General features: G+C 33.6%; 61 protein-coding genes (2 of these 61 cut by a window edge). 9 read left to right on the top strand and 52 right to left on the bottom strand.

The features are described 5' to 3' along the window. Positions 1–52 carry the 5' end (the start) of a bifunctional metallophosphatase/5'-nucleotidase gene (locus ACTHPI_RS08735; RefSeq protein ID WP_445353751.1) on the bottom strand. Its footprint begins 1,319 nt before the window's first position, so only the first 52 of its 1,371 coding nucleotides appear in the window; its start codon is at positions 50–52; its stop codon lies off the left edge, out of view. Between the two features lie 9 nt (positions 53–61). Continuing rightward, a complete protein-coding gene (locus tag ACTHPI_RS08730; RefSeq protein WP_445353750.1) occupies positions 62–391 on the bottom strand; it encodes a hypothetical protein in 330 nt (109 codons plus the stop codon). 78 nt (positions 392–469) lie between these two features. Here ACTHPI_RS08730 and ACTHPI_RS08725 point away from each other — a divergent pair, with 78 nt between their 5' ends. Further along, entirely contained in the window at positions 470–1,846 is a 1,377-nt protein-coding gene (locus tag ACTHPI_RS08725) for a glycerophosphodiester phosphodiesterase (RefSeq protein WP_445353749.1), read from the top strand. Between the two features lie 55 nt (positions 1,847–1,901). Further along, the gene (gene pepV, locus ACTHPI_RS08720) at positions 1,902–3,305 is read left to right on the top strand and encodes a dipeptidase PepV (RefSeq protein ID WP_445353748.1); all 1,404 of its coding nucleotides are present in this window, start codon (positions 1,902–1,904) and stop codon (positions 3,303–3,305) included. A gap of 29 nt (positions 3,306–3,334) precedes the next feature. Here pepV and ACTHPI_RS08715 read toward each other — a convergent pair whose 3' ends face one another. Further along, positions 3,335–4,186 carry a transporter substrate-binding domain-containing protein gene (locus ACTHPI_RS08715; RefSeq protein WP_445353747.1) on the bottom strand — a complete coding sequence of 284 codons (852 nt, stop codon included), beginning with the start codon at positions 4,184–4,186 and terminating at the stop codon, positions 3,335–3,337. 109 nt (positions 4,187–4,295) lie between these two features. Continuing rightward, positions 4,296–5,297, bottom strand: a complete 1,002-nt coding sequence (locus ACTHPI_RS08710; RefSeq protein WP_445353746.1) for a substrate-binding domain-containing protein — start codon at positions 5,295–5,297, stop codon at positions 4,296–4,298. A 166-nt stretch (positions 5,298–5,463) separates the two neighbouring features. On the opposite strand from ACTHPI_RS08710, the gene ACTHPI_RS08705 reads away from it, so the two are divergent. Further along, positions 5,464–6,570 (top strand): M24 family metallopeptidase, encoded by a 1,107-nt coding sequence (locus ACTHPI_RS08705; RefSeq protein ID WP_445353745.1) that lies wholly within the window; start codon positions 5,464–5,466, stop codon positions 6,568–6,570. A gap of 68 nt (positions 6,571–6,638) precedes the next feature. On the opposite strand, the gene ACTHPI_RS08700 is transcribed toward ACTHPI_RS08705, so the two are convergent. Together ACTHPI_RS08700 and ACTHPI_RS08695 are read right to left on the bottom strand one after the other, a co-directional pair. Further along, positions 6,639–7,013: a DUF1269 domain-containing family protein gene (locus ACTHPI_RS08700; protein WP_445353744.1), complete on the bottom strand. Its 375-nt coding sequence runs from the start codon at positions 7,011–7,013 to the stop codon at positions 6,639–6,641. 21 nt (positions 7,014–7,034) lie between these two features. Then, positions 7,035–7,463: a DUF948 domain-containing protein gene (locus ACTHPI_RS08695; RefSeq protein WP_445353743.1), complete on the bottom strand. Its 429-nt coding sequence runs from the start codon at positions 7,461–7,463 to the stop codon at positions 7,035–7,037. Between the two features lie 117 nt (positions 7,464–7,580). Between ACTHPI_RS08695 and ACTHPI_RS08690 the strand changes: the two genes are divergently transcribed. Then, entirely contained in the window at positions 7,581–8,423 is an 843-nt protein-coding gene (locus ACTHPI_RS08690) for a mechanosensitive ion channel family protein (protein WP_445353742.1), read from the top strand. 41 nt (positions 8,424–8,464) lie between these two features. Here the strand turns inward: ACTHPI_RS08690 and ACTHPI_RS08685 are convergent, their stop codons facing one another. Both ACTHPI_RS08685 and murI read right to left on the bottom strand, forming a co-directional pair. Beyond that, entirely contained in the window at positions 8,465–9,085 is a 621-nt protein-coding gene (locus ACTHPI_RS08685) for an XTP/dITP diphosphatase (protein ID WP_445353741.1), read from the bottom strand. Further along, positions 9,085–9,885, bottom strand: a complete 801-nt coding sequence (murI, locus tag ACTHPI_RS08680; RefSeq protein ID WP_445353740.1) for a glutamate racemase — start codon at positions 9,883–9,885, stop codon at positions 9,085–9,087. Before murI ends, ACTHPI_RS08685 begins: the two co-directional genes overlap by 1 nt. An 88-nt stretch (positions 9,886–9,973) precedes the next feature. Here murI and ACTHPI_RS08675 point away from each other — a divergent pair, with 88 nt between their 5' ends. Next, positions 9,974–10,381 carry a YslB family protein gene (locus ACTHPI_RS08675; protein ID WP_445353739.1) on the top strand — a complete coding sequence of 136 codons (408 nt, stop codon included), beginning with the start codon at positions 9,974–9,976 and terminating at the stop codon, positions 10,379–10,381. Positions 10,382–10,455: 74 nt separating this feature from the next. Continuing rightward, positions 10,456–10,827 (top strand): large-conductance mechanosensitive channel protein MscL, encoded by a 372-nt coding sequence (gene mscL, locus ACTHPI_RS08670; RefSeq protein WP_445353738.1) that lies wholly within the window; start codon positions 10,456–10,458, stop codon positions 10,825–10,827. 50 nt (positions 10,828–10,877) lie between these two features. Here mscL and trxA read toward each other — a convergent pair whose 3' ends face one another. The 19 genes from trxA to ACTHPI_RS08575 all read right to left on the bottom strand — a co-directional run bounded on the left by trxA (position 10,878) and on the right by ACTHPI_RS08575 (position 34,108). Next, a complete protein-coding gene (trxA, locus tag ACTHPI_RS08665; RefSeq protein WP_445353737.1) occupies positions 10,878–11,189 on the bottom strand; it encodes a thioredoxin in 312 nt (103 codons plus the stop codon). Between the two features lie 98 nt (positions 11,190–11,287). Next, a complete protein-coding gene (locus tag ACTHPI_RS08660) occupies positions 11,288–13,645 on the bottom strand; it encodes an endonuclease MutS2 (RefSeq protein ID WP_445353736.1) in 2,358 nt (785 codons plus the stop codon). 54 nt (positions 13,646–13,699) lie between these two features. Further along, a complete protein-coding gene (locus ACTHPI_RS08655; RefSeq protein WP_445353758.1) occupies positions 13,700–14,011 on the bottom strand; it encodes a DUF1292 domain-containing protein in 312 nt (103 codons plus the stop codon). Continuing rightward, positions 14,008–14,442, bottom strand: coding sequence for a Holliday junction resolvase RuvX (gene ruvX, locus ACTHPI_RS08650; protein WP_445353735.1), 435 nt, complete (start codon positions 14,440–14,442; stop codon positions 14,008–14,010). The genes ACTHPI_RS08655 and ruvX overlap by 4 nt, the downstream gene beginning before the upstream one ends. Then, positions 14,443–14,700, bottom strand: a complete 258-nt coding sequence (locus ACTHPI_RS08645) for an IreB family regulatory phosphoprotein (protein WP_004045418.1) — start codon at positions 14,698–14,700, stop codon at positions 14,443–14,445. Positions 14,701–14,752: 52 nt separating this feature from the next. Beyond that, a complete protein-coding gene (gene alaS, locus ACTHPI_RS08640; protein ID WP_445353734.1) occupies positions 14,753–17,392 on the bottom strand; it encodes an alanine--tRNA ligase in 2,640 nt (879 codons plus the stop codon). A 243-nt stretch (positions 17,393–17,635) separates the two neighbouring features. After that, the gene (locus ACTHPI_RS08635) at positions 17,636–18,997 is read right to left on the bottom strand and encodes a DEAD/DEAH box helicase (RefSeq protein WP_445353733.1); all 1,362 of its coding nucleotides are present in this window, start codon (positions 18,995–18,997) and stop codon (positions 17,636–17,638) included. Then, on the bottom strand, positions 18,990–19,946 hold the full coding sequence (locus ACTHPI_RS08630; protein WP_445353732.1) for a DHH family phosphoesterase: 957 nt from the start codon (positions 19,944–19,946) through the stop codon (positions 18,990–18,992). The genes ACTHPI_RS08635 and ACTHPI_RS08630 overlap by 8 nt, the downstream gene beginning before the upstream one ends. Positions 19,947–20,000: 54 nt before the next feature. Next, positions 20,001–21,122, bottom strand: a complete 1,122-nt coding sequence (dinB, locus tag ACTHPI_RS08625; RefSeq protein WP_445353731.1) for a DNA polymerase IV — start codon at positions 21,120–21,122, stop codon at positions 20,001–20,003. Further along, positions 21,115–22,566 (bottom strand): glucose-6-phosphate dehydrogenase, encoded by a 1,452-nt coding sequence (gene zwf / locus ACTHPI_RS08620; protein ID WP_445353730.1) that lies wholly within the window; start codon positions 22,564–22,566, stop codon positions 21,115–21,117. The genes dinB and zwf overlap by 8 nt, the downstream gene beginning before the upstream one ends. A gap of 96 nt (positions 22,567–22,662) precedes the next feature. Next, entirely contained in the window at positions 22,663–23,097 is a 435-nt protein-coding gene (gene yajC, locus ACTHPI_RS08615) for a preprotein translocase subunit YajC (RefSeq protein WP_445353729.1), read from the bottom strand. A 75-nt stretch (positions 23,098–23,172) separates the two neighbouring features. Beyond that, positions 23,173–24,189: a Holliday junction branch migration DNA helicase RuvB gene (gene ruvB / locus ACTHPI_RS08610; protein WP_445353728.1), complete on the bottom strand. Its 1,017-nt coding sequence runs from the start codon at positions 24,187–24,189 to the stop codon at positions 23,173–23,175. Positions 24,190–24,240: 51 nt separating this feature from the next. Next, positions 24,241–24,828: a Holliday junction branch migration protein RuvA gene (gene ruvA / locus ACTHPI_RS08605; RefSeq protein WP_445353727.1), complete on the bottom strand. Its 588-nt coding sequence runs from the start codon at positions 24,826–24,828 to the stop codon at positions 24,241–24,243. A gap of 2 nt (positions 24,829–24,830) precedes the next feature. Beyond that, a complete protein-coding gene (gene mutL, locus ACTHPI_RS08600; protein ID WP_445353726.1) occupies positions 24,831–26,696 on the bottom strand; it encodes a DNA mismatch repair endonuclease MutL in 1,866 nt (621 codons plus the stop codon). Positions 26,697–26,698: 2 nt separating this feature from the next. Then, on the bottom strand, positions 26,699–29,269 hold the full coding sequence (gene mutS, locus ACTHPI_RS08595) for a DNA mismatch repair protein MutS (protein ID WP_445353757.1): 2,571 nt from the start codon (positions 29,267–29,269) through the stop codon (positions 26,699–26,701). Between the two features lie 138 nt (positions 29,270–29,407). Continuing rightward, on the bottom strand, positions 29,408–31,039 hold the full coding sequence (gene groL, locus ACTHPI_RS08590) for a chaperonin GroEL (RefSeq protein ID WP_445353725.1): 1,632 nt from the start codon (positions 31,037–31,039) through the stop codon (positions 29,408–29,410). Between the two features lie 17 nt (positions 31,040–31,056). Beyond that, positions 31,057–31,341, bottom strand: coding sequence for a co-chaperone GroES (groES, locus tag ACTHPI_RS08585; RefSeq protein WP_445353724.1), 285 nt, complete (start codon positions 31,339–31,341; stop codon positions 31,057–31,059). Positions 31,342–31,552: 211 nt separating this feature from the next. Beyond that, on the bottom strand, positions 31,553–32,047 hold the full coding sequence (locus ACTHPI_RS08580; protein WP_445353723.1) for a hypothetical protein: 495 nt from the start codon (positions 32,045–32,047) through the stop codon (positions 31,553–31,555). 111 nt (positions 32,048–32,158) lie between these two features. Continuing rightward, positions 32,159–34,108, bottom strand: coding sequence for a sucrose-specific PTS transporter subunit IIBC (locus tag ACTHPI_RS08575; RefSeq protein WP_445353722.1), 1,950 nt, complete (start codon positions 34,106–34,108; stop codon positions 32,159–32,161). 248 nt (positions 34,109–34,356) lie between these two features. Between ACTHPI_RS08575 and ACTHPI_RS08570 the strand changes: the two genes are divergently transcribed. Both ACTHPI_RS08570 and ACTHPI_RS08565 read left to right on the top strand, forming a co-directional pair. After that, positions 34,357–35,811 (top strand): sucrose-6-phosphate hydrolase, encoded by a 1,455-nt coding sequence (locus ACTHPI_RS08570; RefSeq protein WP_445353721.1) that lies wholly within the window; start codon positions 34,357–34,359, stop codon positions 35,809–35,811. Between the two features lie 15 nt (positions 35,812–35,826). Next, a complete protein-coding gene (locus ACTHPI_RS08565) occupies positions 35,827–36,813 on the top strand; it encodes a LacI family DNA-binding transcriptional regulator (protein ID WP_445353720.1) in 987 nt (328 codons plus the stop codon). Positions 36,814–36,844: 31 nt separating this feature from the next. Here the strand turns inward: ACTHPI_RS08565 and ACTHPI_RS08560 are convergent, their stop codons facing one another. Next, positions 36,845–37,828 carry a class III bacteriocin gene (locus ACTHPI_RS08560; RefSeq protein ID WP_445353719.1) on the bottom strand — a complete coding sequence of 328 codons (984 nt, stop codon included), beginning with the start codon at positions 37,826–37,828 and terminating at the stop codon, positions 36,845–36,847. Between the two features lie 96 nt (positions 37,829–37,924). Further along, positions 37,925–38,575, bottom strand: a complete 651-nt coding sequence (locus ACTHPI_RS08555) for a redox-sensing transcriptional repressor Rex (protein WP_445353718.1) — start codon at positions 38,573–38,575, stop codon at positions 37,925–37,927. Between the two features lie 194 nt (positions 38,576–38,769). Between ACTHPI_RS08555 and ACTHPI_RS08550 the strand changes: the two genes are divergently transcribed. Beyond that, on the top strand, positions 38,770–40,698 hold the full coding sequence (locus ACTHPI_RS08550; RefSeq protein ID WP_445353717.1) for an ABC-F family ATP-binding cassette domain-containing protein: 1,929 nt from the start codon (positions 38,770–38,772) through the stop codon (positions 40,696–40,698). Positions 40,699–40,745: 47 nt separating this feature from the next. Here ACTHPI_RS08550 and ACTHPI_RS08545 read toward each other — a convergent pair whose 3' ends face one another. The 23 genes from ACTHPI_RS08545 to ACTHPI_RS08435 all read right to left on the bottom strand — a co-directional run. Then, complete coding sequence (locus tag ACTHPI_RS08545; protein ID WP_445353716.1) at positions 40,746–41,471, bottom strand: energy-coupling factor ABC transporter ATP-binding protein; 726 nt, start codon at positions 41,469–41,471, stop codon at positions 40,746–40,748. Between the two features lie 12 nt (positions 41,472–41,483). After that, entirely contained in the window at positions 41,484–42,311 is an 828-nt protein-coding gene (locus tag ACTHPI_RS08540) for an energy-coupling factor transporter transmembrane component T family protein (protein ID WP_445353715.1), read from the bottom strand. After that, positions 42,262–43,296: a cobalt transporter CbiM gene (gene cbiM, locus ACTHPI_RS08535; protein ID WP_445353714.1), complete on the bottom strand. Its 1,035-nt coding sequence runs from the start codon at positions 43,294–43,296 to the stop codon at positions 42,262–42,264. Before cbiM ends, ACTHPI_RS08540 begins: the two co-directional genes overlap by 50 nt. Positions 43,297–43,321: 25 nt before the next feature. Further along, a complete protein-coding gene (locus ACTHPI_RS08530) occupies positions 43,322–44,173 on the bottom strand; it encodes an urease accessory protein UreD (RefSeq protein WP_445353713.1) in 852 nt (283 codons plus the stop codon). Beyond that, positions 44,163–44,789, bottom strand: coding sequence for an urease accessory protein UreG (ureG, locus tag ACTHPI_RS08525; RefSeq protein WP_445353712.1), 627 nt, complete (start codon positions 44,787–44,789; stop codon positions 44,163–44,165). Before ureG ends, ACTHPI_RS08530 begins: the two co-directional genes overlap by 11 nt. Before the next feature lie 21 nt (positions 44,790–44,810). Then, positions 44,811–45,521, bottom strand: a complete 711-nt coding sequence (locus ACTHPI_RS08520; RefSeq protein WP_445353711.1) for an urease accessory protein UreF — start codon at positions 45,519–45,521, stop codon at positions 44,811–44,813. A 12-nt stretch (positions 45,522–45,533) separates the two neighbouring features. Continuing rightward, the gene (locus ACTHPI_RS08515) at positions 45,534–45,983 is read right to left on the bottom strand and encodes an urease accessory protein UreE (RefSeq protein ID WP_445353710.1); all 450 of its coding nucleotides are present in this window, start codon (positions 45,981–45,983) and stop codon (positions 45,534–45,536) included. Between the two features lie 75 nt (positions 45,984–46,058). Then, positions 46,059–47,780 carry an urease subunit alpha gene (gene ureC, locus ACTHPI_RS08510; protein WP_445353709.1) on the bottom strand — a complete coding sequence of 574 codons (1,722 nt, stop codon included), beginning with the start codon at positions 47,778–47,780 and terminating at the stop codon, positions 46,059–46,061. Positions 47,781–47,808: 28 nt separating this feature from the next. Next, positions 47,809–48,183 carry an urease subunit beta gene (locus ACTHPI_RS08505; protein ID WP_445353708.1) on the bottom strand — a complete coding sequence of 125 codons (375 nt, stop codon included), beginning with the start codon at positions 48,181–48,183 and terminating at the stop codon, positions 47,809–47,811. A 24-nt stretch (positions 48,184–48,207) separates the two neighbouring features. Continuing rightward, positions 48,208–48,510, bottom strand: a complete 303-nt coding sequence (locus tag ACTHPI_RS08500; protein WP_445353707.1) for an urease subunit gamma — start codon at positions 48,508–48,510, stop codon at positions 48,208–48,210. A gap of 22 nt (positions 48,511–48,532) precedes the next feature. Further along, entirely contained in the window at positions 48,533–49,051 is a 519-nt protein-coding gene (locus tag ACTHPI_RS08495) for an AmiS/UreI family transporter (RefSeq protein WP_445353706.1), read from the bottom strand. Positions 49,052–49,089: 38 nt separating this feature from the next. Beyond that, entirely contained in the window at positions 49,090–50,295 is a 1,206-nt protein-coding gene (locus ACTHPI_RS08490; RefSeq protein WP_445353705.1) for an ammonium transporter, read from the bottom strand. A 330-nt stretch (positions 50,296–50,625) separates the two neighbouring features. Then, complete coding sequence (tsaD, locus tag ACTHPI_RS08485; RefSeq protein WP_445353704.1) at positions 50,626–51,675, bottom strand: tRNA (adenosine(37)-N6)-threonylcarbamoyltransferase complex transferase subunit TsaD; 1,050 nt, start codon at positions 51,673–51,675, stop codon at positions 50,626–50,628. Between the two features lie 15 nt (positions 51,676–51,690). Beyond that, the gene (rimI, locus tag ACTHPI_RS08480) at positions 51,691–52,245 is read right to left on the bottom strand and encodes a ribosomal protein S18-alanine N-acetyltransferase (RefSeq protein ID WP_445353703.1); all 555 of its coding nucleotides are present in this window, start codon (positions 52,243–52,245) and stop codon (positions 51,691–51,693) included. Further along, on the bottom strand, positions 52,229–52,972 hold the full coding sequence (gene tsaB, locus ACTHPI_RS08475; protein ID WP_445353702.1) for a tRNA (adenosine(37)-N6)-threonylcarbamoyltransferase complex dimerization subunit type 1 TsaB: 744 nt from the start codon (positions 52,970–52,972) through the stop codon (positions 52,229–52,231). The genes rimI and tsaB overlap by 17 nt, the downstream gene beginning before the upstream one ends. Before the next feature lie 22 nt (positions 52,973–52,994). Next, on the bottom strand, positions 52,995–53,519 hold the full coding sequence (locus tag ACTHPI_RS08470; RefSeq protein WP_445353701.1) for a folate family ECF transporter S component: 525 nt from the start codon (positions 53,517–53,519) through the stop codon (positions 52,995–52,997). A gap of 45 nt (positions 53,520–53,564) precedes the next feature. Continuing rightward, complete coding sequence (locus ACTHPI_RS08465) at positions 53,565–54,299, bottom strand: acyl-[acyl-carrier-protein] thioesterase (RefSeq protein ID WP_445353700.1); 735 nt, start codon at positions 54,297–54,299, stop codon at positions 53,565–53,567. Positions 54,300–54,301: 2 nt separating this feature from the next. Further along, positions 54,302–55,156 (bottom strand): 16S rRNA (cytidine(1402)-2'-O)-methyltransferase, encoded by an 855-nt coding sequence (gene rsmI / locus ACTHPI_RS08460; RefSeq protein ID WP_445353699.1) that lies wholly within the window; start codon positions 55,154–55,156, stop codon positions 54,302–54,304. Between the two features lie 2 nt (positions 55,157–55,158). Continuing rightward, entirely contained in the window at positions 55,159–55,509 is a 351-nt protein-coding gene (yabA, locus tag ACTHPI_RS08455) for a DNA replication initiation control protein YabA (RefSeq protein ID WP_445353698.1), read from the bottom strand. Positions 55,510–55,519: 10 nt separating this feature from the next. Further along, positions 55,520–56,377 (bottom strand): DNA polymerase III subunit delta, encoded by an 858-nt coding sequence (locus ACTHPI_RS08450; protein WP_445353697.1) that lies wholly within the window; start codon positions 56,375–56,377, stop codon positions 55,520–55,522. Then, positions 56,377–56,697, bottom strand: coding sequence for a cyclic-di-AMP receptor (locus ACTHPI_RS08445; protein WP_445353696.1), 321 nt, complete (start codon positions 56,695–56,697; stop codon positions 56,377–56,379). Before ACTHPI_RS08445 ends, ACTHPI_RS08450 begins: the two co-directional genes overlap by 1 nt. A gap of 12 nt (positions 56,698–56,709) precedes the next feature. Then, a complete protein-coding gene (tmk, locus tag ACTHPI_RS08440) occupies positions 56,710–57,348 on the bottom strand; it encodes a dTMP kinase (RefSeq protein WP_445353695.1) in 639 nt (212 codons plus the stop codon). A 93-nt stretch (positions 57,349–57,441) separates the two neighbouring features. Further along, positions 57,442–57,671, bottom strand: the 3' portion of a protein-coding gene (locus ACTHPI_RS08435; protein ID WP_445353694.1) for a YaaL family protein. The gene runs 4 nt beyond the window's last position; the window shows 230 of its 234 coding nt (coding positions 5–234); its start codon lies off the right edge, out of view; the stop codon is at positions 57,442–57,444.

The raw sequence follows: 57,671 nt of genomic DNA, 5'->3' as shown, positions 1-57,671 counted from the left end.
GTTCAAAATGTGAATGTAAATCATTAGTATGTAAAACACGTATTGTTTCCATAATCTTCTCCTAACCAATGTGATTTGCTTTTAAAATCATATTATATGCATCTAATATTTTTCCTTTTGGCTTATCCCATTCAGTCCATTTAGGATTTTTCCAATCATCTTCATTCAAAAGAGTCTGAAGATCATAATTTTTATTGATATATTCTTCATAAGTTATCAAAGGCTTGGTACGGGCAATATTAACTTGGAGTATTTTAACTTCTTTAATTAAGCCATTATCTGCAGCAAGTTCTGCAATTCCATTTTGATCAATGTTAGAAATTTCATAATACTTAGTGCCATCATTTCGAGTAATTTCTTCAATCAAATCTAGTTGTTCATATTGTGCCATTTATCTCAATTCCTTGTCTTAGTTTTATAGCCTTTTTATGCCTCTACATGTTACCATCAAATAAGAAGAGGTGGATCTATGCAATTTAAACGTTACTTTTTACTAGTATTTTTCAGTTTGATATTTTTTATAAACTCCGGTTTTACTATCGTTGGTCATCGCGGCGATCCAGTTAAATATCCAGAAGAAACTATCCAAAGTGATAATTCTGCTTTTAAATCTGGAGCTGATTACGTAGAACTCGATCTACAATTGTCAAAAGATGGAGTATTAGTGATTACTCATGACGATGACTTGTATCGAGTTACTCATACACATGCAATTGTATCACAAAATAATTTCAACACACTTAAAGAACTAAAGTATGATAATGGTGAACATGTAATGAGTCTTGATGAATTGTTTGACCATTATAAAAATAAACCCAATACTAAATTTGTTCTTGAGACTAAAGTTGACCATTCAGTTGACGATTCTTATGAATTAGAAGATAAAATTGCTCAAGTAGTTAAAAAATACCATATGGAAAATAGAATTATGATTCATTCTTTTTCTAATGCAAGTTTATTTCATTTTAGAAAAATACTACCAAATAGTTATTTAATTTTAATCGTAGGAAGCTTAAAACGGATTAACTTTAGCATCTTACCTCAGGTTAATGCGGTAAATGTTTCATCAGATATTATTCAAGAGCATCCTTTTTTAATCAGTTGGCTTCATAAATTAAACAAACAAGTCTATGTTTGGGCTGAAATGGATGAATCTCCTTCATTGTGGCACTGGCTTATTAATAAAAATGTTGATGGCGTAGTCACTAACTTTCCTGCGACTGGATTTAAATATAAATTAGCTAAAAGTGGCACAGAAAAATATGCCATCAATCAAACTGGTATTTATTTTGGCAAAAGAAAAACAAATACAATGATGAATCCATATGTCAGAATCAAAGAAAATACATATGTTTTTCCTAATCAAAAATTAAATATCATGTATGGTGTACGTGCAGATGATAACCTTTATTATCAAATTGCTGAGAAAACTTTTATTTCTGCAGAATTTGTTAGCCTTGATTTAACTAAAAGAGATATAGCTCCTTACGAAAACAAACAAATTATTGCCAAAACTAATAATGTCGCAATTTATAACTTGCCTGAAAATCAATCTAAAACTCAAAAAACCTTACCTACAAATAAACTATTTAAGATTCTGAATTTTAATGGTTCTCCTAAAAAACTATGGCTCTATACTAATCAAGGCTGGATAAAAGCAGAAGATGTTTTGTTTTATGGATTCTTTGATAAACTATCATTTAAACAGTACAAATCTTTACCCCATATTAGCCAATATACAAATATTTCTCTGGCTAAACTTATATTACCTAAAGTCAAAACAAACTCATACTTAGAAAATATCTCTGCTTTAGATAAAATTTGCAATTATAAGACACTTCTCTAGATTAGGAGTGCCTTTTTTTGATAAAATTTTTTTAACTAGAAAAAGGAGGATTCTTATGGAATTAGATTACAAGAAATTAGCATTAGCTAAAAAAGATGATATTTTACGTGATTTAGGAGAATTAATTGCTATTGACTCTTCTGAAGACTTAAGCAACACATCTAAGGAATATCCAGTAGGACCTGGTCCAGTCAAAGCAATGAAGAAATTCTTGTCTTTTGCAGAGCGTGATGGATTTAATGTTAAAAATGTTGATAATTACGCTGGTCGAGTAGATTTTGGTGAAGGTAAGAAACGTTTGGGCGTTATCGGGCATATGGACGTTGTTCCTGCAGGAGATGGCTGGGTTACTGATCCATTTAAGATGATAATTAAAGATGGTAAAATCATCGGTCGTGGTAGTGCTGATGATAAAGGACCTGCTCTTGCTGCATACTACGGAATGCTTTTACTTAAAGAAGCAGGATTTAAGCCTAAAAAGAAAGTTGACTTCATTGTTGGTACCAATGAAGAAACTAACTGGGTTGGAATTAACTACTACTTAAAGCATGAACCAACTCCTGATCAAGTATTTTCTCCTGATGCAGAATATCCAATTATCAATGGTGAACAAGGTATTTATACTTTGACTTTAACATTTAAAGATAATTCTGAAAAAGGACAATACAGTTTAGACAGCTTTAAAGCAGGAATCGCTGAAAATGTCACCCCACAAAAAGCATTTGCTACAATTTCTGGTGCAGATCTTGATGAAGTACGTAAAGCATATGAAAAGTTCTTAAAAGAAAACAATCTTGAAGGTAAATTTGAAATCAATGGCAATACTGCTAACATCGAATTAATCGGTCAAGGTGCTCATGCTTCTGCTCCTCAAGTTGGTAGAAATGCTGCTACCTTCTTAGGGCTTTTCTTAAATGACTTTGAATTTAAGGGACGTGACAAGAACTTCTTAAACTTTTTAGCTGAAGTTGAACATGAAGACTTCCAAGGTAAAAAGTTAGGTGTATATCATCATGATGATTTAATGGGTGATTTATCTAGTGCACCAAGTGTATTTGAATATAATGGTGAAACTGCCGTCTTAAAAGACAATATTCGTTACCCACAAGGTACTAATCCTGAACAAATGGTTAAACAAGTTAATGATAAATTTGGCAATATTTTAACTGCAAGTTTTGATTCATTTGAAGAACCTCACTACGTTCCAGGAAATGATCCGCTTGTTAAAACTCTTCTTAAAGTTTACGAACATCAAACTGGTAAGCCAGGTCATGAAGTTGTTATTGGCGGAGGAACTTACGGACGCTTATTTGAACATGGTGTGGCATTTGGAGCTCAACCAGAAGATGCACCAATGGTAATGCACCAAGCCAATGAATATATGAAAGTTGATGATTTAATTGATTCAATTGCTATTTATGCTGAAGCAATTTATGAATTAACTAAAGATGCCGACTAAATAAAAAATGGACTTTAAAAGTCCATTTTTTATTTACCTTCTGCTTCTTTAATGCTAAATCCAGGAATTCCGCTGAACCATTTTTTCATTAAACGATTATAAGTACCATCTTTTTTAAGTTCAGTTAATGCTTTATCAATTTGATTAGCAAGTTTTGTTTGCCCTTTATTAACTGCAATTCCATATGGTTCATGGGTAAAGGTACCACCAACCACCTCATATCCAGAGTTTTCAGCAGCAATCCCTGCCAGCATTCCATTATCAGTACTCATTGCAATAGCTTGTCCTGCTTTTAAAGCAGTGAATGCTTGACCATAATCATCATATTCTAAAACATGTGCCTTTGGAGCAAACTTATGAATATTTTCCACTGCAGTAGTCCCTTTAACTGCAGCTACAACAGCTTTACTATTATCTAAATCTTTAATATTTTTAACTTTACTACCTTTTTTTACTAACAAAGATTGTCCAGCATAAAAATACGGTTTTGAAAAAGTAACGATTTTTTTACGTGCTGGTGTAATAGTAACTGAAGAAATAGTAGCATCAATATTACCATTTTTTAATACAGGAATTTTAGTTTTAGAACTAACTTGAAATAGCTCTGCTTGACCATTTTTACCTAAAATCTTTTTAGTAATAGCACGAGCCATATCAATATCAAATCCAACTAGCCTATTTTCTTTAATATCCATAATTGAAAATAAGCGTGTGTCATTTTTTACACCCCAAATGATTTTATTGCTACTTTTTACTTGCTTATAAACTTCATTTTTAGGCGGTTGTTCTGCTTCTCCAGTATCATTTTCACAAGCTGCTAAGTTGAATGCTGCTAAGAAAATAATAATCGCAGCAAATATCTTTCTATATTTTTTAAGCATTAAGTTCTTGCCTCCTGATTAATTGTGCATCTTTTATTTATTATACGAAAAAAGGATAAGTTACTCAAAACGAGTTTCTTATCCTTTTTAATTTAAATAAATTTTTAACCTATTGATTCAATGTACTTTGTTTCTTTAAAAGTTCATATGGAAGTTCAATATTAATGTCGTCAACTTCCTCATTATTCATGAGTTTAGTTAACATTCTCATTGCTACAGCACCCATATCATATAGTGGTTGCTTAATTGTAGTAAGCGCAGGACGAACAACAGAAGCAATTTGCGTTGCACTTGCAGTTACAATTTCTAAATCTTCTGGTACATTTGCTCCAGCATCAATAGCAGAATTTAAAATTCCAACTGCACTGCTATCACGAGTAACAATTACTCCATCAATTCCATCTTTTACAAGTTGTGAATAAAGATTATATCCATCTGAATAATCTTTAATATTAGTGTAAATATGTTCTTCGGATAAATTGTGATCTTTTAAAAACTGCTTATAAGCAGGAATTCGATAATCACTATTAACTACAGCATCAGGATCTCCAACGACCATCGCTAAATTCTTTTTACCATCATTGAACATTAAGTTTAATGCTTCTGTATCTGCTTTTTTATAATCAATAGTAACAGAAGGCAAATCTACACGACTATCTTTAGTTCCAGCAAGCACAACTGGTGTATTAGTTCTTTCAAAAGCTTCTACTGTTTCATCAGAAAGACGGTTTGACATGTAAATAACCCCATCAACTTGCTTGTTAAGCAAACTTTGAATAGCTTGGTCTTCCTTCATTAAACGATTTTCAATACTGGTAATAATAATATTATATTTATACAAAAGCGCAATATCATCAATACCCTTTGATAACTCTGCGAAATACAAATTAGTAAGGTCAGGCACAACTAATCCAACAGTAGTTGTACGCTTAGAAGCCAAACCTTGAGCAACAGCGTTTGGTTGGTAATGAAGTCTCTTAATAACTTCCATAACTTTATCGCGAGTTTCTTTACGAACATTATTATTTCCATTAACTACTCGAGAAACAGTAGCCATAGAAACTTTTGCTTCTCGAGCAACATCATAAATAGTTACTTCTTGTTTATGCATTTTAATTCCCCAGTTCTTCTTAAAAATTTCCATTACACAAGATAACATGAAAATCCCAAAATTGCAAACGTTTACACCTATTCTTTCATTTTTTCATGATTTTTTATACTTTTTTCATGTTATAATCACGTTGATTGTACACTTTTTTCAAGAAAGGACTATATATATGAATTTAGATAAACTGCAAGAATGGCTTGTTTCAACTGGCAATGATGTAGCTTATATCTCAGATCCTTTGTCAATTGCTTACTTCACTGGTTATTCAATGGAACCACATGAACGTATCTTTAGCCTAGTAGCTTTAAAAGATGCCCCTGCATTTGTTTTTGTTCCAGCATTAAACGTTGAAGAAGCAAAAGCATCTGATTGGAATGGAGATGTAGTTGGCTACCTTGATTCAGAAGACCCCTGGGCAATAATCGGTGATGAAATCCGTAAAAGAACTACTAAACACAAAAATTGGGCAATTGAAAAAATCAACTTACCTGTTGCTCATTTCCAAAACTTACGGAGTAACTTCCCAGATGGTAGTTTCACCAATGATGTTTCTGGATTTATTGAACGTATTCGTTTGTACAAAACTCCTGAAGAAATTGAAAAGCTAAAAGGTGCTGGTCGTGAAGCGGATTGTGCTTTCCAAATTGGTTTCGATGCAATTAGAACAGGTGCAACTGAAAGAAGTATTGCTGGTCAAATTGATTACCAACTAAAAATTCAACATGGAGTAATGCATGAAAGTTTTGAAACAATTGTGCAAGCTGGTAAAAATGCAGCTAATCCACATTTAGGTCCTACAATGAATACTGTACAACCTAATCAATTAGTCTTGTTTGATTTAGGAACTATGCATGATGGTTATGCTTCAGATGCTAGTCGAACTGTAGCATACGGTGAGCCAAGTGCTAAACAACGTGAAATTTATGAGGTTGATCGTGAAGCTCAACAAGCCGCAATTGATGCAGTTAAACCTGGTATTACTGCCGGTGAACTTGATGCTGTAGCACGTGATATCATTAAACGTGCCGGTTACGGTGAATACTTTATCCATCGTTTAGGTCATGGAATTGGAATGAATGTTCACGAATTTCCATCAATTGTTGGTGGAAATGATTTGGTAATTGAAGAAGGTATGTGTTTTTCAATTGAACCAGGAATTTATATTCCAGGATTTGCAGGAGTTAGAATTGAAGACTGCGGAGTAGTAACTAAAGACGGCTTTGAAACATTTACTCATACTGATAAAGACTTAAAGATTTTACCATTAAAGGATTAATATGAATAAAAAAGACATGATAGTAAAAATACTAACATGCCTTTTTATTTATAACTCCAGTTAAAAAACTATGCCTTTGGCTTATCTTCTGATGAAGTTTCAGTAGTATGAGTAGCTTCTGCATTGTTTAAATCATCAACTGACTTCTTTGCATTATCAGTTGAAGTATTGTCATCATCTTTCTTAGAATCGTCAATAACAATATCATCAAAATCTTTTAATTCTGAGTCATCTTCAACATTCTTTGGGAATGATGCAAGTTGATTCTTAACAACTTCAGTACCGTTATCATACTTCTTCTTTAAGTCTTGAAGAGTATCATTATCCTTGATCTTCTTCTTAACGTCATCTAATTGTTCATCAGTTACAAGAAGTGAGCCTGCAACAAATCCTGCTGCAGCACCTGCAATAGTACCAACTAAAAAACTAGTAAATTTACCCATGATCAAAATCCTCCTTTGATTCTATTCTTCGCCTTTTCGACGTTTGCGTCTAGCTAAAGCTGCCGTTAATACTGATGTAACTAGACCAGCACTTGAAAAACGGCTACGATTGTTAAAACGTTTTACCATTTTTTTTGAAGAAGCATTAATTTCAGAAACACTTTCTCCAAGGTCCGCAGCAGCCTTAACTACGGGCTCAATCGTCTTCATTTTACCATTAACATCAGCTAAAAGTACATTTGTTTTATCCAATAAATCACTAGTTTGTCCCATCAAACCATTAACATCTGATGAAATCTTTTTAATTGATTCATTGGTTGTTTGCATTGTCTTATTAGCTTCTTCAATAGCTTTTGAAGTACGAACAAGCATCGGAATTGTAAAAAGTACCAATATTAAAAATGCAATAGCGGCAATTAATCCTGCTAAGGCACTGTAAGAAATTACCATCTTCTACCTCCAATAATACATCTAAAAAAAGTTTAGCATGAAAACACTTTATTCTCAATGAATATGTAATTTGTTATGCTTAATTATATAAATAAAGAAAGGAAAATTTATTTTCATATGAAAAATACCCTTCACATCAATAGTAAAGACCTCTCTTTTAACTGGGATAAAATCAGTGACAACTTGCTAAATATTATTTGGCAATTATTTGTAACCACTCTGATTTTTTACCTAATATCACATTATGGTACCAAACTTATCAACCGTTATATAAATCACAGTAATAAGCCACGTAATAAACGAACCCAAACAATTAAAGCACTAATTACTAGTGTCTTTCAATATACAATTATATTCTTTTATTTAGGCGGTGTCTTATCAATTTTAGGAGTTCCAGTTGGAACTTTACTAGCTAGTGCTGGAATTTTTTCACTGGCTTTAGGAATGGGAGCTCAAGGTTTTGTAAGCGATCTTGTAAATGGCTTCTTTATTTTAAGTGAAGATCAATTTGATGTAGGAGATACTGTTCAAATCGGTACTCAAGTAGGGACTGTTATTCAATTAGGATTGCGGACAACGCGTTTAAAAGGGTCTGACGGCTCAATAATTTATATTCCTAACAGAAATATCTCAGTTGTTCAAAACCTCGCACATGGCGGTATAAGTGTAAATGTAGCAGTCGAATTAGATGCAGATAATGATTTTAATCAAGTCAAAGAAATTATCAAAAAGGAAAATAAGTTAATTCAACCCGAAAAAAAGACTCTAGTTCAAGGACCTACAATTGTTGGAATTACTAGCCAAACAGGTAATAATGTAACTTTTACGGTTCACTTTCAAGTCAAGCCTGGTAAAGAAAGTGCCGTTAAAAATCTTTACTTAAGTCACTACATTCGCGCTCTTCAAAAAAATAATATCAAATTTGCTCCAATCGCCAAACCACTATCTACTAAAAATTAGAATATGATAAAAAGCCTGAAAGCAGCTTGCTTTCAGGCTTTTTAATTAAATTGATTAAACCAATCTGGTAATTTTTGAAGTAATTTCTCTACAGCACGACCTCTATGTGAAATTTCATTTTTCTCATCAGTTGTCATTTGTGCAAAAGTCTTTCCTTTTTCTGGAACATAAAACAATGGATCATATCCAAAACCATCTTCACCGCGAGGCCCAGCTAAAATTCTACCATCACAAGTTCCATTAACAACTAAATCCTTATCAAAATTACCTGGCATTGAAACAACAATAGTTGTATTAAAATGAGCAGTTCTTTTTTCTGAACTAACCCCACCAAGTTCAGCTAAAAGTTTAGCATTATTGTGAGCATCATTATGAGCTTCTCCAGCATAACGAGCTGAACGAACACCAGGTGCTCCGTTTAAACTATCAACCATTAAACCTGAATCATCAGCAATAGTTGGTAAATTACTAAACTGTGCTAAAGCATGAGCTTTTAATTTAGCATTTTCTTCAAAAGTTCGACCAGTTTCCGCAACATGAGGCGGATCAACTAAATCACTATTAGTTTTAATGCTAATATCTACACCAGCTTTTTTAAAAGCTTCTTTCAACTCACGTACTTTTCCTTGATTATTAGTCGCAAATAAAACTTCTCTAGTCATTATAAATTCTCCGTATCAACATGTTTAGCGGTCAAGTTTGCTTCACCTAAAAAACGTTGTCCCATTTGAGCAAAAGAAATAGGATCTCCTGTTGTATAATATTCATGAGTTGCATTAGATGAATCACTAAATAAATCATCACGCTTCATAACATTATAAGTATATTGAGCAACTTGATCTGCAGGATCAACAATTTTAATTTCTTTTCCTAAAGCTTCCGCAAATTCCTCTTGAATAATAGGATAATGTGTGCATCCCAATACAAAAGTATCAAAATCTTTATCTTTAAGTGGAGCAATACTTCTTTTAACTGCTTCTAAGTTGGTTTGATAATCTTTCTGGGCCTCAATAAGCGGGGCTAATTCAGGAGCTGCTACTTCTTTAACATCAATTTCTGGATTTCTAAATTTAATCTCTTTTTGATAAGCATGAGAACCAATGGTGACTGGTGTAGCAACAACAGCCACTTTATTGTTTTGCGTTGTACGAGCTGCCGCTAAGCTCCCAGATTGAATCACACCAATTATTTGCTGGTCAACTTCTTTTTTAAGAGTTGGCATTGCGGCTGCAGTAGCAGTATTACATGCAAAGATAATTAATTTAACATTTTTGCTCAATAAAAACTTAACACTCTGTCTAGTCAACTCAATGATTTCTTGCTGACTCTTATTACCATATGGCATATGAGCATTATCACCAATAAAAACTGTAGATTCATTGGGCAGTTTTTCAATAACTTTTTTTACTACAGAAAAACCTCCATCTCCAGAATCTAATAGCCCAATAGGACGATTATCCATTTTTATGTCCCCTTTCAAGAAAAAAATATTTTCTACTTCCACTAGTTTACGGTAAAATGAATAAGAATAAAAGGGAAGAAGTACACTCATGGAAAACAATACAGAACATAATGAACACGTATATTTTGTTAATCAATTATATCGCGATTTTATCTTGCCAACTATTTTAGGTGATGATGATGCGACTATTCTTTACTGGGCTGGTAAACGAATTTCACGCCATTATGACTTATCTTCATTCGAAGATTTGGCTGAGTTTTTTGCAATGGCAGAATTTGGTACGTTAACTAAAGTCAAAGAGCGTAGAAGTTCCACCACCTTTGAGTTAAGCGGTCAAAATGTTACTGATCGTTTAAATAGTGATAGTCGAGAATTTGCTTTAGAAAGTGGCATGATTGCTGAAGCAATGGAAAAAGAAAGCGGCCGGACAACCGAAAGTGAAATTACTATTTTAGATAAGAAAAAAACAGTTGAATTTCTTGCAAGATTTAATTAAAAGCATTTGTCTATACTGTTTTTGTATTTTCCTGTATACTTTAATGAAAAAAGTTAACAAACAGGAGAATTGATATGTTCAAGGAATTTAAACAGTTTATTGCTCGTGGCAATGTTATTGATTTGGCTGTTGGTGTTATTGTCGGAGCTGCATTTACTTCTATTGTGAAGTCTCTTGTATCTAATATCATCAATCCCCTTATTGGAATTTTCATTGGAAAAATCGACCTTTCTAATTTAGTATTCAAGGTTGGGGATGCAACTTTTAAATATGGTAGTTTTCTTAATGCTGTTATTAACTTCTTAATTATCTCCTTTGTGGTATTTTTAATTGTACAAGCAGTTAACAAAATTACTCGCAAAGAAAAGAAAGAAGATCCAAAACCTACCGCTGAAGATTATTTAAAAGAAATTCGTGATATTTTAGCAGAACAAGAAAATAAATAAAAAAACGTTGAGTTACTCTTTAAATAGAGTTGACTCAACGTTTTTTATAATTAAGCAGTGTATTGATCTAACACTTGGTTAAGCTTTTCTTTTGGAGTATAACCAGTTAAGCGATCAACGATCTTGCCATCTTTCTTAATAATCAAAGTAGGAATTGCCATAATTCCAAGCTCTCTAGCAGTTTCTTGATTTTGGTCTACGTCCATTTTAGTGAACTTAACATCTTGACGTTCTTCTGCTAGTTGGTCAATAACTGGTGATTGCATCTTACATGGACCACACCAAGCTGCCCAAAAGTCAGTTAATACTACACCATTGTCTGTTTCTTCATCAAAGTTTTGATCTGTGATTGCTTCAACCATAATTCATTACCTCTCTATCAAAAATTTAAAAAGTAAATCTTTAAAAACTCTTTACGTTAATAATATCAGGGTAACTTACTTTTTACAAGTTAAATGCATTATTTTAATTGAACAATTGTTGCACCATTACCACCTTCATTTGCAGGTGCATAGTTAAAGCTCTTAACGTGTCTGCTAGATTTTAAATACTGCCAGACACCCTTTCTAATTGCCCCAGTTCCAATACCATGAATAATAGTTATTGTACTTAAGCCCGCGAGTAAAACTGAATCAATATAACGATCTAGATTCGTCATTGCCTCATCATAACGTTGGCCACGCAAATCTAATTCACTATGAGCATTACTTCTTCGAACTGCACTTGTTGCACGAACTTTAGGCTGAGATTTTTTAGAAGAAGATTGTGAAATCTTTTCAACGTCACGATCACTAATCTTTACTTTCATAATTCCCATTTGTACTTCATATTGATGCTCGCCAAGCTTCTTTGTAATAGTGCCTGTTTGCCCATAAGAGAGGACTTTTACTTGGTCACCCACACTTACATTATGGCGACGTTTCTCACGCTGTAAGACCTTATTATGTGCCAAATTCTCAGCTTGACGCTGTAAACTATTAAGTTCACCTTTAGCATCAATAATTTTATTTTGTTTGAGATTAATTCCAGCTTTTTGTTGCTTTTCAAGCTCTTCAATAATTTTATCAGCCTTTTTTCGACGTTTTGCAACAACTTCGTTAGCACGCTCTTGAGCAAAATCAAGTTGCTTTTGTACACGTTGATTATACCAATCAAGCGCATCTTGTAATTTTTTCTCAAGTTTTTGACTACGATCCAAACTTGTTTGCAAATGCTGTCTAGCAGTATTAGCAGCTTTAGTTTGCTGATTCAAACGCTCAATCATATTATTAATATCTGAATCTTCATCACTCATCAAGCTTTGTGCGTTTTTAACTACATCTTCACGCATTCCAAGTCTTCTAGCAATTGCAAAGGCATTACTGTGACCCGGGATTCCAATTTGTAAATGATATGTCGGAGAAAGAGTCTTTAAATCAAATTCCATTGAAGCATTTGTTGTTCGCAAGCGATTATATCCATAAAGTTTTAGCTCGGGATAGTGGGTCGTTACCATAATTTGGGCTTTGTGCTTACGTAAAAAGTCTAAAATACTAATGGCTAAGCTTGCTCCTTCTTCTGGATCAGTTCCAGCACCAATTTCATCAATTAAAACCAAAGTATCTTTATCAACATTTTTCATAATCGCAATAATATCATTTATATGCGAAGAAAAAGTACTAAGAGATTGCTCAATTGATTGCTCATCACCAATATCAGCAAAAATCTGCTTAAAAATACCCACTCGGCTTCCTTCTTGAGCTGGAATAAACAAGCCAGATTGTGCCATCAGTTGTAAAAGACCAGCTGTTTTTAAGGTAATAGTTTTACCACCAGTATTGGGCCCAGTGATAAGCATCGTATCAAAATCTTCCCCAAGGATAATATCATTTGGAACAACTTTTTCAGGATCGATTAAAGGATGACGTGCTTTTAATAAGTGCATTGAATGATTTTTTGTCAGTTTTGGTTCAGTAGCCTTCATTTTCTTAGCTAATTTTGCTTTTGCTTGCAAAAAATCAAGTTCTGTTAATGCATTAGCAATTGAATTAATTGTATTAATTTCTTCACGAGCTAAGTTAGATAAGTTCTTTAAAACGCGACGAATTTCCTGCCGTTCTTGAGCCAATAAATTTTGTTGACGATTATTTAATGCCAAAACTGCTTCTGGTTCAATAAATAAAGTTTGTCCACTGGCACTTTGATCATGAACTACTCCACCAAATTTACCGCGATATTCTTGCTTGACAGGAATAACATAGCGATCATCACGAATTGTAACAATCTGTTCTGATAAATACTTACTACTATTTCCTTTAGTATAAGCATCCATTCTATTTTTAATATCTTCTTCGTTACTCTTCATATCATGACGCAGGCGAGCTAAAGTATTCGAGGCAGAATCTAACACTTCTCCATCATAATCAACTGACTTTTTTAATTCATTAAAAAATATTTCAGGAATATCTAGCTTATCTAAAATATTTTCAATTGCTGATAAATCAACCTCTTCAACATCTTCCAAGAAATTATTAACTTCTTTAGCTAAAGTTAAAACTAGTAATAAATTACCCAATTCTTCCGCATTTAAGTCAGCTTTTACACTTAAACGCTTAGTACTTGGCTTTACATCTAAAAAGTCACTTAAAGGCAGCTGCCCCTTTATCCGTAATAAATTTACCAAAGATAATGTTTGTGCTAATTGCATCTTTACTTGATCATAATTAGTAGCAGGACGCAATTGATCTGCATGTTTTTTTGCAGGAGCTGTAATAGCTTCGTTTTTTAACTTATTGGTAATTTGTTCAAATTCTAAAATTTCTAAAATTTTTTCGTTCATTATACCTATATTCCAATTAACAAAAAGAGGCTGGCTTTAAACCAGTCCTCTTTTTTATTCACCACTTAAACGGTCATCGTCAAGGAAAGTATTAAGTACTCCTTGTACCATTTCCCATTCTTCATCAGATTCAATCTCATGCAAGTCACTGCTGGTTACATCTCCAGCATCATCAGCATCATAACTAAATGCTTGAACTTCAATATCTTCTCCTTCACCAACTGCTGCTGGATATAAAAGAACATAAGACTTGTCATAATCATCTGAATGAAAAGTGAATAAGATTTCATATAACTCTTCATTACCCTTGTCATCGACAAGTGTAATTTGGCGATCCATATCGTCTTTATTTTGTTGTGCCATTATTGATCCTTTCGGTTTAAATCTAAATAGTTTTGTAAGATGAGAACTGCAGCCATTTGATCAATTACTTCTTTACGCTTATGGCGGTCATGAATTCCAGCTTCTTCAACTAAAACTCTATGTGATTCTATAGTAGTTAACCTTTCATCAGAGTAATACACTGGCAAAGCAAACTTCTTTTTCAGTCTTTCCCCATATGCCTTACTTCTTGCAACAGAATCACCATTTGTACCATCCATATTTTTGGGCAACCCTAATACAAAGCCTGCTGGATCATACTCACGCACTAGTTTTTTGATTGATTTCATTCCAAAATTAAATTTAGTTTCATCAATCTTAATCGTTTCTACTTTTTGCGCAGTATACCCCAACTCATCACTAACAGCTACGCCGACAGTCTTCGAACCAATATCTAAACCTAATAGTCTGCGCATTTACTTGTCCTTACCGAGATAGCTTTTTACTAATTCTTCGATAATTTCATCACGTTCATGCTTCAAAATCAAATTACGAGCATCATTGTGACGTGGGATATAAGCAGGATCGCCAGAAAGTAAGTATCCTACAATCTGGTTAATTGGGTTATAACCCTTTTCTTCAAGCGCATTGTAAACATCTTGCAGAGTATCATAAACATTTTTACCCTTATTTTGGTTAAAGTCAAAATGCATTGTTTTATCTAGCGAACTCATAATTATTCCTCCTGTTCCAATTTTACTTGAAAAAAAGCCTAAACTCAATTAATTAATTCTTTGAAATTTCATCAAGGACTACTTCGATGGCATCCTTTAAGCCTTCTGGCTTTTTACCACCAGCTTGAGCCATGTTAGGACGACCACCACCACCACCGCCAAAGATTGGAGCAGCAGTCTTAATTAAGTTACCAGCTTTAAGACCCTTATCTAGCGCCTTGTCATTCAAGCTAATAATCATATTTGCTTTGCCATTACTTTCTGCAGCAAGAACTAAAACGTCTGATTTATTTTGGCTCTTCCAGTTATCAGCAAGTTCACGCAAGTCTTTCATACCATCAACATCCGCAATTTCTGCAATTACAGTTAAATCGCCAGCTTGTTTAATATCATTGAATAAATCTTTTGACTTAGCCTGATTAATAGTCTTATTTAATTCTTCAACTTGTTTTTGACTATCATGTAAATCAGTTTCAAGTGAAGCAATCTTGTCCATAATATTTTCTGGTTTTGTTGCTTTAACTTTTTCTTGAATGTCATCAAGCATATTTGAACGATTTGCTAGGTATTCATATGCCTTCTTTGAAGTTACAGCTTCAATTCTACGCATACCAGCACCAATTGCAGATTCTGAAGTAATCTTAAAGATACCAATTTGGCTAGTATTATCACAGTGGGTACCACCACAAAATTCAGTTGAAAAGTCAGAAATTTGAACAACACGAACTTTATCACCATATTTACCATTAAATAATGCTAAAGCTCCCATCTTACGTCCAGTTTCTGGATCAGTAATAGTAGTTTTAACTTGAATTGCTTCCCAAATCTTTTGGTTAACTAGTTCTTCAACTGACTTAAGTTCACGTGGGGTCATTGGATCCATTGCAGTAAAGTCAAATCTTAAGTAATCAGGTTCAACTAAACTACCGGCTTGGTGAGTATGTTCACCTAAAATTTGACGAAGTGCTGAATGCAAAAGGTGAGTTGCAGTGTGAGAGTGACGAAGTCCTTCACGACGTTCACGATCAATTTTAAGAGTGTACTCTTCACCTTTTTCAAGTGGCAAAATTACATCAACAAAGTGTAAGTTTTGATCATTTGGTGCATGTTGAACATCAGTAACTTTAGCTACTAATTCACCATCTTTATTATAAATGTCACCATGGTCAGCAACTTGACCACCACGTTCAGCATAAAATGGCGTCTTATCAAAGACTAAAGTTGCTTGTTCACTTTCTGCTTTATCAACTAACTTATCATCAACAATAATATCAATAAGTTTAGCATGTGGTTCTTCATAAACACCATATTCAAACTCTGACTTATCTTTTAAGTTCATCAAAGTTTCATCTTGCTTACCCATAGATTGAAGATCACCACGGGCTTTTCTAGCACGGTCTTTTTGAGCTTGCATTTCAGCATCAAAACCATCTTTATCAACAGTTAATCCTTCATCTTGTGCGGATTCAAATGTTAATTCATAAGGGAAGCCATAAGTGTCAAACAACTTAAATGCATCTTTACCTGAAATAGTCTTATCTTCAGACTTCTTAGCCTTTTCAATTAAATCATCAAGCAAAGTTAAACCACTGTCAAGAGTTGCGCCAAATCTTTCTTCTTCGTTTTGGATAACATTTGCAATAAAGCCTTGTTGGTCAACAATTTCTGGATAGTGGCTTTGCATAATTTTACCAACTACTGGAACTAACTTGTAAAGAAAGGCACCCTTAATTCCTAAACGTTGTCCGTTAAGATCAGCACGACGGATAAGACGACGTAATACATAACCACGTCCTGAATTTGATGGAAGAGCACCATCTGCAATTGCAAAACTTACTGCACGAACATGGTCAGCAATAATCTTAAATGCAGTTGTATCTTCCTTGTTTTCACCATATTTCTTACCATCAGTCATTTCTTCAGTTGCATGAATAATTGGTAAAAATAGGTCAGTTTCAAAGTTAGTTGGTGCATCTTGTAAAATTGAAAGAACACGTTCAAGTCCCATACCCGTATCAATATTCTTATGTGGTTGATCTACATATTGACCATTTGGCAAGTGGTTGTATTGTGAAAATACAATGTTCCAAATTTCAAGGTAGCGAGCATTTTCACCACCTGGGAAGTTCTCTGGATCATCTTCTGCAACATCGTTGTTTTCTTGACCACGATCATAGAAAATTTCAGTATCAGGACCACATGGACCTTCACCAATATCCCAGAAGTTATCTTCCAATTCTACAATATGGTCCTTTGGCATCCCTGCTTTAATCCAAACTTCCTTTGAATCTTTATCTTTTGGATAAACAGTACAGTAAAGTTTTTCCTTATCAAGGTCAAGCCATTCAGGACTTGTCAAAAATTCCCATGCCCAAGGAATTGCTTGATCTCTAAAGTAGTCTCCTACTGAAAAGTTACCAAGCATTTCAAAGAAAGTTTGGTGACGAGCAGTCTTACCAACATTTTCAATATCGTTAGTTCTAATTGATTTTTGTGAAGAAGTAATTCTATGATTCTTAGGAACTACTGAACCATCAAAATACTTTTTCATAGTTGCAACACCTGAGTTGATCCAAAGAAGTGTTGGATCATCTTGCGGAATAAGTGATGCACTTGGCATAATCATGTGGCCATGGTCCTTAAAGAAATCTAAGAACATTTGGCGAAACTCTGAACTATTTAGTTTCTTCATGAATTTTTATCTCCCATTTTACAAAAATAAAAAACACTGTTGCTTAATGCAAGGACGCCCAAAGCGCGGTACCACCTTGTTTGCAACAGTGCTTGTTACCTCTTTATTATCTTCAATTCAAAACTTAAAGGAGCATTTTTTAAACGTTACTAGACATTCTCACCAAGCAGTCCTCTCTTTGAAATAACTATTTAAAAAATATATCTTAAGCTGAGAAAAATTATACTACAAGTTGAAGCTTTGTCAACGTCCTTGTTCGCGCTTACGCTTTCTTTGACGCTTAGCCTTTCTAATTTCATGTCGTTGTTCAAGTTTACGCTTTTGACGGTTGTCTTCTTGAATTGCACGCTTAATTTTCTTTTTGTAGCCAGGCTTACGCTTACGTTTTTGCTTTTTCACCAAACCTACAAGCTTAGTATCAAGCTTTCTATTTTTAGCTTCACGATTATCACGTCTTCGATAGTGCTTACGAGGAACTAATTCATTATTCTTGATTTCTACAAAATCAAAATGAACTCCCATTTTTTCAAGTTCTGCAATTCGATTCATTTCTTCTTCACGAATCAAAGTAATTGCATGTCCTGATAATCCATTTCTACCTGTACGACCAATTCTATGAATTACAAATTCCAAGTCTCTAGGAACTTCGTAATTAACAACCAGACTAACTCCATCAATATCAAGACCACGTGCTGCCAAGTCACTTGCAACTACATATTGGAACTGTCCTTGTTCAACTTGTCTTAAAGTACGTTTACGTTCACGTTCAGTAATTCCACCATGAATCTTAGCAACTTTCATGCCTTGATCTTGTAAATATTTTGTAATTTCGTCTACTTTTTGCTTAGTGTTTGCAAAAACAAGCGCCAAATATGGCTGACCCATAGTTAGCAATTTATATAAAATTGACTTTTTATTTTTCGCACCTACATCTAATAAATCATTTTTAATAGTAGGCGCAATAACTGCTGGATTATCAATTACAATTTCATCTGGATGAGCCATATACTTACGCAAGAAGTTAGAAAGTTTAACTGGAATAGTTGCAGAAAATGCAGCAAATAAGACATTTTTAGGTAATTTATTTGCTACTTGATCAATATCTGCCAAAAATCCCATATCTAAGGTCATATCAGCTTCATCAATTACAAATACTTTTACTTGATCTACGGCAAAGATTTTCTTTTGTACAAAATCAAGTAAACGTCCTGGAGTTGCAATAATTAATTGCGGCTTTTTGTTAGCGATTTTTTCAAGTTGACGCTCACGATCAGTTCCACCTGCTAAGTGAGCAATTGAAATATTAAGTCCAGAAGCATCTCTTAGTTGTCTAGCTACCTTGTAAAGCTGATCGGCTAATTCTCGACTTGGTGCAGTGATAATCGCTTGAACATAGTCAGAATTTTCGTCTATTTTATTTAAAACTGGTACCAAATATGAGTGAGTTTTACCAGAACCAGTTGCAGCTTGAACAACGACATTAACATCTGACAAAAGAGTTGGAATAACTTTTTCTTGAACTTTGGTTGGCTTTTTAAAATTAATTTTTTCCAGAGCTGTTTGAAGTTCTGGTCTAATTCTTGAATCTGTAAAAATATTATTCATTTTCTTCTTTATATCTCTTTGTTACATCAACTAATTCAGCAAAAATTTGCTTAACTTCATCCATATCCTTAGCATTCGCACCACTAGCTAATGCATGACCTCCACCGTCATGTTTTTCTGCTAAATGATTAATTACAGGACCCTTTGAACGGTAGTGAACACGATAAGTGCCATCTGCTTTTTGAACAAAGACATTCCAAGCAATAATATCTTTAATTCTACCTGGGGTTGAAACAGTTACAGATGTTTGTTCAAAATTAACACCCAACTTCTTCAGTTCATCTTGAGTAAGAACTGCATATGCTGCACCACTTGGATCAACTGTCATGTAGTCAAGAACTGCAGCTTGAAGTTTAGCTTGGGCAAAAGTAACATCACTAATATTACGAGCAATTTCAGTAATATCAATGCCAGTTTTGGCAAGTTGAGCTACTACTTCAAAAGTATGTGCAGAAGTTTCTGGATACATAAAACGACCAGTGTCGCCAACAATACCAGCATAAAGTGGATATGCAATTTCTTTATTCATTGGCAAATTTTCTGCATTAATAAAATCAACAATAATTTGGCAAGCAGCTGGAGCATCTGGGTCAACATAACTCATATCTGCATATGGATCCACATCAGGGTGATGGTCAATTTTAATTAAGAAATCACCTTGATCATAGAGTTTATTAGCAATTCTTGGAGTATTTGCGGTATCAGTAGTAATAACCAAGGCACCTTGATAATCTTCTGCCTTTACTTCATCCATATGGTTAATCCAAGCTAAATCGCCTTCATCATTTTCACCAGCACATAAAATCTTTTTTTCTGGGAACTTTTCGCTTAAACTGCGAGCAAGTCCTGCTTGTGAACCAATTGCATCTGGATCAGGACTAGTATGACGGTGCAAAATAATTGTTGGATATTGTAAGATTTTTTCATAAATATCATCAAATGAACTCATATTAATTTCTCCTCGCTTTTAATAATCACTCTCTAGTTTACCAGAAAAACTTCTTTAAAGTGTATCAAACAAATTAACTTCTGCATAATGTGTTTGTTCTAAATTCGTTGTTGAAACCCCTAGCAATCTAATTCCTCTATCCAAAAATTCGGGTAACGCTAAAAACAAATCCCGCGCTTCTTGAAAAATTATTTTTTCATTTCTTGTTGCTTGCTTTAACATTCTTCTCCTTGTAACAGTGTTAAAGTTGCTATCCCGCACTTTTAGAACAATACATTTAGCAGATAGATTTTTTTCAATCAAAATTTTACTAACTTCATCACTATATTTTCTAAGATTAGTTAATGCTTTTTGCTGATTAAAAATACTTGGCTCAAAAGTTCTTTCTTTTCCGATTGATTTTCTAACTCTATCACTTTTAACTGGACTTAAGTCAATCCCGCGAGAGTGCATTGCTAAAGAATAACCCCATTTTTTAAATTTTCCTATTAAAAACTCAACACTTTTTTCTTGCAAGTCTTTACCAGTATTAATTCCTAATTCTCGCAATGAATTTTGAGTTTTCTTTCCAACACCAGGGAAGTTTTTAATATCTTGTTTAGCCAAAAAATCTAGTGCTTCTTCAGGCAAGATAACGGTTTTGCCAAATGGCTTAGCATATTCAGAAGCCATTTTAGCTAAAAATTTATTATAAGTAGCTCCAAAAGAACATGTTAAGCCTGTTCTTTTATAAATTTCAGCTTGCATATAATTTCCTAATTCAATTGCAGTATAAGAACCAAGCTTATTTTTAGTAACATCTAAATAAGCTTCATCTAAAGATATAGGTTCCACAATATCTGTTATTTCATGCATAATATCATGAACTTGTTTTGAAACTGCACGATATTTTTGAAAATTAGGTTCTACAAATACTAACTTATCTTGAGGAATTTTCTTTACTGCTTTGATAGCAGGCATCGCACTGCCAACTCCATAACGTCTTGCAATATAATTTGCCGTAGTTATTACCCCATGACCATTATGTTTTCGCGGATCATGTGCTATAACCAGTGCTTTATTTTTTAGACTAGGATTATCTCTCATTTCAACTGAAGCATAAAAGGCATCCATGTCCAGATGAATTATCCGACGATGGATGTCTTGTTTAGGTAATAAATTTTCAGAGTTATTCATAAATCCAATGTTCAGTTGGTGACTCAAAGATATTATTTGCTTCTTTTGGTCCCATTCTATAAGGCGGATATTGGGCAATATTTGCTTGACCCTTTTCATTTTCTTTTTGCCAAGCATCTTCAATTGCATCAATAAATTGCCAATAGCGCTTAAGCTCGCCCCAGTGTGTAAAGTTAGTCGAATCATTAACAAATACATCATGAAGCAATCTTTCATAACCATCTGGTACTTGTGCCATTTCTTCCTTAGAAAAGGCATAAGTTAAGTTTTCTTGTCTTAGTCCTTCACCTGTGATTTTTTTACCATTGATTGTCAAAGTAATCGAACTAGTTGGATCGAATTCAATTGTTAATACATCATGCTTGACTTGTCCATAAAGACTATGGCAATTTTTGAAAACTATATCAATTCGATTCTTCTTTTCTTTAAATTCTTTACCAGTTCTAAAGTAAATTGGAACATCAGCTACTGGACCTTTCTTAAATTTAACTAATCCTGCTGCAAAAGTTTCAGTAGTAGAGTTTTCATCAACATTTGGTTCTTTTTTATAAGCAAAAGTTGTATCACTACCTGCATATTGACCACGTACAAAATGCTTTTTGATTTCTTCTTCATTAGGAATAATTAAACTATCCAGCAATTCTTGCTTAGCTTTGTGAATATCATTATCTTTCAAACTTTCAGGCTCTGGCATTGCTAAAAGTGTAATAACTTGGAAAATATGATTTTGAACCATATCTCTAAGTGCACCAGAAGTTTCATAATATCCACCACGTGCTTCAACACCTAAGCGTTCTGCAAGTGTAACTTGAATATTTTTAATATTTTCTTTATTCCAAGAATTTTTAAAAATCCAATTACTAAAACGAAGGGGAATAATATTTTGAATCATCTCTTTACCAAGATAGTGATCGATTCTAAAAATATCATCCTCTTTAAATGAAGCTGTAATTTGCTTATTTAATTCTTCAGCTGATGCCAAATCACGTCCAAATGGCTTTTCAACGACAATTCTATTAAAACCATTACCAGTTAAATGTTGATCATTAATATGAGTAGCAATTGTACCAAAGAATCTCGGTGCCATTGCCATGTAAAAGAGACGATTACCTTGAGCATTATAATGTTCATCAAGGTCTTGAGCCAGTTTTTTCAAAGTTTCATAATGTTCTACATTAGTTACATCATGAGATTGGTAATAAAAATGGCTAGTAAAGTTCTTTACTTCATTTTCATCAACTTTATCATGAGTTTCATGAATTGCGTCACTAACTTGGCTACGCAAATATTCATGTGACCATGGTCTGCGTGCAGTTCCAATAACTGCAAAATTATCATGAATAAGGCCCTGTTCATAAAGATTATACAAAGCAGGATAAAGTTTACGGTGAGCTAAATCACCACTACCACCAAAAATAACCATAACTACAGGAATATTTTTCATTTAGATTCCCCTTTTCTACCTTTACAATTATTAAGTTTATTTTACAACAAGCAACAATTTAGAAAAAATAAAAAAGTGTTCAAACGAACACCTTTTTTATTCTTTGGAATCATCTACGTTATTAGTTGCATCTGAATTAGAATTTTCTTCTTTTTCAGTTTTTTCTTCAGCCTTTTTTTCTTCATCTTTAGCAGTATCAACTACTGGCTTTTCTTCTTTTTCAGAATCAACAGATGGAAGAATTTGTCTAACAGCCATTCTGCTAAAAGTTAAGTAAATACCATCTGCATCAACTACTACGGTTTGATCTTTAGTGTTGATTGAATCAATTTTTGCGTGTAAGCCATCTACCAAAACAACTCGATCACCCTTTTTTAAGTGATCCATCATTTCCATACGCTTTTGTTGTTGCTTTTTTTGTGGACGAATCATACCAAAGTAAGTAAATCCAATTAAAACAATAAAAAGAATAATCATCATTACATTATTACTTTGCATACCACCATTAGCAGCTAAAAATAAAGTATTCAATTGTTTCACCTCATTAAAATTTTCTATCTAAAATGTACATTAATATAATTATACAAAAATATAATCGCTTTTTCACTAATCTTCATTAGGAATTGGTAAATTTAATTGAGCATATGCTTTCTCAGTTACCATTCTTCCTCGCGGTGTCAACAAAATAAAGCCATGCTGTAATAAATATGGTTCATATAAAGATTCAATTGTTTCCATATCTTCACCAATATTTGCAGCTAAAGTTCTGATTCCAACTGGACCACCATTATATCCTTTAATCATGGTTTTTAAAATCTTACGATCAGTTAAATCCAGTCCCTCATCATCAACTTGCAATTGTTTCAATGCATGATTAGTAGTTTCTAAGGAAATTGTATCTTCATCTTTTACTTGGGCAAAATCACGCACACGCTTTAATAATCGATTGGCTACACGAGGAGTTCCACGAGAACGTCTTGCTAATTCATGAGCAGCTTCAGGAGCAATATGAGTATTAAAAACCTCACTTGAACGTTGAACGATTTTTTCTAATTCATCAACACTATAGTATTGCATATGTTCAACTATTCCAAACCGATCTCTCAATGGAGCAGACAATTGACCTGCCAGCGTAGTTGCCCCAATTAAGGTAAATGGTGGAAGTGGAACGTGAACGGCATGAGTTGTCTGTCCTTCACCAATTACAATATCAATATAATAATCCTCCATTGCTGAATAAAGGATTTCTTCAACTGGTTTTGCTAACCGATGAATTTCATCAATAAATAAAACATCCCCAGGATCAAGATCTGACAAAAGGGCCACTAAATCGCCAGCTTTTTCAATGGCAGGACCGCTTGTACTTTTTAAATTCACACCAAGCTCATTAGCAATTACAAAAGCTAAAGTAGTCTTACCTAATCCAGGCGGTCCATAAAGCAAAACATGGTCAAGTGCTTCATCTCGTTTAAGTGCAGCTTTAATATAAATGGACATTTCATTTTTAACACGTTTTTGTCCTAAATATTGACTCAATCTTTGTGGACGAAGCGATAATTCCATAGCTTCTTCATTAGTATTTTCTAATTCGCCTGATACAACTGAGTCATCTTTATTTATCAATCTATTCACTTCCTCATCTAAGTTTTATTAATCATTTTTATTGTAACAGATTTATTTTTTTAATAATAATGAGAGTCCATACTTAATGTATTCGTCTGCACTATCAGCATCAGCTTGTTCTAATTTAGGAGTAATTTTATTAACTTCTTTTTTAGTATAACCTAAAGCTATCAATGCTAATAATGCATCATTTAAAGCTGGAGAAACCTCTTCATTATGTTCTTGATCAAGACGCTGAACATAATCGCCCAACTTACCCTTTAAATCAAGTACGATTTGTGAAGCAGTCTTTTTACCAACGCCTGGAAAACGAGTTAAATACTTTACTTCACCTTGTTCAATTGCTTCTGCAAGTGACTTACTATCTTCAGCTGCCATAATTGCTAAAGCAGATTTTGGCCCAATTCCACTAACACTAAGCAACTTTAAAAATAATCCTTTAGCATCTTCACTCTCAAAGCCATATAAAGTTAAACCAGTATTATCACTGAATTTTTGTTCAATGTATACTTTAGCCTTTTTTCCTTGTTCATATGCAAATGGAGTTGGACTGTATACTTTATATCCAATTCCATTAACATCTACAACAATATAATTTGGCATAATTAAAGTTATTACACCTTCTAAATATTCATACATAATTACTTGTCCTTTTTAAACATTTTGCTTAACTCTCGCGCTGGCATTTTAACAATAATCAAGTTTCCTTCTTCATCATGGAAAGGTTCAGATGCTTTACGCAGAGCTTGTAAGATCTCTTTAGCTTTTGCATCGGATATCTTTTTTCTTCCTTTAATTTGCTCTTTAGCTTCTAAAATTGCAATTTTATTTAAAAATTTAGTAAAATCACCCTTCGCATAATTTAAGTAATTATCTAAAATTTTACGTAAATTTTCTTCAATATTATCGCCTATCCAAGTTGGATAAGATCTCACAATAAAACTATCTTGTCCAAAATTTTCTAAATTAATTCCAATTTTATTTAATTCAGAAATTTTAGCTTTAATCTGCAAAAAATCAAGATTACTAAATTCTAAAACGATAGGTGTTAGTAAAGTTTGCTGAAATACTTGCTCAGAAACTAACTGCTGACGTAATTCATCATAAGCTAATCTACGTCTTGCTGCTACTTGATCGATTATATATAAATCTCCATCATCTTCAGCAATAATATAAGACTTATTTTGTCCAATAAAACTTAATTGTGGCAAATTATTAGCTAAAACTTCATCCCCATCAGAAATAACTTCATGATTCTTTTCTTCTGGAAAAGGTGCAAGCTGAACTTGTTTTTGTACATTTTCATCCCAAGTTTTAGTCAAAATGTACCGACTATCTTCTCTTACTTGATTCAAATCAACATAACGTGGATTGCGCTTAATAATTTTAGCTGGCTTTTTTTCATGAACTTCGCTTGGCCGTTTAGTATTAACAACATTATTATTCAAACTAAACTTAAGCTGGTCTACCAAAGTATTTTTACGATTGATTGTTACATTATCAAAGGCATTACTTTCTTCATTTTTTTGAATAAAAGTAGCACTAATTGCAGAAGTAATCAAACGACTTAATTCTTTCTCTTTTGAAAGGCGAACTTCTTGCTTAGTTGGATGGACATTCACATCAACCAATAAAGGATCAACTTTAATATTAACTATAGCTATTGGATAATGCCGACTTGTTAATTTTGCTCCATATCCATCCATTACTGAATTAGCTAACTGATAATTTTTAATATAGCGACCATTAAGCAAAATAGAAATAAAATTACGATTTGATCTAGTTAAATCTGGTTTAGATAAAAGACCACTAATTTTAAAATCATGATCCTTTTTTTCAAATGACACCATTTTTTCAGCAATATGTCGTCCATATACGTTGGCAATAGTTTGTTGCAAATTTTTATTTCCGGGAGTTCTAAGCAAAACTTTTCCAGAATTAGTTAATGTAATAGCAATTTGCGGATAGCCTAATGCAATTCGGTTAACAATATCGACAATTTTCATAATTTCAGTTCGTGGACTACGTAAATATTTTAATCTAGCTGGCGTATTAAAGAATAAATCCTGAACTGTAATTTGAGTTCCTTTTCTAGCAGCGGCATCTTCTTGGCTATCTTTTGAACCACCTGAAAATCTTGCTCTAGTACCAACTTCATTTCCAGTACTAGTTAAAATTTCAACGTGGCTAACTGCTGAAATTGACGCTAAAGCCTCTCCTCTAAATCCTAATGTTGAAACATTAAATAAATCTCTTTCTGTATCAATTTTACTTGTTGCATGACGAGTAAAAGCTAAATCAATTTGATCACGTGCAATCCCTGAACCATTATCTTGAACAGTAATTTGTTTAAGACCAGCATCAATAAAATCAATTCTAAGTCGAGTACTACCGGCATCAATTGAATTTTCAATAAGCTCTTTAACAACACTAGCAGGACGTTCAATAACTTCTCCTGCAGCTATTTGATTAGTTAAATTTTCAGATAATTCATGAATTTTTGTCATTCTTAATCATTATCCTTTAATTCACGTTGCCAATTGGCAACCATTTGCATAATTTCAAGTGGAGTTTTATCAGCTAAATATAAATTAGAGATTTCATCTAAAACATCTTTTCCTGTATCTGAAACTGTTTCTTCAGCTTCTTCATATTCTGGCATCGTTTGCGTAGAATTCTCACTAAATAAGTCTAATTGCTGGCTATCTGGAGCAAGTTCACTACCTTGAGCTTCAAGTCGCTTTAATAATTTAGTTGCTTCTCTTAATACTCCGTGAGGTAAACCTGCAAGTTGAGCCACATGAATACCATAACTTTGATCAGCTGGTCCAGGTAAAATTTTATGCAAGAAAATCAACTTTCCATTTTCTTCAGTTGCACCAACATGGATATTTTTAAGATGAGTTAAACTATTCTCCAAATCAGTCAATTCATGATAGTGAGTTGCAAATAAAGCTTTTGCTCCCACTTTATCATGCAAATATTTTACAATTGCACCCGCAAGCGCCATACCATCATAAGTTGCAGTCCCTCTACCAATTTCATCAAATAATACAAGGCTACGCTTAGTCGCATATTGCAAGGCATCATTTGCCTCGCTCATTTCCACCATAAAAGTACTTTGTCCTGAAATCAAATCATCAGCAGCTCCAATACGTGTAAAAATTTGATCAAAAATTGGCAAATCAGCACTATCTGCTGGAACAAAACTACCAACTTGCGCCATTATTGCAATTAAGGCCATTTGCCGCATATATGTACTTTTACCTGACATGTTCGGACCAGTAATTAAATAAATATTAGTCCCATCACCCATTTCAACATCATTTGGAATATAGCTACCTGCTGTCATCACTTTTTCAACAACTGGGTGCCGTCCTTGAATAACATTAATATCCTGCTTATCTGTGTGGAAATTTGGACGACAATAATTGTTTTCTTCAGCCACTGTCGCAAAACCACTAAATACATCAAGAGCAGCTAATTGATTACCAAGCTTTTGAAGAGCTGGAATATATTTCTTAACTTCTTCACGTAATTTAACAAATAAATCATATTCCAAACTAGTTGAACGAGTTTGAGCTTCCATAATTAAATTTTCATGTTCTTTAAGTTCGGGAGTAATATAGCGTTCAGCATTAGTTAAGGTCTGTTTACGCGTATAGCGGTCAAGTGGCACTTTTTTCTTATTTCCATTAGAAACTTGAAGATAATAACCAAAAACTTTATTATAGCCAACTTTCAAATTATCAATTCCTGTTTTTTGACGCTCTTCCATTTCCATTTCAGCAAGCCATTTTTTACCATTATTCATAGCATCGCGATAGCGGTCTAGTTGACTGTCGACTCCTTCTTGAATAAGACCACCTTCTGTTGTAAGAACTGGTGGATCTTTTACAATAGTAGTAGAAATAAGCTCAGCAACTCCCTTTAATGGATCAATTTGACTAGCAAAACTCTTCAAGGAAGTATCATCTGATTGTTCTAAGGCATCTAAAATTACCGGGACCGCATTAAGTGAACGTGATAATTGTAAAAGCTCTCTTGCATTAACATTTCCAAAAGCAATTCGTCCAGTTAAACGTTCCAAATCATAGACGCCCTTTAAAGCATCAATTACATTTTCACGAGTAAAATAATTATCAAAAAGTGCTTGCACAAGTTGTTGACGATGGTTAATTTCTTCTATTGATAATAACGGACGTGCTAACCACTGCTTGAGAAGACGTCCACCCATTGCAGTATGAGTTTTGTCTAGTACCCAAAATAAGGACCCCATCTTCTTTCCAGTTTTAGCAGAAGAAATAAGCTCCAAATTATTTTGGACAGTGTGAGACATTTGTAAGTATTGGCTAACTTCATAGCTTTTAGCAATTTGTAAGTGGGCTAAACTTCGTTTTTGAGTAGATAATAAATAGCCAACAAGTTGTTCTGTAGCTAAACGTTCAGATTTATTTGTCAAATTTTGTTCTACATATGAAACTTCTGCATGTTCTCCTTCAAGTTCAGTTGGCTGAGACACAGTAATATTTGCCTTCTCCATAAAGTCACGGTCTTTTTCAGTTAATGGACCATTATAGACAACTTCACGAGTTCTTAAAGATAAAAGTTCATTAGTGACTGCAGCAAAATCTTTTAAGTGTGTAGCATATACTTCACCCGTAGATAAATCACTGTAAGCTAAACCAAAGCCACTTTTCGTAGTGACTACTGAAGTTAAATAGTTAGACTCTTTAGCATCTTGTGGTCCCTCATTCATCATTGTTCCCGGAGTAACTAATTGAATGATTCCACGCTTAACCATACCTTTAGCTTCTTTTGGATCTTCTAATTGCTCACAAATTGCAACTTTGTGTCCCTTTTCTACCAAGGTATTCACATAGCTATCGACTGCCATATGTGGCACACCTGCCATAGGAATAGGATTGGCAGTTTTATTAGAACGGTGGGTCAAGGTTAATTCAAGAATTTGGGCACCTTTGACAGCATCTTCTTCAAACAATTCATAAAAATCCCCAACACGATAAAAAAGAAAGGCATCGGGGTATTGTTCTTTAATCTTATAATATTGCTCCATCATAGGAGTGGTGCTTGTTTTAGCCAAATGGATTCCTCTTTCTATAAAAATAATATCTGCTCTCAATTATACGACAAAAATAGGTTTTGCCCAATTTGACAAAACCTATTTTTTATATCTTCAATTAAAATTATCAGGAAATTACATTCCCATACCCATTCCTGGAGCACCTGCACCTGGATTTGGAGTATCATTCTTTTCTTCTGGAATATCAGCAACAACAGCTTCTGTAGTAAGAAGAAGAGCTGCAATTGATGCGGCATTTTGAAGAGCAGTACGAGTTACCTTAGTTGGGTCAATGATACCTGATTCAATCATGTTTTCCCACTTACCAGTTGCTGCATTGTAGCCAATTTCTGGTTCTTGGTGTTCAAGCTTATCTAAGATAACTGAACCATCTTCACCTGCGTTTTCAGCAATTTGACGAACTGGTGCGCTAAGTGCACGAAGAACAATGTTGATACCAGTTTGTTCGTCTGGGGTTTCGCCCTTAACTTCACGAACACCCTTTTCAGCGTTTACTAAGGCAGTACCACCACCAGCAACGTAACCTTCATCAACAGCTGCACGAGTTGAGTTCAATGCGTCTTCAATTCTGTAACGACGTTCTTTCAATTCAGTTTCAGTAGCAGCACCAACGTGAATAACAGCTACACCACCAGTAAGTTTTGCAAGACGTTCTTGTAACTTCTTCTTGTCGAAGTCTGAAGTAGTATCTTCAATTTGCTTTCTAATAGTGTCTTCACGTTCTTTGATAGCTTCTTTAGAACCTTCACCATCAACAATAGTAGTTGAATCCTTAGTTACAGTAACACGACGTGCTTGACCTAATTGATCAATCTTAGTGTCCTTAAGTTCTAAGCCAAGGTCTTCACTAATTACAGTACCACCAGTTAATACGGCAATATCTTGAAGCATTTCCTTACGACGGTCGCCAAAACCAGGAGCCTTAACAGCAACAACATTGAAAGTACCACGAATCTTGTTAAGTACAAGAGTTGGAAGAGCTTCACCAGTTACATCATCAGCAATGATAAGCAAGCTCTTGCCTTGTTGAACAATTTCTTGAAGAAGTGGCAAAATATCTTGAATGTTAGAAATCTTCTTGTCAGTAATCAAGATGTAAGGATTATCAAGATCTGCTTCCATCTTATCGTTATCAGTTACCATGTATTGTGAAAGGTAACCACGATCAAATTGCATACCTTCTACTACTGAAAGTTCAGTATCAATACCACGTGAATCTTCAATAGTAATTACACCGTCATTACCAACTTTTTCCATAGCGTCAGCAATTAAATTACCAACTTCCTTTGAAGCTGATGAAACAGCTGCAACTTGAGCAATTTGTTCCTTTGAAGAAACTTGGTGACTAATCTTGTGAAGTTCATCAACAGCAGCCTTAGTTGCCTTTTCAATACCACGACGAATGCCAACAGGATTTGCACCAGCAGTAACATTCTTCATACCTTCACGGGCAATTGCTTGAGTCAAAACAGTAGCAGTTGTAGTACCGTCACCAGCAATATCGTTAGTCTTTTGAGCAGCTTCAGCAACAAGCTTAGCACCCATGTTTTCAAAGTGATTCTTTAATTCAATTGACTTAGCAATAGTAACACCGTCATTAGTAATATCTGGATTGCCGTAGCTTTGTTCCAAAACAACATTACGACCTTTAGGACCAATAGTAGTCTTAACAGTATCTGCTAACTTATCTACACCCTTTAAAAGGGAACGTCTTGCATTTTCTGAAAACTTAATATCTTTTGCCATAATTAAATTACTCCTAACTACTTAACAATTGCTAAGATGTCTTGTTCATGAAGGACTAAATACTTTTGACCCTCGTATTCAACATTAGTGCCAGAGTATTTATCGTATAATACTTCGTCGCCTTTCTTAACAGTCATAGGAATTTTGTCACCATTATCAGCGAATTTGCCAGCGCCGACTGCAACAACTTCACCTTGAGTTGGCTTTTCCTTAGCATTTGATGCTAAAACAATGCCGCCAACAGTTTTTTCTTCTTCTTCCTTAACTTTAACGATCACGCGATCACCAATTGGTTCTAACACGTTTAGTCCCTCCTATTAATTTAAGTTTTTTATTTTCATTTGTTTATCGCTTTTAGCACTCTTATTTATTAAGTGCTAACTTACAATTAAAATAATAACTTTTTTTGGAAGTGATTGCAAGCAAAAAGCACAAAAAATTAGCACTTTTATTAAAAGAGTGCTAATTTTAACATTTTATTATTTTCTTACTTCTACCAATTCAATTAGGGTTCTAATCAAATATTGCAGCCAAAATCATTTCAAAAATGCCTGACACTAATCCCTCTAAATAATATTCTTTAAATGCTTCCAAAAAACTATCGCAACGCTTTTTCCTATTTTCTTCTACATAATAATATCTACCATTTTTTCGATATTTAAACGTTTTATACAGAGCATAGAATATTGCTAAAATAGCAAAAACAATCAAGAATATAATCGGAATGAAATATCCAATTACATCTTGCAATTTATAAGCTAAACTAACCGCAATTACAATCAACAAATATATCCCTGCAATTGGAACTTTATTTACCCAATGTGGGACCTTTATCTTTAAAGTTACTATTAACGAATAAACCACCGGCAAAATCAACGTTATAATTAAGCAAATTCCATAGTAGCTATTGATATGTTTTACTCCGCCCCAGAAAAAACACACTATCCCAATAATCCAATAAAGACATGTGAAAAACCAAGACTCCTTAATATTTTCATTTTGCTTCATAATACTCCTCCAATTAATCAACAAAAAATGCCAGAGAATAATCTCTGACATTAGTATAACGTACATATTTTATTTTTTGACTTGAGAGAGGAAAGTAAGTCTTAATTAATTTTATTTTTCATGTGCAGTTACAGCAATTAAGTCATCGCCGTGCTTATCGCCTGCATCAGTAATACGTGATACGCTTGCATAATCAGCTGTATTAGTAATTACGACCATCACAGTAGTATCATAACCAGCCTTCTTTAAAGCTTCAATATCAGCAGTTCCAAGCTTATCACCCTTTTCAACACGTTGACCTTGTTTTACAAAGCTTTCAAAGTGTTCACCCTTAAGGTTAACAGTATCAAGACCAATGTGAATCAAAACTTCAGCACCGTCATCAGACTTAATACCATAAGCATGCTTAGTTTCATAAGCAATAGTAATTGTTCCTGAAACTGGTGAGTAAATTGTATTATCAGTTGGAACTACAGCAGCTCCGTCACCCATAAGTTTTGCAGAAAATACTTGATCATTAACTTTGGTTAAACTTTCAGGCTTACCATCTACTGGTGAATAGATTACTTCATCCTTTAAGCTCAATTCTTCTTTTCCAAGTTTTTCGTCTTCTTGAGTTTCTTCTGCATAATCAGTTGCATCTTGAACTGGGACATCTTGTTCAGCAACTTCTTCTTTTAAGTGACCCTTACCATAAATATAAGTAATAGCAAATGAAGCTACAAAACTAATAGCAACTGATACCACCCACATAGGAATAGTCTTTGGATAAATTGAAAGGAATCCTAACAATCCAGCTGAACCAAGGGCTGCAGCAGTTACATGCATAAAACCAGCAAAAGCAGCAGCAATACCTGATCCAATAAGAGCACTAAAGAATGGGAATTTGTATTTTAAGTTAACACCGAAAAGTGCTGGTTCAGTAATACCTAAGAGTGCTGATACACCAGATGATGAAGCTAAGCCCTTCATCTTTTCATTCTTAGTTAAGAAGTAAACTGCGAATGTTGCAGCACCTTGGGCAACGTTTGCCATACATGCAGTAACAAAGATAAAGTCACCAGCTCCACGACCTTGAGCAAATTGTGCAAGAAGCTGGGTTTCAACAGCTGGGAAACTTTGGTGAAGACCAGTAGTAACAATGGCTGAATATGATAAACCAAAGACACCCATACCAAATGCACCAGTTGTATTGTAAAGCCATACAATTGCATCAGTAATTGCATCTGACACACCTTTGAATACTGGACCAATAATAGTAAAAGTGAGGAATCCAGTAATCATAATTGCTAAAAGTGGTGTAAAAGTAAAGTCAACTGCAGATGGAAGCCACTTGTGGAACTTCTTTTCTAAAATAGAAAGTATCCATACTGCAACTAAAACCGGAATTACTTGATATTGATAATTAGTTTGAGCAACATGTAATCCAAAAATATCCCAGAACTTAGCAGCTCCTCCTAAGTTTGGCGTGGTCATAATCATACCAATTGTTGCACCTAAGAACTGGTTCGCTCCAAATCGCTTAGCCGCCGACATACCTACAAGAATCGGCATAAAGATAAATGGTGCAGCTGACATGATTTGAATCATGCTGGAAAGACCAGCAATACTTGGCACCATCTGAACGATTGCTTTTGGTCCAAATAGTCCAGGTGATGTCAAGAAATTATTCAATGCCATCAATAAACCACCAGCAACTAAAGCTGGAATAATTGGTACAAAGATGTCTGATAAGAGCTTAATGAAATCCATAACTGGATTTTTCTTTTTGCCGTTTTCAGCTACCTTCTTCAAATCTTCAGTTGATAATTCCTTTAAACCAGTAATCTTAATGAATTCATCATAAACATCATTAACATCCCCTGGTCCAATAATTACTTGATATTGACCATTAGTCTTAAAAGTCCCCTTAACATCTGGATCATTGTCCAATGCCTTTTGGTCAACTTTTGAATCATCCTTAAGCACAAGACGCAAACGAGTAGCACAGTGAGCACCTGCGATAATATTATCGCGGCCAACATCTTTAATTACCCGCTCGGCCACCTTTTTATGGTCCATATTATAAGTCCCCCTTCGAAATTATGTAAACGCTTTATTAAACATGTTCAATAACTATGATAGCGTATTCTAAAAATATGTCAATCGTTTATCACAAATTTTCTTTATTTTTTTGTTTTTTGTATCGTTTTGCTTAAAATTAAGCTAATATATTCAATGATTTTTATGTTAAACGATTGACATATTTTTCATATCTATTTACAATATTTATTAAAAGATACCGCTTACAGATTAATGGAGGATTTTTTATGGAATGGACAAGAGAAAAACGTTACTTACCTTATAATGAATGGGATGCAGACACACTTATGCACTTGCAAAGTCAAGCATCAAGATCTAACTATCAAATGCGCTATCACTTACGCCCTATTTCTGGATTAGTAAATGATCCTAATGGTTTTTCTTATTATAACAGTGAATACCATGTCTTTTATCAGTCTTATCCATTTGGAGCAGTTCATGGATTAAAGTCTTGGGTACACTTTAAATCACAAGATTTAGTTCATTGGGAAAGACAAGGCTTAGCAATTGAGCCTAGCTTCAAGGGTGACTCACATGGAGCTTATTCTGGATCTGCAAAACAAATCGGTGATAAATTATTCATTATGTATACTGGTAACCACAGAAGTGAAGACTGGATTCGTACTCCTTATCAAATCAGTGCTTGGATGAATAAAGATGGTGTAGTTAGTGATAAAGAAATTTTATTTAAAAATCCATCTCATATTACTGAACACTTCCGAGACCCACAAATAATCGAAAAAGATGGAACCTACTATGCCATTTTAGGGGCTCAAGATGAACAAAATAAAAAAGGTCATGTTGATATTTGGAAGTCTCAAAACCTTAAAGACTGGGAAGAAATCGGCTTTTTAAACTTTACTGACGAAGATATGGGTTACATGATTGAGTGTCCTAATTTAGTTCAAGTAGATGACAAATGGGTATTAATTTTCTGTCCCCAAGGATTAAATAAATCTGTTGCAAATTACCAAAACATTTACCCAAATATGTATGTAATTGCAGATGACATTGACTTTGAAAATGCTAAAATGATTAACCCTTCAAAACTTAAAAACTTAGATGAAGGTTTTGACGTCTATGCAACCCAAGCATTCAATGCTCCAGATGGTAAAGCTTATGAAATCAGTTGGGTAGGACTACCTGATATAACTTATCCAACAGATGATGAAAATTGGGCTAACTGTTTAAGTCAAGTTAAAGAACTATCTATTAAAGATGGCAAACTAATCCAAAAACCAGTTAAATCAATTGAATCTATTCGTAAAACTGAAAGCAAATTAACAGATAAGTTAATTAAGAATACTACTAGTGGCCAATATGAGTTAAAATTAACTATCGCTAAAAATCAATCTACTACCCTTCATTTAGCAGCAAACAAAGACTTGAGCGACAGTTTAATTCTTAATATTGATACAAATGACGGTAAGTTAGTTTTAGACCGCTCCAAAGGTAAAAAAGTAGCTGTTGACTATGGCGAAACTAGATCCTGTGAAATTGATTCTAATGAAAGTGTAGATTTAGATATTTTCGTTGACCATTCATTAATTGAAATTTTTGTTAATGATGGAGAACATGTTTTAACTGGACGATTTTTCACTAATCCAGAAAATCAAAAGATCAGTTTTGATAAAGATACCGATTTTACTGGGAAGTTCTGGGAAATGGAAACTATTTTTTAAAGTAAGGTGAAACCTATGGCAGTAAAATTGACTGATGTTGCTAAAAAGGCAGGAGTTTCAGCTACAACAGTCTCACGTGTAATCAACAACCATGGCTATCTTAGTGATAACACTAAGCAAAAAGTTTTTGCGGCAATGGAAGAATTAAACTATCAACCAAATTCACTAGCAAGATCATTGCATGGCAAAAAAATGAAATTGATAGGAGTAATTTTCCCAAGTATTACTAATCCTTTTTTTGCAGAACTTATTCAAAATATTGAAGAACAGCTTTTTGACCAGGGTTATAAAATAATTCTCTGCAACGCTGGCAAAAATAAGCAAAAAGAGCGCGAATATATTAAAATGCTAATGGCAAATCAAGTTGATGGGATTATTGCTGGTGCACATAATTTAGGAATTGAGGAGTATCAACGCCTTAATCTTCCAATTGTCTCTTTTGATAGAAAATTATCAGATAACATTCCAATTGTTTCTTGTGATAATTATCAAGGTATTCAACTAGCGGTTCATGATTTATTGCAAGCTAATTGTAAACACATTTACTTCTTAGGTAACAAAGCTCAAAAAGGAAATCCAACCGATGAACGTCTTGAAGCTTACTGCGATACAATCAAATCTTTAAATCTTGAAGAACATATTTGCTCAACTTCTTTTTCTGATTCACCATTACTTAAAAATATGACAATCCATAAAATGCTTGAAGAAGAGCATCCCGATGGAGTTGTGGCAACTGATGACTTATCAGCAATTTTAGTTTTACAAGAGGCAAAAAAACTTGGAATCAATATTCCAAAAGATTTAAAAGTCATTGGATTTGATGGAACACAAGAAATTCAAACCTACCATTCTGAGCTTTCAACCATTGAACAACCAATTTCAGATATGGCAATTTTGCTTGTAAAATTATTACTTCAAAGAATTGAAAATCCTGAAAAGAAATTTGAGCAAAAGCATTATAAATTGCCAGTTAAACTAATCAAAAGTCAAACAACAGCATAAAAAAAGAAAGCTGATTTTTCAGCTTTCTTTTTTAATCACCAAATCCTTCAACTTTATAAATTCGATTTTTAAGAGTTGTTAAGTCACTTCTTCTGTGATAAGCCACAGTCAAATAGATATTATTAGCATCAAGTACTTGTACACTTTCAAATTCAGTGACATAACCAAGTGAATCAACCGTTTTATCATGGGTTAAATCTGCAACTTCCCAATTATCTGGATTAGTTTCACCCCATGGAATTTTAACAATTTCTCTAGGTTTACCCTCTTTAGCAAGACCCAAAAAATCAGTAGTTGGTCCTAATTGACTAGAGACATAAATATTATTATTTTCATCAATATCATAACCTTGAACTGATTGAATAAGTTCAGAATTAAAATTAGGAACTGCAAATGCACCTAAACAATGCATATTTTGAATATTTACATCATAATTATCTGCTTCTGCTTCATCAAGTGCTTGATTGATTTCATCTAAATCATAAAGAGCGAACCTACCAACATGGTTAACATCAATACTTGCTACTAAAAACTTTTTATAATCTGGTGAAACCGCAGCTTCAAGACGTTCAAATTGAGTTCCCGGAATAGGTACACTATTATCACCATAACCATACCCTGCTCGATTCATATAAGAAAGTCGAGGCAAAGCAGTATTGCTATCAACTTGAAGAGGAGCATTTTCTAAATTTACTCGTGCAATTTGAGTATCCCAAAGAATACTGCCATGTTTTTTAGGTTTAGTTCCAATAAACCAGCGATCTTTTTCTCCAGCATAAGTCCAAGTCTGAGTGTGACCACCTCCCATCCCAGTTAAGTAGACAATAGGATTATCCTCATCAAATACAACATGACTACCATTTGGCTCTGCTCGGTAAACAATAATATCTGTTTGTTTATGAAGCAGCTGCAATGCATAAACATACTTACTGCCAACATCACTTGCTTGAACCACTACATGGTGCAAATTATCAAGTTCATACATTAAACTAAGTTCAACATTTTTATTAATCATAAAATTACGCTTTCTAAAATACCTTTACCTTTATTTTATTAAAATTCTTTACAAAAACAATAAAAAAAGACTGCTTTTATAAAAGCAGCTCTATAATTAATTTTCTTCTTTATCTGAATCCAAAAAGTAAATCAAAGTCTGTAATTCAGTTGCTAAATCAACATTTTGAACTCGTACATCAGCTGGTGCTGAAAGTCTAATTGGTGTAAAATTCATAATGCCTTTTACACCTGCTTCTACCATCTCGTCAGTAGTTTTTTGCGCTTCAGTTGATGGAACTGTTAAAATAGCAATGGAAATTTGCTGATCAGTTAATTGCTTTTTTAAATCATCCATATGATATACTGGCACTCCACTCAAAATTCGACCAGTAATTTCCTCATTTATATCAAAAGCACAAGAAATACGAATATTATTACTACGCTTAAAGTTATAATTAAGTAGGGCTCTTCCTAAATTACCTACTCCAACCAATGCTACATTAGTAAGAGTATCTTGATTCAAAATCTTTTTAAAAAAATTAAGCAATGCTTCAACATCATATCCATATCCACGCTTTCCAAGAGCGCCAAAATATGAAAAGTCACGTCGAATTGATGCACTATCAACTTGAACTGCTTCAGATAATTCTGTTGAAGAGACCTTGTCCTTTCCTTCTTCATTTAAGATAATAAGGTAACGGTAATAAAGTGGAAGTCGCTTAGCAGTTGCTTTGGGGATTTTTATTTTCTTATCAATATTATTCATTTGTGAAGCCTCCATGTATCTCATCTTTGTGAATATTAATCAAGCTTTTATATATTACCTATAATCACACTATATTTGCAAGTATATTTTTCACAATGTTAAGATTCTTACTTAAATTGTACCATTACTTCACAAACAATTACTAGACAAAACAATTATTAGATTATGATAGAATATTTTTAGGTGAAAAAATTATGATTATTGCTCAGGGGCACGATTTGCAGCAACAATTCGGTGCCAATATTTTATTTGATAATGTCAATTTTTCAATAGATTCTAATGCCAGAATCGGTCTTGTAGGTCCAAATGGTGCAGGAAAAACTACCCTGCTTAAAATTATGACCGGTCAACAAGAACCAACTCATGGTGAATTTACTGTTAATAAAAATATTGATGTTGGTTATATTGCTCAGGAAAATGACCTTGATGAAAGTAAAACCATCTGGGATGGTATGGAAGAAGTATTTTCTAGTCTTATTGCTCAAAGTAAAAAATTAGAAAATATGCAAATGCAAATTGCAGAACATCCTGAAGACCAAGAACTTCTCAAGCGTTATGATCAACTACAATTTGATTTTGAACAAAGAGGCGGCTATACTTATCAATCTGATATTAAGAGTATCCTTAACGGTTTTAAATTTCCGGAAAATACTTGGAACAAAAAAATCGGAAGTTTATCTGGTGGTGAAAAAACCCGCTTAGCTTTTGTTAAGCTTCTTTTAAAAAAGCCACCTCTACTTTTACTTGATGAACCGACTAACTATCTTGATATGGACACTTTAGATTGGTTAGAAAGCTTCTTAAGAAACTATTCTGGAGCTATTTTAGTTGTATCTCACGATCAATATTTCTTAGATAATTTAGCTAACCAAATTTTTGAATTAGAATTCGGAAAACTTACTGCTTTTAAGGGTAACTATTCTCAATATAAGGCTGAGCGCGAATTACGTAACAAGCAACAACAAGCAGCTTATGAAAAACAACAAGAAGAAATTAAGCGTGATGAAGAATTCGTTCAAAAGAATATGGTTCGTGCTTCAACAACCAAACGAGCTCAAAGTCGTCAAAAGAAACTTGAAAAAATAGAACGTATTAAACCACCAAAGCATAAAAATAAAGTTCGTATCCATTTTAATAGTGAACGTCCTTCTGGAAAAGAAGTCTTAATTTTAAATGATTTATCTATTGGCTATCCTGATAAAACAATGGTTGAAGATATTTCTTTTCAAATTAATAAAGGCGACAGAGTTGCTATTATTGGACCTAATGGAATTGGTAAATCTACCCTTCTAAAAACTGTAATGAAGCAGCTTACTCCTAAAGCTGGCTCAATTAAATATGGTGCCAGTCTTGATATTGGCTACTACGATCAAGAGTTACAAAGACTTGATCCTTCAAAAACTGTCTTAGATACTATTTGGGATAGACATAAGACAATGCCTGAAAAAGATGTACGCTCAATTCTTGCAAGTTTTTTGTTTACTGCTAAAGATATTGATAAGACTGTAGGACAATTGTCTGGTGGTCAAAAGGCTCGTTTAACTTTAACTGTTTTATCCCTTGAACATGATAATTTCTTATTAATGGATGAACCTACTAACCACTTGGACATTGAAGCAAAAGAAGTCCTTGAAGAAGCCTTAAATGAATACGATGGCACTTTACTATTCGTATCTCATGACCGTTACTTTATTAATCAACTTGCTAATAAAATCGTATCTGTTAGAAATGGTCATGCCAAAATATACGAAGGTAATTATTCATATTATCTTGATGAAAAAGCAAAACAAGCTGCTGGAACAACTCCAAGTGAAGTTAATGAAGAGGCTCCACAAACTTCAACTAAAAGAGTAAGTGAGCAAAAGTTATCTTACCAAGAACAAAAACAGCGCGATTCACAAAAGCGAAAACTAGAACGTGCTGTAGAAAATGCAGAAAAAGAAATTGAAACTTTAGAAAAACAAGAAACTGAAATTCAAAATAAAATGGCTGATCCAGCAATTGCTTCAAACTTTGATAAGTTAGGGCCTCTGCAAGAAGAGCTTTCCAAAGTACAAGAAAAAATCGCTCAAATAAGTGATGAATGGGAAAAAGCTATGGAGGACTTAGAAAATTTTGAATAATAAAAAAGGCAATCAAATGATTGCCTTTTTTATTATTCAACTTATTTTTATAGATTATCCAAATAATCAATAAACTGAGGCATATCTGTAAGTTGTTCAGAACTTAACTCTCGGCAAATCGTATGATCTTCCGAAAAAACATATACCCGATCAACAATAGAGCGAATCTGATTAAAGTGGTGACTCGAAATAATCAATGTTTTACCTGATTGATGCAATTGATGAATAATTTGATTAATCAATGTTCTATATTTAGGTGACAACCCATTAAACGGCTCATCTAAGATAATAATATCTGGATTCATTGATAATACACTGGCAATAGCAACAAGTTTTTGTTCACCACCAGATAAATGATAAGGAACACGATCTTTAAGACGCTCAATTTTTAAAAGCTTTAAACAGTCATTAACTCGTTTATCTACTTCTTCTTGAGTAAGTCCTAAATGCAATGGACCAAATGCTATTTCTTCAGCTACACTTGTATTAAATAATTGAACTTCACTATTTTGAAAAACAAATCCAAATTTTTGATAAAATGGACCAGTTTTAGTTGAATCTTTCAAAAATTTTTTATCAATTACTTGTCCATTAAAAGTATAACTTCCATCTTCAAGAGCATATAAACCAACAATAGTCTTTAATAATGTTGATTTTCCTGATCCATTTGGTCCCATTATACATACAGCATCCCCCTTACCGATTTTCAAATTTACATCATGAAAACCAGTATGAACACCATATGTATAAGTTCCGCCATCTATTTTAATCATCAATTACGCTCCTTAAATTACGAAATATACAATAACCGCAGCCAATATTTCTATTAAGCTCAAATTATCATATTTATTCCAGCTCAATTTCCAGTTTACTACATTTTTATTATTATATCCTCTTAAAGTCATTGCCTGATATAAATCTACAGTTCTTTTTTTAGCAGATAAATAAACTTGTCCCACAATAACACCTAAGACTTTACGATTTACATGCTGTCCAAAAGTGCGTAATTTAATACTGTTTAAAACTTCTTGAATATATATTCCTAATGTGTATACATATTTCATTGTAATATCTAAAGTCAAAATCATTACACTGGGAAAATGAATCTGCTCAAGTCCCTGAATAAATTGAGGCCAAGAAGTAACACTCAAAAATATTGAAATATTAAGCATTATTAAGACGGTACGTGATATAAACAAGCCAATATTATTATCTCTCAATAGCAAGCTAGGTAATAGTACTATTAAAGAAATTAGAACTAATTTTGTTAATTTTTTCCCTATTCTGACAATTACTTTTCCTGGTAAAAATACTAAATGCAATAAAATTAATATAAAAACCATCCATAAAAATACAACTTGAGATGATAATAATATCAAAGTAGTTAAAACTATTAATTCAGCTATTCTCATCCAAGGAGAGTTTTTAGCAGCATAAGCTGGAGATATTTTAGTTAGAGCTTTAATTAAATTAGTAAAAATATTTAAATTATTTTGAATTAATTTACCTTTTGAAAGTTGAACCTTATTTTCTTCCCCAGTATTAAGCCAGGCAGGTAATTCCTTATAATTGTTGACCTGACTGTTTTGGTTTGGATTTATTTGATGAATCATAAATTGACATCAGCACCTTACTAATAAGAAAGAAAATTAATATTGCGGTAACCGCACTTAAAATATACCCAATAGGTAAACTAGTTCCTGGAATCGTATAATCACCAAATAAAGCTGTATACTTTATTCCATGACTCATTCCAGTTGGAATTGTATTTGAAATATGCTCTAATTTTAATCGTTCCAACAATTCTGCATTATCCCATTCACCAAATGCTGTACCTGTTGCAAGTAAACCAATTGGAGATAGAGCAACTAAAGCAATAATAAAGTAAATGAAGTATTTGAGCGAACCTTTTTTAGCAGCAGTTTTTGGTAAATTGTTTTGATAGAGTTCATTAGGAGCAGCCTTTTTAACAAATGCATATACAACATAAGTAAAGAATGCTTCAACCACTCCGCCAACAGCTAAGTGAGCAACACAAAGTGCTGGAATAGTAACTGCTAATGGATATGGATTATATAATGGAGTTCCATTAGACGTATGTGCAATTAACGGCTGAATTCCAAGTTCAAATCCTGCCATTAAAGCTGCTAAATTGATACCACAATACGAGCCTACTATTGCACCTAAGCTTGGATGATTGTGCTTGCGTAAAAAGTTATAAATCCAATATCCCGTAAATGGCATTACAATCGCCATATTAAAGATATTTGCACCAAGCGCTAAAATTCCACCATCTCCAAATAAAAATGCTTGTAAAATCAACGCGACACTTACCGCAATCGACGCGGCATACGGTCCTATCAATATCGCAAGTAGCGTCCCTCCAACAGCATGAAGACTTGTAGCACCGGGAATCGGAACATTAAACATCATCATTAAAAATGATAATGAAGCTGCAATTCCTAACATTGGTGCCAAATCTTTGCGTTGTTTAAGTTCTGTCTTAACTTTTTTCAATGAAATTGCCACAACTGGAGCCGCTACTACGAACATAACTCCGCATGTTGCTGGACTTAAGTAGTTATCTGGTATATGCATTTACTTCCTCGCTTTCAATTGATGTTTATACATCACATTCAATATGATCGCTTTTACGTAAATCAAATTTTGAAAAGTTAAGCAATTTTTCTCTATAATAATTGATAAATTTTAATATTAATTTTCGATTTTTATAAGAACTACTGCTCAAAACTCGCAAAACCATTCCATCTTCTTCAAGAATTGAGATACCATAATGAACATCGAAATCAAACTTATTTAAATATTTACGGAACTCTTCTACTGTTTCTTGAGTAATATTTTCATCAATAATTACTGCTGAATTAAAGTTTTGCTTTCCTTCAAAATAGCCAATTTGATACATTGGATCAATTTCTGGATCAACAATTAAATAGTCGTTATATACTAAGTGTCCATCATAGTTTATCTTTGTCTGCAAGCCAATCTCGCTATATTGAAATGGAGTATCATCTGGTGACCATCCACTTGATAATCCATCAGTTAAGATTAATTTAGATCCTTTTTCCATTTCAATTTTAGTGTTTTGATGATAATATGCATCTTTATAAGGAATTGTTTCATCTTGATAAAATTCTAAAAAAGCATTTTTACCTACATGAATCCTATCTTCTTGGCTTGTTAATTCATGATTTTCACATTTATAAACATATGTCGGAGATTGAGTTGTAACTATTGCATGGCTATCATCTTCAAGTTTGATTTGATGAAGATAATTTTCACCTTCGACATATCCACCACCAGTTGTAATTAAGAAATAATACGGAATATCGTCTTTATTAGGCTGGCGAAATGAAATCCAGGAATTTCCTTCACGATATGTACGCTTAGCAAAACTACGACCATTCTTATTAATAAACTGAAGATCAATTAATCCATCTACAGCTTTATTTTGCATTTTCTAGATCCTCAAGCAATACATCTTTCTTAATCCAATTAATAACACCATCTAAACCTTCATCTGTCTTAAGGTCTGTAAATAAGAAGTTGCCATCTTTACGGAATTTTTCTGAGTCTTCCTTCATTCTATCAAGATTTGCACCTACATATGGTGCTAAATCAGTCTTATTAATAATGAATAAGTCAGATTTAATCATACCTTGACCAGCTTTACGAGGAATCTTTTCACCTTCAGCTACATCAATAATATAAATTGAAAAGTCTACTAATTCAGGACTAAAAGTTGCGGCAAGGTTGTCACCACCACTTTCAATAAAAATCAAATCCAAATCATTGTCAAAGCGCTTTTCAAGCTTTTCAACTGAAGCCATATTCATTGAAGCATCTTCACGAATTGCTGTGTGTGGGCAGCCACCAGTTTCAACACCAATGATTCTGTTTTCATCAAGAACAGAATTCTTGACCATATATTCGGCATCCCACTTAGTATAAATATCATTAGTGATAACTGCCATGTTGTAATCTTTATTCATATGGCGAGTTAGACGTTCAATCAAAGTAGTCTTACCTGATCCAACAGGTCCACCAACACCAATTCTTACTGCACGTTTCATAAAATTATATCCTTTCAATAATTACGACATAAATAAACGAGATTCTTGAGTTTCATGCTTTATTTGAGCTATTTCAAGCCCAGGTGCATTAGCACCTAAGTATGATCTATCAATTTTTTTCACTTGCTTATAAAGTCTTTTAAGAAGTTTAATCAAATCGTTCAAAATTACTTGACCTTCTCTTTGTCCTAAAGGAATCGCTCTAACTGCATTTAAGACTAAAGTAGAAGCTACACTGTAGCCATACATCAAAAATGCATCTAGCAATGGAATCTTCTTATAGTGGGCAAAGATTGAAAAAACAATCGCTGGATTTCCATAAGCTTTATTATCTTCAATAGCTTTGGCATATTTATTTAAATATGGTACTTTATCACCATAAATTTTTTTAATCAAAGTAATCATTTCATGAGCAATAAGCTTTGTACCATCACGAGTTTCAACAGCTAGAGTAGACTTAGTGATTTCATCATCATACTCGAATAATTTATCAATTTTTTTATCGTTAAGTGCTTCATAACACAACTTAACAAGTAACCCTTCACCATATTTAAACTGTGAACGATAGTAATTTTCTAGCCAAATTTTAAACTCTGGAGACTTATTAATTACATTTCTTCTTAGATAATTTTCCATCCCAAATGAATGGTTAAATGTTCCAATTGGAAAAGTTGAATCACAAATTTGAAAAACCTCAAGATAATTTATTTTTTCATTTAGCTCATTTTTCATCTTTTTTCCTACTTATTTAGTGAAATCAACATACTCTAATGGTTGATCAAGTTGTATCTTCTTTGTTTCATAATCAATATCTTTATTGTTAAGAGCATTGATGACTACTTTATCTAAAAGTAGTGCAATTTGACCGTTCTTAATTTGAACAGGCTTATGCAAATTACCTAAAAAGTGAGCGATTAATCCCATTTCATCAATATCTTTTGGAGTAATTTCAATCATTTCATCTGGAATTACACTCAAGACAAGTAATTCGTGTTCACCCAACTTAAAAGCAGTACCGTTTTCTAGAATTTGATCTTCATTTTCAAGACGGATACCATATTCATTACCATGATCAGTCTTTACGCGAAAGATATTCTTCATCAAATCATCACTTTTAACTGATGCTGTTTCAATATGATAGCTTCCGATATTTGGAATATCATCTACATTACGATAAACTTCTGTTAAAATCATATATAAACCTCTTTTATGAGTAACAAAAGAAGATTGGAATTAAAAGTAATTCCAATTCCTCTTTCAAATTTTCAATTAGAATAAGTAATAACGTTGAGCTAATGGAAGAGTTGGTGCGGCTGGGCAAGTAATTTCTTTTCCATCAATAGTTACCTTATATGTTTGTGGGTCAATCTTTATTGTCTTTGGTGTGTAATTGTTAAGCTTCATATCACGTTTAGTTAAGTTTCTTGTGTTATGAACTGGTAAAACAATCTTATTCAAACCAAGTTCTTCTTTAATACCATGATCATAAGCATATTGTGAAACGTAAGTTACACAAGTGTGGTTAACTGCACGACCTGTTGCACCATAAAGGAAACGTTCTACAACTGGTTCTGTAGTTGGTAAACTTGCTCCAGAATCACCTTGGATTCCGTAAGTAATCATACCGTTTTTAATTACCATATCAGGTTTAGCACCAAAGTATTTAGGATTCCAAAGAATTAAATCAGCATATTTGCCTTTTTCAACAGAACCAACATAATCGCTAATACCATGACAAATTGCAGGGTTGATAGTATATTTAGCAACATATCTCTTAATACGATTATCATCATCATATTCTGAGTCGCCTTCAAGTGGACCACGAATCTTCTTCATCTTGCTTGCAAGTTGCCATGAACGCATTGCAACTTCACCAATACGTCCCATAGCTTGAGTATCTGAGGACATCATACTTAAAGCACCCATATCTTGAAGGACATCTTCGGCTGCTTCGGTTTGTTTTCTAATTCTAGATTCAGCAAAAGCAACATCTTCAGGAAGCTTTGGATTCAAGCTGTGACAAACAATAGTCATATAGAATAATTCATCAATAGTATCCTTGCAGAATGGGTTAGTTGGAGTAGTTGATGATGGAAGAACATTATCTTGACCACAAACAACCATGATGTCAGGAGCGTGACCACCACCGGCACCTTCTGTGTGGTAGGTGTGAATAGTATTACCACCAATAGCATTGATAGTATTTTCAACGAATCCACCTTCATTCAATGAGTCAGTGTGGATTGCAACTTGTACATCATATTTATTAGCAGCATCAAGTGTATTTTCAATACCTGCAGCTGTAGCACCCCAGTCTTCGTGAATCTTGATTGCAGCACAACCAGCTTTAATTTGTTCAGCAACTACTTCTGGGTTTGTACCAACACCTTTGGCCATTAAACCATAATTTAATGGTGAGTCATCAATAGCTTGTAACATTCTGTGAGTGTTCCAAGCACCTGGATTACAAGTAGCTGAACGAGTACCGTTAGCAGGACCTGTTCCTCCACCAAATAAAGTGGTAGTACCGTTATCGAGAGCATCTCGTGCTTCATCAGGACTCATATAGTGAACGTGAGTATCAATAGCACCGGCAGTAACAATCATTCCTGAACCATCAATAGCTTCAGTACTTGCTCCTACAACAAAGTCTACTTTATCCATGATGTCAGGGTTACCACCCTTACCAATCGCAAGAATCTTACCATCACGAATACCAATATCGGCTTTATAAATTCCTGTGTAGTCAATAATAACTACATTAGAAATAATTAAGTCTGCAACTAATGGATTATTCTTACGGGTTTCATTAGGGTTAACTCCCATACCATCACGTAGAACTTTTCCTCCACCGAATACACTTTCTTGACCATGAACTGTTAAGTCTTTTTCAACTTTAGCGAATAAATCTGTATCACCTAAGCGAACACTATCTCCTGTTGTAGGGCCATAAAGTGATGCATACTGTTCGTGATCCATATCAAAACTCATAAATTTACCTCCTTTTTAAGTATTGCTTTTAATAGTCTGACTTATCTTGCGTTTTAAGTGGGTACTTATTATAAGTATCAGCTTTCTTATCAACGTCAAGCCAGCCATTAACTTTATTATTAAAGCCAAATACACGACGCTTACCGCCAAAGTCAATCAATCTGACAGTTTGTTCTTCGCCTGCTTCTAGACGAACGGCAGTTCCTGCTGGAATATCAAGGTGCTTGCCCCATGCTTTTTCACGGTCAAATTGCAAGCCTTCTTCATTAGCTTCATAAAAGTGATATTCGGAACCAACTTGAACTGGACGGTCACCGACATTCTTTACCTTAAGTGAAATTGCTTTATATCCAACATTGTATGGAACTTTGTCGGATTGTAATTTATATTCTCCAGGAATCATTTAAATTCTCCTTTTTATTTACATCTAACGAATTGGGTCAGTTACAGTAATCAACTTAGTACCATCAACAAAAGTTGCTTCAACTTGAATCATAGGAATCATTTCAGAGATACCTTCCATGACATCTTCTTTTGTTAACCAAGTTGCACCTTCATCAGATAATTCTTTTACTGACTTGCCATCACGAGCGCCTTCTAGCAAACGACTTGTAATGTAAGCAACAGCTTCTGGTTCATTTAACTTCACGCCGCGTTCTTTTCTCTTTTCGGCAATCATACCAGCTAAGCTGATCATCATTTTTTCTTGTTCACGCTTTGTAAGCCTCATTATTTATTCATTTCCTTTCTAACTAATTTGGCCATATATTCACAAGCATTAGGAATCCAGGAATCCAGGCTGTTATAATACCTTCAACAATTCCTAAATAACCTGGAAATTTTCCTAAATCTAGATGGAGATTATTGGTCAGGAATCCTGTTAACCATAAAATACCCCATGCCCACCAGATAAGGCCATAAATCCAATTTCCGCCAAAATTTTGAAAACATAAAATTCCAGCCGGAATTGAATTTATAGCAACAAACAAACTAAAGTAGCCATAAAGTCTTTGATCAAATTCGCATATTGTATTTATTGCTACATAAAGATATGTAAATGCAAACAATAATCCAGTGGCACTGGCATAAAACCAGCTATTTGGTTTTCCTGCTATAATTCCCCATGATAGGGCTACAATATTCAGAATTAGACTTAAACCACCCGTGAAGAAGTTCATAACAATAATTGATTTATCTGATATTTCTTCTACTGAATACAGGCCATTACTTATTAGTACAATTCCAACATATAGTAATATGCACCCTAACACTTATTTCACTTCTTTCTACGAGTAACTTCGTTTTGAAACTAGATATCATAAGGCTTTTCATTAAGCATTGTTTCATCTAGACCTGCTTTAATAATGTCATCAGAAGGACGAATATTAGTAATTAAGCCTAAAAGCTTCAACAAAATGAATGTTATGATAAAGGAATAAGCTGCTACCAAGATTACACCACCAGCTTGAATCAAGAATTGACTCACGCTAGCACTGACACCATTTACACTACTATCTGCAAGAATTCCAATTAAAATTGTTCCAGTAAAGCCACCGATTCCGTGGACTCCCCAAACGCCAAGAGCATCGTCCCAGCCAATTTTTTCTTGAATACTTACAGCAATATTACAGATGATTCCAGCAACTATTCCAACGATTACTGCTGTAGCTGGATTAATATATCCAGCACAAGGAGTAATAGTTGCTAGACCAGCAACTGATCCAGTTAAAACATCAACAAAGTCAAACTTACCACGTACGAAATAAGCATATAAAATCCAAACAACCATTCCACTGGCTAAGCCAATTGCAGTATTTGTAAATGCTTTAGTGGCAAGAGCACCTGCTTTTAAAGCACCACCTGAATTAAAACCAAACCAGCCAAACCATAAAAGTCCGGTACCAATTGCAGCAGCCATTAAGTTACTTGGCTTCATTCCTTTATGGCTAAGATCACGCTTACCTAACACGATAATACTTGCCAAAGCTGCAAAACCTGCAGTTGTGTGAATTACAGTTCCACCAGCAAAATCAACAAATCCTATTTTTTCGAGGAAGCCATTTCCCCATACCCAGTGACAAACTGGAATATAAACAAGAATTGTCCAAAAGATCAACAAAAGGATATAGCCTTTCATATTTAATCTTTCAGCAAAGGCCCCACTGATTAATGGAACAGTAATAACGCAAAACATCATTTGGAATAAGAAAAATAGCGCAAATGGAATTGAAGCTGCATGAACTGCATTAGGAACCAAGCCAACGTGGGCTAAGCCAAAATAATCAGTTATATTACCAATTATTCCGCCAAAATCTTTCCCAAAAGCTAAGCCAAAACCGCCATAAGTCCAAATTAAGGTTACGATTCCCATTGAAATCAATGATTGCATCATAATATATAGAACGCTTCTTTTACGCGCTAACCCGCCATAAAAAAATGCTAGCCCTGGTGTCATCAAACACACCATTGCTGTACAAAGCATCATAAAAGCGGTATCTCCACTATTAATCTGCATTAAAATCTCCTCTCATTGTTAAAACATCTAGTTATAACTAAACACAGGACATAAAATGTGTAAGCTGTTTCACAACTCTTTCTTAGAGTACGCCATTAAAAATTGAGATACAAACATTTGCACTCGATAACTATTTTTTAAAATGTGTATAAAAATTGAAGTATATTGGTAGTTTGATATTAAGTATGGTTTTTTATTTATATATGAAATATCAATTTTCAATTTAAAAAAGACACATTTCTATGTATAAATTGGTACTTTAATCTTTTATAGTTATATGTATTTCTTAAGTAATAAAAAAAGAGGACTTACGTCCTCTTAAAAATAATTTTAATTTAACATGCTATTTGCATATGGCAATTCTAATGATGGATCTGCATTCAAAGTCAAATCTGCAAATTGTCCCTTATTGTATAAATTATAAGCAGCTGCCCCAATCATTGCGGCATTATCACCACATAATTTTAAGTCTGGCAAAATTACTTTTGGTTGTTTGTCCTTAGGTAAGTTTGTAATTTCTGCGTTCATTCGTTCGCGTAATCCGAGGTTCGCTGCAACTCCTCCACCCATAATAAAGGTTTTAGGTTGATATTGTTTGATTGCTCTTATAGTCTTATGAGCCAAAACATCAATTACAGCTGCCTGAAAACTTGCCGCTAAATCATATTTATTTAATTTCTCATGGATTTGGTCAGCGTGATGACAAGTATTAATAAAAGCGCTCTTCAAACCTGAAAATGAAAAGTCATAATCATCATCTTCCATCATAGCCCGTGGAAAATCAAAAGTATCTTTTCCTTCATGTGCCCATTTATCAATAGTTTTTCCTGCAGGATAATTTACACCAAGAACTCTACCAATCTTATCATATGCTTCTCCTGCCGCATCATCACGTGTATCACCAATAATTTCAAAATCAGTCGGACTCTTTAACAAAACGATTTCGGTGTGTCCCCCTGAAACTTGTAAGGCTAAAGCTGGGTATTCAATTTCATCCTTTAATTGAGCAGCCATAATATGACCCATAATATGATCAACACCAATTAACGGGATTCCTGTAGCCATAGAAGCAGCTTTAGCAGCACTTACTCCAATTAAAAGTGCGCCAACAAGCCCCGGTCCATAAGTTACAGCAATTGCATCAATGTCATCCCAACTAGTATTTGCTTCTGTTAAGGCTTCCTTGGTAATTTGGCTAATTACTTCAATATGATGACGACTTGCAACTTCTGGAACAACTCCTCCAAAACGTTGATGACTCTTAATTTGAGTAGCTACAATTAAACTTTCAATTTCACGTCCATTTTTAATTACAGCTGTTGAAGTTTCATCACATGAACTTTCATAAGCTAAAATACGAATATCTTTTTTCTCACTCAAAATATAAACTTCCTTCTAACTGTTAACTCGATGAGGCGCAAGCCACAATATCATATTTATTGCATCAGTATTATCTTGATAATAATTTTTTCGAACAAATGTTGGCTTAAAACCCAACTTTCGATATAAACTTTGAGCCCCTTTATTATCCACTCGCACTTCTAAACTGACCGCTTCACTACCGTTATTTCGTGCTTTATCAATTATAAAATTTATCAAATATGTAGCAATACTCTTTCTTTGAAACTCAGGAGTGACTGCAATATTTGTGATGTGGGTTTCTCTTGGATGAAAGCGAGCTCCAATAAATGCTACTAAAATAGACTCATAATACACAACTAAATAAAGAGAGTTCTTTCTTTTTGCTAATTCTGTTTTAAAAGAAAAACTACTCCAAGGTGTACTTCCTGAATACACTTGTTTTTCTAAAATAAGCAAATCTGGAATATTATCATCAGTAGCTTGCATTACTTGCATTCGCTTCCCATCAATTGAAATAATAAATGGGGAAAAACTCATATCTATCTTATTTTCTATTGGATGAAAAAAATTCTTAAACTTCTTCAACATAATCACTATCAGGGCCAAATGGCTTTCCAGTCTTCTTATGCCAATCCACTTCAGCTTGTGTACGACGAAGGTAACGTGGCAATAACTTATCAGGATCAACTAAAGGTTCTTCTAATGCAAGTTGTCCAATAAGACCAGCGTGAACAATATTTTGTTCATCAGTACCATAACTATAATCAATATCAAGCTTTTTAATCAATTCATCTTGCTTATCAAAGTTATCACCAACAAAAATCACTTTTTGGTAATTATTGTTAGCCAAATATCCCTTAATAGCATCTAATAACACATCAATATGATAATGACCATCTTCAATTACATTTTCAGGATTTTCATTATCATTAATGATATAACCACCTGCAAAATAATTATCATTTCGTGCATCTAATCCTGCAATAACTAAGGTGTCTTTATCACTTACACTTTTAGCAAGTGCCTTTAAAGTTGAAACTCCTACTACTTCCTTATTCAAAATACTGCTAAACATTTTAATAGTAGTAATTCCAATTCTAAGACCAGTGTAAGAACCTGGACCAATTGCAACTACAAAGCGATCAATATCCTTTAATTTCAATTTATTATCAAGTAAAATTTCTTGAATCATCGGATCCAAATGTTCACTATGATTGCGTTGATCTACTTCATTTTTTTCTACAATAATATTTTCATCATTATTTAGTGCAACGCTTAAATTACTAGTTGCCGTTGAAACACTTAAAATTTTCATATCTAACTCTTTTCTTTTTTAGTTACTTTCTTATTTTAACACGAGATACAGCTCTTAAAACAAAGTAGCTTACAATCATCTGTAACCAAGGTACAATTATTTCCTTTGGCGCACGTTGGACAAGAGCGGCTCGAATATCTAGACCATATAGGATATGAACCCACATAGTATTCATTCCCACATTAACAATCAAAGTTACCAATAATGTAGCAACAATAATTCGCCAAATTTTAATCGGTTTTTGATAAAAGAACAAACCATAAATAAATGGACCAACTATTGCACTTAAAGTAAAACCAATAAAAAATCCACCCTGCTGTCCAAATAAAGCAGAAGCGACCAAATCACTGACTCCGCCTCCTACAGCACCCCAAATTGGACCAAATAAATAGCCTAGTAAAACATTTCCAATGAAGCCTAAACCTACTTTTACCATTGCGGGACCAAATGAAAATTGATTCAATACCACTTTCATCGCTACCACAATTCCCAATAAAATCAAATCACGCAATTCTACATGAATCAAATTTTTGGTTTTCAAAAGCATCCCTCCTTAAACTAAAAAACATGACCACTGTCATGTTCCATTAAATCATATTTTACGCCATTTTAGTTCGCAGAGTGCTTGTTCTTTATCATTTTCATCTAAAATTACATGATATGAAAAAATTGTACTGCCTTCTTCAAGTTTCATTGCAGAAACAGGTTTTTGTCCATATTTAACTTCTTTATCAAACTTTATATCAATACTTTCAACCATATGTTCTTTTAAAAAACTTCTAGGCATCATATCAATAAACCAATTAAAGTAATGACTATTAGTCAAATGATGATTAGTATCCAAGTCATCGTATCGAATACGATACTTTCTTTTGACATCATATTCACTATGAAGACGTAATCTTGGGAATCTAGGCATCTTCTTTAATAGTGGAACATCAAAAGCTTTCATCATTTCATTATCAGTTGGAATTAGCTTACGTTTTTTCAAATCAAATAATACCCACTGACTTTTAACAGTAACTATTTCTTCTCCTTCATAATCTGTAATAGAGAAGTCCCGATACTCAAAAAAGCGATTATATCCACTAGCTTCAGTTGTTAGAACAATTTTTTCTCCTGGTGATGGTAATCTAGCAATATCAAAATGATATTGAGTTACTACCCAGCCTAGCCCACGCTTAACTAAGTCATCAGTTCCAGCACCACCGGCATCTAATTGATGTTCCGAAACCATCATTAATAAATCAACCATAGTTGGAATTTTTAAATGACGGTTTTCATCACATTCCCAAAATTCTACTGTATGTTTTTCGCTATATCTCATAATTATCCTTGATGATATTGATCATAAAGTTCATTTTTAGAAACTTTGTTTTCTTTTGCAACTTGCTTAATTGCATCTTTTTTACTGGTTCCTGCCTGAACTAACTTATCTACTAATTTAATAAGTTCACTCCATGATAAAGTTTCTTCTTTTTCAGTATTTGGAGAAACCAAAATTACAAACTCTCCTCGTGGAGCATTTTCAACAAAATAATCTGTTACTTCTTCTATACTTCCACGAACAAATTCCTCATGGATCTTCGTTAATTCTCGAGCTGCAACAATTTGTCTATCTGGTTTAAATATAGAACTCATAGTTTTTAGAGTTTTGCTTAATCTATGAGGTGCTTCATAAAAAATTGAAGTTGCGTGAGATTTTTCCATTTGCTCAAAAAATGGCTTTTGCTCTGATGACTTCCTTGGTAAAAATCCATAATAAGTAAATGGTTGTGCATCAAAGCCAGAAGCAATCAAAGCCGTTGCAAACGCAGAAGGACCAGGTAGCGGAACCACAGGAATATCAGCTTTAATACATTCTTTAACTAATATATATCCTGGATCTGAAATAACCGGCATTCCTGCATCACTTATTTCAGCAATTACAGCACCTTCTTGCATCAATTTAACTAGCTCAGGTGCACGTTCTTTTGAATTATACTTATGAAAAGATAGCATTTTATTATGAACACCAATTTTTTCAAGTAAAATCCCACTTGTTCTAGTATCTTCGGCTGCAATGTAATCAGCATCAGTTAAAATTTTCTTAGCGCGAATAGTAATATCTTCTAAATTTCCAATTGGAGTTGGAACCAAGTAAAGCTTACCTTTTTCATCTTTATAACTGCTTTGACGTTTCATCTTTATCTATCCTTTTTTACAGTTTTCTTTTCACCAAAATTATCAAGAATATCTAAACAAAACATACAATCAGCATTTGGATCACGGTGCGAGCCATAATACATATTACAAATGTGATATCCTGAATCATATATTTGTTTAATTGATTCTAAACCACTTTGAGTTTTAACAACAGGCTCATTTTTACTTACCTGAGTCAATTTATCTAATTTTTCACGCAAAAGTTTATTTTCAACTTTTAATTCAGTGTTTTCTTTTAAAGTTTCTAAAATATCATTTTCTAAACTTTCAACTGTCTTAGTCATTTTCTCCATTGAATCATGAAGCCGCTTCAATTTTGAATAAGAATCCATTATAAAACACCTACCGTTTCCATTTTAAAGCAAGATAATCTAATACATTGCGAAAATTCACATTATTGGATTGCATCTTATCAACTTCTATTAAGTATTTTAGCATTTTTGCTGCTGTGATACGTTTTTTATCATTATCTAAATCTTTTTGTGCCCATAATTTCAAATTGAGTAAGATATATTTTCTTTGACTAGTTAATTTAGCTTCACCTAATTTATGTGCACTAACTAATGAGAGGCTATTATTTTCTAACATTTCTTGGTAAAAATATTTAATTAACTGGTCTAAATTTTTAGTATCACCTAACTCTTCAATTTCAGAATTTGAAAAACCATTTTCTAATAAGATTTCTGTTTTTCCGTTTGCTTTTTTACCTTCATTAAAATTCAAAATTTGAACTCTTGATCTAATAGTCGGTAAAATTTTATCAGCATTATTAGTAATTAATATTGAAACAACTGGGGCAACTGGTTCTTCAAGTAAGTTAAGTAAAGCATTTGCGGCAGGTAAAGTTAATTTTTCTGCTTCTTTGATGAAAAAGAAGCGCCTAGATGATTCTACTGGACTTTTAGCAAGTTCTTCTTTTAAAGGTCGAATTTGATCAATACTTAAGCTTTTTTTACCTTCTGAATCTACTAATAGAACATCAGGATGATTGCCTGAAATAATTTGTTGACAATTTCTGCATTCTCCATCAGGCTTACTTTCACTATGACAATTAAATAAGCATGCAAGCCAATACGCTGTATTTAAAGCTTCATCTTCATCATTATCTACAAATAAGTAACTATGCGTTAATTGCTTATTTTCATATGCTTTTTTTAAAAAATCGGCCTGTGACTTATTAATTTTTGTTATATCAATCATTAGAAACGTTTAAATTCATCAACCGGCACAACGAAACAAGTAGCACCACCAACAGTAATATTAACTGGTTGGCTAATTTCATAACCAGTTGTAACCATGCTTGGTTGAATCAATTCTTCTCTTGCACGTGATTGGCTTTTAATGATGTCTAGTACATCTTGAACTTTATCATCTTCAGTACCAATTAAAAAGGTAGTGTTTCCCTGACTTAAAAAGCCACCAGTAGTTGCTAATTTAGTAGCTCTAATATTCTTTTTGACAAATTCATGCTGTAACTTATTAGAATCTTCTTTTTGAACGATTGCGATAACTAATTTCATTGATAAATCCCTCTAAAAAATTTCTGGCAAATTTTCTTCGATAACCTTAATACAATCTGATACTACTTTCCCAATATTTTGACTTGCATCAATAACCTTAATACGCTTAGGATTATCTTTATTTACTATTTGATAGCCCTTGTATACATCTTTATGAAAAGCTAACTTTTCTTGTTCTAAACGATCTTCATCATCTGGACGTAATTTTTGAATACGCTTGAGTCCCACTTCTGGCTGAATATCCAAAAAAATAGTTAAGTCCGGTTCAATTCCTCTAGTTGCAAAGTCATTAATCTGCTTAACTTCTTTTATTCCTAAATTACGTCCTGCTCCTTGATAAGCTAAAGAACTATCCACAAAACGATCTGATATTACTAACTTACCAGCTTTTAACGCTGGAATAACCACTTCTGCCATTAGTTGACTTCTTGAGGCTGCATAAAGCAGAGCTTCAGTCCGATCATCCATTTCAAAATTTTCAGGATCTAAAATAATATTACGAATTGATTCAGAAATCTTAGAACCACCAGGTTCTCGAACTGTAATATACTGCATTTGTAATTTGGGAGTAATTTGCTCCAAAATTTGCTTTAATACCGTACTTTTTCCAGCACCATCTGGACCTTCAAAACTAATAAAAAAACCTTTCATAAAATCCTCCATAGCTTCTATTCTACAGAAGTTTAGTTCAGTTTAACAGACTAAATATTTTTAGCAAAAAAACTCTCCTTTTCGGAGAGCTTCTTATTGCGTAATAGCATTTGTAATGCCACTAAATTTTGTATGACGGTAACGTGCTTCATTATATAAAAATGTATACTTAGCTCGTAAAATTTTACTTGCAACTACATTATCATCAGACATATCTAAAGTTGTCTGATCTAAATCTTTTTGAAGAGCTATCTCATTTTGCAGCTTTTCTACTAATGTAATGAGACGCTTGTCACCTTCTTCTTTAATTTTATTTCTTTTTG

The organism is Lactobacillus sp. PSON (genome assembly GCF_052615405.1).
Note: the sequence above shows the minus strand (reverse complement) of the source record. Positions and strands in the feature narration are given on the sequence as shown.

What these genes read in the sequence shown, in the direction of transcription:
- ACTHPI_RS08730 (WP_445353750.1), bottom strand. Translation starts at nt 391, where the DNA reads ATGGCACAATATGAACAACTAGATTTGATTGAAGAAATTACTCGAAAT.
- ACTHPI_RS08725 (WP_445353749.1), top strand. Translation starts at nt 470, where the DNA reads ATGCAATTTAAACGTTACTTTTTACTAGTATTTTTCAGTTTGATATTT.
- pepV (WP_445353748.1), top strand. Translation starts at nt 1,902, where the DNA reads ATGGAATTAGATTACAAGAAATTAGCATTAGCTAAAAAAGATGATATT.
- ACTHPI_RS08715 (WP_445353747.1), bottom strand. Translation starts at nt 4,186, where the DNA reads ATGCTTAAAAAATATAGAAAGATATTTGCTGCGATTATTATTTTCTTA.
- ACTHPI_RS08710 (WP_445353746.1), bottom strand. Translation starts at nt 5,297, where the DNA reads ATGCATAAACAAGAAGTAACTATTTATGATGTTGCTCGAGAAGCAAAA.
- ACTHPI_RS08705 (WP_445353745.1), top strand. Translation starts at nt 5,464, where the DNA reads ATGAATTTAGATAAACTGCAAGAATGGCTTGTTTCAACTGGCAATGAT.
- ACTHPI_RS08700 (WP_445353744.1), bottom strand. Translation starts at nt 7,013, where the DNA reads ATGGGTAAATTTACTAGTTTTTTAGTTGGTACTATTGCAGGTGCTGCA.
- ACTHPI_RS08695 (WP_445353743.1), bottom strand. Translation starts at nt 7,463, where the DNA reads ATGGTAATTTCTTACAGTGCCTTAGCAGGATTAATTGCCGCTATTGCA.
- ACTHPI_RS08690 (WP_445353742.1), top strand. Translation starts at nt 7,581, where the DNA reads ATGAAAAATACCCTTCACATCAATAGTAAAGACCTCTCTTTTAACTGG.
- ACTHPI_RS08685 (WP_445353741.1), bottom strand. Translation starts at nt 9,085, where the DNA reads ATGACTAGAGAAGTTTTATTTGCGACTAATAATCAAGGAAAAGTACGT.
- murI (WP_445353740.1), bottom strand. Translation starts at nt 9,885, where the DNA reads ATGGATAATCGTCCTATTGGGCTATTAGATTCTGGAGATGGAGGTTTT.
- ACTHPI_RS08675 (WP_445353739.1), top strand. Translation starts at nt 9,974, where the DNA reads ATGGAAAACAATACAGAACATAATGAACACGTATATTTTGTTAATCAA.
- mscL (WP_445353738.1), top strand. Translation starts at nt 10,456, where the DNA reads ATGTTCAAGGAATTTAAACAGTTTATTGCTCGTGGCAATGTTATTGAT.
- trxA (WP_445353737.1), bottom strand. Translation starts at nt 11,189, where the DNA reads ATGGTTGAAGCAATCACAGATCAAAACTTTGATGAAGAAACAGACAAT.
- ACTHPI_RS08660 (WP_445353736.1), bottom strand. Translation starts at nt 13,645, where the DNA reads ATGAACGAAAAAATTTTAGAAATTTTAGAATTTGAACAAATTACCAAT.
- ruvX (WP_445353735.1), bottom strand. Translation starts at nt 14,442, where the DNA reads ATGCGCAGACTATTAGGTTTAGATATTGGTTCGAAGACTGTCGGCGTA.
- ACTHPI_RS08645 (WP_004045418.1), bottom strand. Translation starts at nt 14,700, where the DNA reads ATGAGTTCGCTAGATAAAACAATGCATTTTGACTTTAACCAAAATAAG.
- alaS (WP_445353734.1), bottom strand. Translation starts at nt 17,392, where the DNA reads ATGAAGAAACTAAATAGTTCAGAGTTTCGCCAAATGTTCTTAGATTTC.
- ACTHPI_RS08635 (WP_445353733.1), bottom strand. Translation starts at nt 18,997, where the DNA reads ATGAATAATATTTTTACAGATTCAAGAATTAGACCAGAACTTCAAACA.
- ACTHPI_RS08630 (WP_445353732.1), bottom strand. Translation starts at nt 19,946, where the DNA reads ATGAGTTCATTTGATGATATTTATGAAAAAATCTTACAATATCCAACA.
- dinB (WP_445353731.1), bottom strand. Translation starts at nt 21,122, where the DNA reads ATGAATAACTCTGAAAATTTATTACCTAAACAAGACATCCATCGTCGG.
- zwf (WP_445353730.1), bottom strand. Translation starts at nt 22,566, where the DNA reads ATGAAAAATATTCCTGTAGTTATGGTTATTTTTGGTGGTAGTGGTGAT.
- ruvA (WP_445353727.1), bottom strand. Translation starts at nt 24,828, where the DNA reads ATGTATGAATATTTAGAAGGTGTAATAACTTTAATTATGCCAAATTAT.
- mutL (WP_445353726.1), bottom strand. Translation starts at nt 26,696, where the DNA reads ATGACAAAAATTCATGAATTATCTGAAAATTTAACTAATCAAATAGCT.
- mutS (WP_445353757.1), bottom strand. Translation starts at nt 29,269, where the DNA reads ATGATGGAGCAATATTATAAGATTAAAGAACAATACCCCGATGCCTTT.
- groL (WP_445353725.1), bottom strand. Translation starts at nt 31,039, where the DNA reads ATGGCAAAAGATATTAAGTTTTCAGAAAATGCAAGACGTTCCCTTTTA.
- ACTHPI_RS08580 (WP_445353723.1), bottom strand. Translation starts at nt 32,047, where the DNA reads ATGAAGCAAAATGAAAATATTAAGGAGTCTTGGTTTTTCACATGTCTT.
- ACTHPI_RS08575 (WP_445353722.1), bottom strand. Translation starts at nt 34,108, where the DNA reads ATGGACCATAAAAAGGTGGCCGAGCGGGTAATTAAAGATGTTGGCCGC.
- ACTHPI_RS08570 (WP_445353721.1), top strand. Translation starts at nt 34,357, where the DNA reads ATGGAATGGACAAGAGAAAAACGTTACTTACCTTATAATGAATGGGAT.
- ACTHPI_RS08565 (WP_445353720.1), top strand. Translation starts at nt 35,827, where the DNA reads ATGGCAGTAAAATTGACTGATGTTGCTAAAAAGGCAGGAGTTTCAGCT.
- ACTHPI_RS08560 (WP_445353719.1), bottom strand. Translation starts at nt 37,828, where the DNA reads ATGATTAATAAAAATGTTGAACTTAGTTTAATGTATGAACTTGATAAT.
- ACTHPI_RS08555 (WP_445353718.1), bottom strand. Translation starts at nt 38,575, where the DNA reads ATGAATAATATTGATAAGAAAATAAAAATCCCCAAAGCAACTGCTAAG.
- ACTHPI_RS08550 (WP_445353717.1), top strand. Translation starts at nt 38,770, where the DNA reads ATGATTATTGCTCAGGGGCACGATTTGCAGCAACAATTCGGTGCCAAT.
- ACTHPI_RS08545 (WP_445353716.1), bottom strand. Translation starts at nt 41,471, where the DNA reads ATGATTAAAATAGATGGCGGAACTTATACATATGGTGTTCATACTGGT.
- ACTHPI_RS08540 (WP_445353715.1), bottom strand. Translation starts at nt 42,311, where the DNA reads ATGATTCATCAAATAAATCCAAACCAAAACAGTCAGGTCAACAATTAT.
- cbiM (WP_445353714.1), bottom strand. Translation starts at nt 43,296, where the DNA reads ATGCATATACCAGATAACTACTTAAGTCCAGCAACATGCGGAGTTATG.
- ACTHPI_RS08530 (WP_445353713.1), bottom strand. Translation starts at nt 44,173, where the DNA reads ATGCAAAATAAAGCTGTAGATGGATTAATTGATCTTCAGTTTATTAAT.
- ureG (WP_445353712.1), bottom strand. Translation starts at nt 44,789, where the DNA reads ATGAAACGTGCAGTAAGAATTGGTGTTGGTGGACCTGTTGGATCAGGT.
- ACTHPI_RS08520 (WP_445353711.1), bottom strand. Translation starts at nt 45,521, where the DNA reads ATGAAAAATGAGCTAAATGAAAAAATAAATTATCTTGAGGTTTTTCAA.
- ACTHPI_RS08515 (WP_445353710.1), bottom strand. Translation starts at nt 45,983, where the DNA reads ATGATTTTAACAGAAGTTTATCGTAATGTAGATGATATTCCAAATATC.
- ureC (WP_445353709.1), bottom strand. Translation starts at nt 47,780, where the DNA reads ATGAGTTTTGATATGGATCACGAACAGTATGCATCACTTTATGGCCCT.
- ACTHPI_RS08505 (WP_445353708.1), bottom strand. Translation starts at nt 48,183, where the DNA reads ATGATTCCTGGAGAATATAAATTACAATCCGACAAAGTTCCATACAAT.
- ACTHPI_RS08500 (WP_445353707.1), bottom strand. Translation starts at nt 48,510, where the DNA reads ATGAGGCTTACAAAGCGTGAACAAGAAAAAATGATGATCAGCTTAGCT.
- ACTHPI_RS08490 (WP_445353705.1), bottom strand. Translation starts at nt 50,295, where the DNA reads ATGCAGATTAATAGTGGAGATACCGCTTTTATGATGCTTTGTACAGCA.
- rimI (WP_445353703.1), bottom strand. Translation starts at nt 52,245, where the DNA reads ATGTTGAAGAAGTTTAAGAATTTTTTTCATCCAATAGAAAATAAGATA.
- tsaB (WP_445353702.1), bottom strand. Translation starts at nt 52,972, where the DNA reads ATGAAAATTTTAAGTGTTTCAACGGCAACTAGTAATTTAAGCGTTGCA.
- ACTHPI_RS08470 (WP_445353701.1), bottom strand. Translation starts at nt 53,519, where the DNA reads ATGCTTTTGAAAACCAAAAATTTGATTCATGTAGAATTGCGTGATTTG.
- ACTHPI_RS08465 (WP_445353700.1), bottom strand. Translation starts at nt 54,299, where the DNA reads ATGAGATATAGCGAAAAACATACAGTAGAATTTTGGGAATGTGATGAA.
- rsmI (WP_445353699.1), bottom strand. Translation starts at nt 55,156, where the DNA reads ATGAAACGTCAAAGCAGTTATAAAGATGAAAAAGGTAAGCTTTACTTG.
- yabA (WP_445353698.1), bottom strand. Translation starts at nt 55,509, where the DNA reads ATGGATTCTTATTCAAAATTGAAGCGGCTTCATGATTCAATGGAGAAA.
- ACTHPI_RS08450 (WP_445353697.1), bottom strand. Translation starts at nt 56,377, where the DNA reads ATGATTGATATAACAAAAATTAATAAGTCACAGGCCGATTTTTTAAAA.
- ACTHPI_RS08445 (WP_445353696.1), bottom strand. Translation starts at nt 56,697, where the DNA reads ATGAAATTAGTTATCGCAATCGTTCAAAAAGAAGATTCTAATAAGTTA.
- tmk (WP_445353695.1), bottom strand. Translation starts at nt 57,348, where the DNA reads ATGAAAGGTTTTTTTATTAGTTTTGAAGGTCCAGATGGTGCTGGAAAA.